Source organism: Bacillus inaquosorum KCTC 13429, from assembly GCF_000332645.1.
Lineage (GTDB): Bacteria > Bacillota > Bacilli > Bacillales > Bacillaceae > Bacillus > Bacillus inaquosorum.
Window position 1 is genome coordinate 341,622 of the sequence record NZ_AMXN01000002.1, and the last position, 55,459, is coordinate 397,080.

The window sequence follows — 55,459 nt, forward strand, 5'->3', positions numbered from 1 at the left end:
TCTTAATTCCTTCCCACATTTTTGAAAAATTCCCGGTTAGTAACCCAGAAAAAACGAGGATTACGCCCTGAATTACAGACATTGCGCCAGTAATTACGCCCTTGATGTTGCCCCATACAGATTTAATAATCGCAAGTACGGCAGGCATGACAAATTGGACAACGGACCACACATTTTGAAGGGCCTGAGAGATCACAGAACCGTTTTGCTGCCAGAAAGACTTCCACTGCCCAGTGAGTTGGCCAATGAACGACATGACACCGCCCAGTGCCTGTTTGACCAGAGGGCCAAGGGTTCCAAAAACTTGGGATGCAATAGTGCCAAGAGTCGAAAAGGTCGGCTTCATGGCGTCAAAACTTGCCTTCATGTTGGATATGATGGGCTGTGCCTGCTGCTTAAAGCCGGAAAAAGCAGTCTTGATATTGTTTATCCCGTCGATAATGGTTTGGACCGTTAACACCGGGAAAAAGTCCATCAGTTTATCGGCACCTTTTGACGTATCACCATTGAAAACGTCCATAATGCCCGAGAAAATAGTCTTTAAATTCTTTCCGGCATTCGCGATATTGTTAAAAGTCGGTTCAAGGCCTTTCATGCCAGACTCTAAGCCAGACATGACCGGTTCAAGTAAGCTTAGGACCCCATTTCCAATAGGCTCTAACGATGCTAGGGCAGAACGTCCAATTTTTTTAAGCCTTGTCCCAAAATTATCTTGTAGGGCCTGGCCTGCTTTTTTGGTTGCTCCACTTGTATTTGAAAAGCTGTTCTCTATGTTAGCCAGGGCAGAGACGCCTTTTTGACCTAAATCCTCGAACTGCGTACCCATAATTTGCTGCCCTATCTTATAGGCATCGCTTTTGTTTTTCATGCCGTCAATATCTTTCATAACAGCCGAGAAAACCAGATCGCCGCCTTTCCCAGTCTTTTTAAACTGAGCGTATAAATCTTGGGTGTGTTTTGATAGTGATTGCATGGCTTCGTCTGCTGTTCCGTCTGATAAACGAATGTTCATTTCTTTAATCAGATCGCCAACCTTATCCAGCTGGAAGGCCCCTGATTCAGCACCCGCCTGAAAGACCGAAAACATTCTTTGTGTGGAGAAGCCTGCAGCTGCAAACTGATTGGAATATTCATTAATGGAATCTAGAAACTCTCCGGAATAATCAAGGCCCTTCTGAAAACCACTAGTGATCATGTCCATAGCAGCATCAGAGGAAAGTCCATCAAATGAATTTTGCATCGCGTTGATTGACTTAGTAATATCGTTTCCGTCCTGGTCAAAAGCTTTGGCAATGGTCATGGTGCCCTTCGTAACTTCTTTTACCGTTTCGTCGGTTGCACCCTTTAACGATTTTACATTCTGTTTTACGTTGACGATTGCATTTTTAGCATCACCCACGCTGTCACCGAAGCCATCAGCCCACAAGCTTTTTGCTGAACTTGCTACCTTCTGAGCCTCTTTTTCTGTAAGTCCTAATTGAGCCCGTATTTCTCCCTGGGCTGCCTGCGTATCAAGTGCCATTTTTGCACCCAGCCCGCCGATTGCAGCTGTTAGGGCACCGACACTGGCAACGCCTGCAGTCAGCGCACCGACCAGGCCGACTTTTATAAAAGAACTGAATTTGGATACTTTCCCGCCGGCGTCACCACTTGCGTCGCCGATCTCTCTTTGCCTGTCCGTCAATCCCTCAGCGCTTTCACTTGCTTTGCTTTGGGCTTGTTCAAGCATTTTATATTGCATCTGTGCGCGCCGCAGTGAACCTTCCAGAGAATGATACGATTGAATCTGAGTATTTAGCCGCTGGGCGTATTTCTGCGCCTGTTCTGACCCTTCGCCGTATAACTGAACCTGTTTCTCGTAAGATTTCCGATACTCTTCCACAATCTTCTCTTGAATGGAAAGCTCATTTGATAAACCTTCAACCTTCTTTTTGCTGGCCGTGAGTTCATCACCCATCGCTTTAAACTCTTGAACAGTTGCTTTTGTGGCCGTTCGTGCCGTTTTAAGGTTATTTCTGAGACCGGTTATTCCTCTGTTTACGCCGGCATCGTTTAGCGTGGTGTTAATGACTAAATTTCCTATCGGTCTGCCTTCTGTCGCCAAATAGTTACCTCCCTTCTATCGTTTTTTAGAAACACAAAAAGAGCGCCTTTACAGACACCCTTTTACAAAGTTGCACCGAATATTTGATAAGCAGGGACAAGTTTGTTTTCTTCCTCATGCTTGTAAGTTGCAAGATCAAAAAAGCGTTGTACATCCATGTCATCTATTTCATGAAGCTTGTAACCATTTTCCATCAAGTCAAGATACATTTGCTTCATCCTGTTAAGATAGTCCCTGTAGGTCATTGGCTTCCCTGTTATTTTTGAGCTTTCTCGGCCATCTTCTTCAATTGAGCCTTTTTTTTATCTTTAATCATAACCTGATCAATAATATCTCTGAGCCAGTCAAATAAATCATCAGATTGAACACCGTCTAGAATATCATCAAATGTAAATTGATTTTTGAATATGTCTAAAACAAGAGTCATCATGTCATCCATTACATCATGCTCTGTCATTCCAGATTCTTCATCCATTGCCTTTGCATGTATTTCTAAAGCTCTATACGTATATCTTGCTGTAACAATTGGCTGAACAAATGTTTTTTCTGGAACAGATACAATTTCGCCGTTTTCATCTACTTCAGCTAGGGCATAATCTCTTAAAACTGCTTTAACCATTGTGAAACCCACCTTTTAATTTTTATAGAAAAAGCAGCCGTCATCCGGCTGCCAGTTTTATTTTCCTAAGTCTGCACTTACTTCTTCTGTTGTCATGCCGTCTGGCAGCATCCCATAAGCACGTTGATAGAATTTCTCTAATGTAAATCCATCGTTTTGATCGTAACCAATCAGGAAGACAAGACCGTCCGATTTACGCGGCAAGAATTGCCCTTCGATCGTATCTGTTTGATAGTCCACTTTATCTTCTTTCGTTTTTCCTTCCACAGAAGGGATTCCAAATTTCCCTTTTAACAGGGCATAGTACACATAGCCTTTTTCATGGTGTTTTTGACGCCATGTGATGCACACATAAGGAGGCTCCATATCTTTATGGTACTCTTCAATACCATCGACAACCTTTACACCTAAAAGAGTTCTTTTCATTTCTGTAGTAAGGTCCGCGACATTTAATTCAAGTTTTGTTTCACTAACTCCTGTACTTTTTACCGCAAAAATGCCGTCATCCGCATAAAGAGGTGTTAGTTCAGAAGAAACATCCAGCTTCGCTTCAATTGCCCCCGGCAAACTTTCAATCTTAGAGGCTTTTTCATCAACAAGCTCAGAATAATTAATACCACTTAGCCCCGTCTTAGCCATTCATATCATCCTTTTCTATGTTTATTTTTTGAAATCAATTAATTTCGTGGCCCTGTATCTCCGAGCATACCGATACAGAGCAATATCTGGGTCACGGTCAAAGGCTGACGCATATTGCTTATAGTCATTCTCTGCCATGATCTGATCAATCACAGGCTGAATAGCCTGGGCGTCCTTTAATGTTTTGGTCCATAAATCTATTTGAATATCAACCTCAAATGTTAGGGCCCTATCGTCCGCATAGTCTTTTCTGTGGCTCTCAAGCTCGTTAATGCGAATCATTGGGGCCTTTTCTATGTCCTGATCTTCTTCTGGAACAAAGACCAGGAATATCCGGTCACTGTCCACAAGAGAAGCAAGTGTTTCATTTTCACTTAAAAGCTTTTCGACTTCCTGGATGGGAAGCATCATAGTCCCAGCTCCCTCATATAAACTTGCTGCACGATCTGTAAAACCGTCTGCTCCATCTCGTTTGATGTCCTCTCAATGAAATGCTGCGGGGGCTGCTTGATCGTTCCAAAGTTAGAGAAGTGTAGGCGAGATGCTGTTTCTTTTCCATATCCCACACTTGCATATATCTCCCCGTCTTCCTTCGCCTTTGAATACACCACATTATCTTTCATGTGCACTTTGTGGGGGTCCTGGTCGCTTTCTCGGCCTCGGGGTGTATTACGTTCCAGAGCCTCAGCAAAAACCTGTGCGCCTGCCTGGACGGCTGCTTTTGCCGCCCTGGTATTTTTTCTTGCAAGCTTATCAAGCTCTTTTTCTATACCGCCGATACCGTCATCTTGCCGCGCCATCAGCTCACCTTCTCCGCAAAAACATTGATCAGGTTTTTATCCTGAGAGTTTGGGAGAATATCTTTTATTTCGTAAAGCTCATCATCATGAAGAACATGCATGTTATTTGTCGCCTTCTTAACTTGCTGATAGCGAATAATGAACGTGATGCTATTTTCTAAGAAGGTGCCAGCTGTCGTGAGCTTTTCCCTTAACTTCTGTTCTCTTATCTCAGCCCAGCAAGAAAATAAGGGCTCATTTACCACAATATTCTCCCTGGTTTCCGGGTCCTTCCCGTTCTTTCGTGTAACAAAAGTGATGCGTGTATTGAGCCGGCTAAATTCCATCTGTATACGCCCCTCTGAATTGCTGAATAAAGTTTGTTACGCCGAAAGGTATTTCTTGCAACGCTTTGTCCATTGAGGATACGCGCTGTTCATACCAGGCACCGACCAGGAACATGACAGCTGTATCAAATTTAGGGTTGTTTTGAAAGAACGAATCCCTGTTTGGCGAAAGCGTTACGGCATCCTTGATATAATCTTCCGCAGTATCTTTCAACTGCTGGATAAACCCATCATCAAAATTGTGATCTATACGCATCGCAAGCTTTAATTCTTCAAGCGTCATTCCAACACTCCTTTACAAACAAAAAGGGACGCCGGTATGCGTCCCGTTATGTCATTATTCTGTTGGCGTTCCTTTCAATTCATCAATTTGTTTTTGCATACCATCAAGTAGAGACTTTACTTCACTGTTCAGGTTATCCAATTTCACGCTGCCCTTTCCGATGTGATTACTTCTAACTGAGCCGTCGGCCAACATTTCATTCGTGATACTTCCCTTTTCAATAACTGCCGGGTCGCCTTTTTCACCTTTCTCACCTTGTGGCCCCTGTGGCCCTGTCTCACCCTTTGGCCCGGCCGGTCCGGTTTCCCCCTGTGGTCCTTGTTCTCCCTGCATCCCCTTGATAAACAGAGGGTTTTCTTCACTGTTTCCGCCAAGATAAACTCGGGTAATCGGTTTTCCATCCGTGTCCATTTCCGATGCTGTCCAAACGTTTCCACTTTTATTTAGAAATTCTTCCGCCATTTTCAATCATCCTTTTCAATTATTTTTTATTGGCCTACGTCTACCGCTGACTGATCTTCTGTACTAGTTGTCGTTTGATTGATAGTGACAAAATAACCGGCTTTCTCATCAGCTTTTTTCACGTCAAAACGAACTGCCAGAGAAAGGACTTGACCGTAAATGTCATTTTCTACCCATTTCGCCGTAGCCTCCACACGGTTTGCGAAAAAGACAGCTTTTTTCAAGTCACCAATGAACATAACTGCGTCGCCATCTTTTTCACCTAAGATTGTGTCATCAACAGTTGAAACCGGTCTGCCAAATAATGATTTTCCTGAAGGAGAAGAAATACTTTGCTGTAAAATGTATTGTCCGTTTTTATCTTTTAACGTATCTAAGAATTGGAACGCAGAAGCAGTCGCAACAATGTCACGTTTATAGGCTTGTTTCAAATCCACATTAAAAATCTTTTTAAGTTCATCAGTTCCTGTTACTGCCTTCTGTGGAAATGAGCGCAGCACTTTTGCAACAATATCATTTTTTGTATTTCGTTTTACCTGCTGCAGATGCTCCGCGACAATAGCAGTTAAGTCAACGGCAGCATCATCAATGGCTTCCTGTGAAATAGGGAGCTGACCACGATATGTTTCTACCGCCCAAGGTACTTTGTTGAATTTAGGTTTCGCCAATTCAGGGTTTTTCTCTAACTCAGCTACAGAAACTAACTTTGTGTCCGCGTTAGCAAGAACTGGATAACTACCAGAGGCTGTTTTCACCGGAACCTTGTTTACGATCTCGCCTAAATCCACAACATCCTCTGGCTCCCGTTGTGGTGTAGTAAGTACCTCAATAGGGATAATTGCCTCAGCCCCATCAGATTTCAACCCGTCGCGTTTTTCCCCTTTTGATCGCAAAAACTCTTCAAAAGCTCTTACCTCTTCTGTCTTACCTGGTTTGATGATTGTACGGAAGCCTCCGCCATGCATTGATCTTTTCTCCTCGTCGTCTTCTTCTTTACCGCCAGCTGGTGCTGGGTTCTCTGGCTTAAGTCCTGCTAACTCTTCATACTCCGCAAGCTTTTTTTGCAGGGCGTCAAGCTCTTCTTTCATGGAAGTGATTTCACCTTTCAAAGCAGTTGCTTCATCCAGCTTGTCTTCCTCTGCTCGTTTTTGGGCTTCTGTAATTTTTGTATTAATGGCCGTTTGTTTTTTAGTAACCTGTGATCGTAGTTCCTTAATTTTTTCAGTTAACATGCGTTTGCTCCTTTTCAAATAAAATAAGCACCCGGTTTTAGAGTGCTTTTACAATCCGATTTTTAATAAATCCAGCTGCAGCAGCAGCTTTTCTTTTTCCGGATTCCGGTTTCTTTCCTCATACTGCTGTAAATTCCGTTTTGCAATTGTCACGTCAGTGTCTTCATAAGCCGGATAAGTAACGACTGACACATCTGTAAGCTTTGAAATGTTTCTCAAGCTCCGCAACGGCAGACCGGTTTCCTGGTCACGAGTAAAACTGTCCCCATCCTTCCCTAGCATGAAGCCGAAAGAACAATTTGAGATATTCCCAACCCGCAGATTTTCGTATAAATCCGATGCGTACTGTGTATTCGGCAAAGTAACATCGAATCTTAAGCCGATGTCATCAACTTCAAGCTTAAGCGTGCCGGCAGACGTACGGCCGAGAATCTTGGATGGGTCATGATCAATCAATGCCCGCACATCGCTCATGTCTGTCTGATCCAGAGCCCTTTTATCAATCATTTCAATAAAACCGCCCAAATTGTGGCTGCGGGTGCCGAATTTTAAAGCATAACCACTAATCACTTTTGGGCCTTCATCGTCTGAATGAGCTTTTAAGGCCCCTTCCTGCGACGTTCTAATCTCTACTCCCTTAGACATTCCCCTCACCTCCTTCACCTGCTGACGAGATCGGCAGGCTCTTTGCTTTTGCTTTCTGAATTTCGTCCATCGAATCAATGTTCACGTAGTTCAAACTCATGTAACGCTTGTCCCCGTTTGGTATTGGCTCGTAACCATACTCAGCCAGGGCATTGTTGAGAGAAAAAATACCATTTTGCAGCAGTGCAATAACATTTTCGCGCTTTGTTTTTGCATCCGTTTCCCTAAATCGCCGTGTGTCGAATTGAAATTTCCGTTGTAGGTTTAAAGGGTACGGCAGCATTTTGAAATTAAGCTCTGAGGCGATGGCCGCAAAATAGTTGGAAAGTGTATTTGTCAGATAGTCCAGGTTCGCTTGTTCTAGTGAGGTGTTGACCTGCTCAATGCCCAGCTTGTGCGCCGGCAACCCGAACACTTTGGCTATCTGTTTCGTTGAATGCGTGTAGTTATTCACGACCTCAAGCACTTTCGTATTGATTTCTAACTGGCTAAACTCCATATTTTCATCAAGTACAACGACCCGCTGCTGATTCTTTATGCCAGAGTTTGCTTTTTCAAATTCATTACGGATTTTGTCCTTTGCCTCAGAAGACAAATGCCCTTTTTTCATGTTTACAATACCGCTTAAGTTGACGCCTCTTCTGAAAAAGTCTGTAACAAGGCGCTTCCCTGCCTCCTGACTTTCGATTTCATGCTTAAGACTAGAAAGTGGGCTCATACCCGTTATTCCGTCCATGCTGAAAAATTTAATGTGCAGTACATTTTCCGGCTTTAAGACTCTTTCTTTGCCGCCAGACGGATAATATCGGTACAGTATTTCGTTTCGGTCCTGCAGCTGCTCGGCATAGACTTCACTGTTCAATAAATGGATAAGCTCTAAGGGCGTACCCTCTTTATCCCGGACTATTTCCGCATAAGACTGGCCGTTCATTAAAGCATTAGCCACCAGGATAAATTTAAAAAAGTACCCTGAATAATAATCATTGGGTTTCTCATTCAGTAACCTGAATAGATCGGAATCCTTTTCCTCAACACCATTTTGATGAACCATAATTGGTGACGCTGCAATATCAGAGGAAAGGGTAAGAACTGCCGTGAACACATCGCTATTTTTGATCGCACTGACAGACGTGTAAGACAGTCCATCCAAGCCGAGAATGATTTCATTGAATTCTCGGGCCCCTGGGCTCTGCTTATCTAATGATCGAAAGAATGCCACTTAATCACCTCCCTTCCTCTTCTTTTGGGTTCAGTAAGAAGGCAATAAGAACGAGAAAAAGACCTGCAACAATAAAGCCGGCTACGGGATGAAGATAGAAAACCCCATAGTCGATAACAAATAAGCCGGCCAAAAATAAAAGAGTATGCAAGTTCAACTTAATAAACTGACATACTCCCATCAAAAATATATTTATTTTTCCGATTTTCATGGCGCCCCCTCCTTCCCTAAAGAGTAAATTCTTCGCTTTCATAATAAGAGTTCCAGTCAAATTCCTCTTGTTTGTAATGGTACATTGCGCCCGTGTGTGCGTTCATCATTGCCGCTGCAGGGTCAATCTTCTCCCTGTTCAGCGCTTTGTCAATTTGAATCGTATCATTCACTTTTTTCAGCATTGCATTGTGCATCGCCGTATCAAGTAATGGATTCTTGCTGTGTATGATTTTTCCGTCGAATACATTCAAACGAAAATCTTTTGTTGGTTCAGATAATGTGCGAGGACCTTGACGAACTTCAATCAGCACATCCTCATAGCCATATTTCTCAATCTCATTTAAGACTAAAGAGATATTGTAAGGGTCAAAGAAAATCCCCTTTACTTGTAAATCAAATTCTTTAATATGATTGATCATATATTCCACAACCTGCTGCAGATTAATGATCCCTGATTTCTTATCGGTTATGGTACAATACCCGGCTTTCGCAAGAGTGCGATAGTCCAGTTTGTCACGTTCAATTTTATTATCCAGTCCGCCTTTTGTTCCAACAAATGAATGACTGTCTACATAAAATGTCTCATTCTCATCCTCTAACGGATAAATGAAACTGAGGGCCGATAAATCATCTGTTCGTGATAAGTCAATCCCTATATAGACTGGCTTTCCTGTAATGTCTGGCGCAGCATCCACACCGCGCTTTTTCCAATCGTTCCCGTTGATAAAGCTTTCAGAGGAAGCAGACTGCCATATATTAAAGTTTTTTACGAGTGTACCGTTTAGATCATCTTTATCAAGAGCCTCTTTCAATTTCTTGCGGAGGTTTTTCAAGATTTTCTTTTGTAGGCCCTCCACCTCAAGTAGTGGATTGCTTTTTATCCAAGTGCTTTCGTCGTAAATTTCCTCTTCGTCGTCCTGTTCATAGACAATTGCAAAATAGTTTTCGTTTTCCTTACGACCACTTAGAATATCGTCAACATAAGGGTACTCTTGCGAATACATGGGGCCGTTCAGCTTAAAGCCGGCTGTACTAATGATTAAGATAAGGCCCTGATCCTGCTGACCTTGGGAAGACTCTAGAACTTCCATCATTTTTGTGTTGGAGGCTGTGTGATACTCGTCAAGAATCCCGATAAGAACGTTCAAACTGTCCAGGTTATCAGTATCCCTTGATAAAGGCATAATGACGCAGTCATCTTTCAGGTACCGGATTTCATTTTGTATAATTTTTGTCCATTTCCTCATGAATTTCGATTTACTTCGTATCTTCTTAAGCTGCATCGAAATCATTTTAAAGACTGTTTTCGCCTGGCCTCTTGAATTAGCTGTCGCATAAATTTGCCTGTCAAACTTAGGTGCTTCGCCGTAAATCAGCTCATACAATGATAGACCCGCTACAAGTACAGATTTACCGCCCTTTCTCGCCATGCTTATATACGCTTTGGTGAATCGCCGGAAGCCGGTTTCTTTATTCCTCCAAGCATAGAGCATGTACACAATGAACTTTTGAAACAAAGCCAGTTTTGTTGGTTTACCAGTTGATATATCAGGCAGCATCTCAAGAAACTTAATGACCTTTTTTGCTTTTTCAGGTCTGTATTCATATTCATAGGACGGGTCAGCCGCTCTTTCCAAATCTCTCAGGTGACGCTGACAGGCTTTTATGACTTTCTTGCATGCCGTTATTTCTCCGCTGACAACCTTTTTCGCATAAAGCGTGCCGGGGTCAAGATGTTCAGTCGTCATCTATCGCCATTGCTCCAAACTCATCATGTTCCTCACTGTCGCTGTCGAGGCCGACGATTCGTAGGCGTGAATCCAGAGACAGACCAAGCTGGCCGGCAATGCCCCGAATCTCTTTAGACATGCTGTTCATTATGTCCACAGATGGATTTTTCTTTTTAACCGTCTCACCCCGGCTGTTTTTTTCAAACATGACTTGGCCGTCTTTGGCTATATCGGCCATCGCTTCCCGATACTGTGCATAGCTGTTGCAATAGATCGCAAGCAATGTCGAATCTAATTCAGAGATTGGCAAATTGATAATGTGCGGGTAGATGCGCCGCCATTCATTCTTCGCCATAGTGGACAACCAGTATGGTGGCTTTTCTTGCAAGGGCGAAAAATCTTTCAGTTTTTCTTCCTGCTGCAGACGCTCTTCCCGCTCTTCGTTGGTAATTTGTCCTTTTAACGTTTCCGTTAATTGTTTTCGTCTCGCCAATCAAAACCACCACCTTTCGTCCAAAATACATCACATAAATTTCGGTAAAATCAGCGAACGACAAAAACGCCGATCAACTCATATGAGATAAGGGATCGCGCGTAATATTTCAGTATTCAAAATCCGGCTTAAATAGCAAATTTCAAAATTCCATTTCAACATTTTTTACAAAGTTGAGGGGGCGCCGATGCTCAGGAAAAATTTTTTGGTACCCGGTTAAAGATCGGGGGGACTTAATTCATTTTCCCGTTAAAAATTTCAGAATCTCCCCCCACAATCGGGGAAAGACCATGATACTCTCTAACTTCGTTTACTGTAAGTACGCCACACCGCATAAGACCTGCAAATTTTTTTGGACTCATAGGCTCTTTTTTAGGAACCTTCGGAGCTTTACCTGTTGGTCTAATATGAACCTTTGGGGCTTTAACTATCGGCCTAAACGGCATAATCATTCTCCTTTCCCAAATGTGACTTGGTTATGATGATACTGACACAGCACCTCAAGATTATTTAAATCAGTACGTGCCTGATCATCGTTTAAAACGTCTCTAAGCTCTTTGAACTTGTGATGGACTACTAACCTATTAGACTTATTTAAACGTCCCTGTGAGGCACAGACGGCACAATGATAGTTACTTTCTCTAAGCTTATGCTCTCGTAGGAGCTTCCACTCTCTCGAATGGTAATAGGAATAGAGCTCATTGTTCTCCCTGTTGTACCTCACATCTTTGTTGTACTGCTTGTCAGCATAACCCTTGTGCTTCTCACAAAAACGTTGTGTCCAGTCCACATAGTTACGGCAGGCTGGCGCATTACATCTCTTCATTGGCAAGAGAAACAGCTCTCAGAGGAAAGAGGCTTCTCTTCTGCATGTGGTTCATTTACAATTTTGAATTCATCAACCTCAATCGTTTCTAGTTCTAATCCGCCGTCAAGAAACATGACGCCTGTTTCAATTGCCCTTTCAACTTCTACGCGCATTGCTTCTTTTGTTTCTTTATTGAGATGTGCGTTTGTTTTAATCACTAAAATTTTCAATCCATTCACCCTCCTATATATTCTTTCTAAACTGCCACCGTACTCAAGCCGTTAACCGCCAATTGTCCATCCTGAGATTTACCGGAAGCAGTTTACAGAGAAAATAAAAAGCACTTTCACAAAAGGAAAGTGCTTTTACAATTAATTTAATTCATCTACTAGTTTTCGCAATTCTTCAGCTGCTTCTTGGACACCTGACGAGTAATCTTCTTTAGGTGTGTCTGTATCGCCTAAATACAAATACTTCTCTAAAAAGCTATCAATTTTCGCTTTATCCTCTACTGAACCATCTCTGTAATATGGTGAAACAGCAGCTACAAGAACGGTAAAAGCACGGCCGATTCTATCAATATAATCTGCATCAATTACACCATATAATCCGCCACGACCGTTAAGGCGAAGTGCTTTTCTAGCTGCCGTCTCTAATCGCATGGATATTTGATGATTTATTAAAGCCATAGTATCACCTCCCACCTTATTATCGGTGATAGAGAAGAAATAAGGAATAATTTGCAGAATTTGTCGAATTATTTACGGACAAGCTTACATCTTGTTTCAACGAGCAATTTAGTTAATTCAGGAACCGACATATCATACAAAGCCGCTCCCTTCGCTCCTTCATAGCATCCAAGAGACACAAGTGCTTCTATAAATGGCAGCTTACTTTCGTTAATCACGGCACTACCTCCATAATAGAATATTTAGTACATAGTTTTTTTAGTGATAAATCCCAATAAAAAAGCGCCCTCCCAATTGGGAAAGCGCCTGTCGATTTATTACCTATTACCATAATACATGACTGAAAACAAAATGGCGTGCCGTTATCGTGCCATCTTTCTGCCAAAATTTTAATACATGCCTTTTTGATCTAAATGTGTTGCACCTCTGCTCATAATATTCACCACCTGATATGTAGATTAAAGACACATTAAACCATACCTTTTTGTTCTTTCTTTGATCCTGCACCTCTACTCATCCCGCTCACCTCCTGTATTACGATGATACACGAAAAGAGACCGAATTTTCCAATTATCCACACAATCCACGAATTACCCATATGTTTTATACTGTGCAACTCGTCGAACTGAGCCACCCCCTTGTCCTCTCTGTTTTTAACCAATATCCCTAAAATGAATTACACACCTGTTATTTTTGAGGAATTGACGAAAAATGCAAAGAAAAAAGCCCATCCTTGTTGTTTTGGATGAGCCTGGTTATATTTTAAATTTCTTCATAGCGTTGTTCATGGCGTCTTGATTGATTCCAATGTATCTAAGGGTTGTCCGTTGGTCTGAGTGATTAAATATCTCCTGCAGCATGGCAACGTCCTTCGTTTGTTTGTAAAAGTGATAGCCAAATGTTTTCCTCAATGTATGAGTGCCGATGTCATCTAAACCAACATACTCAGCAGCCGCCCTGAGAATCTTGTATGCCATCGACCGGGATATTGGCTTGTTAATCCCTTCACGGCTTTTAAAGAGAAATTCATGATCCTCTTTCCCTTCGACATAGGCCTTAAATTCTCTTTGAAGAGCTGGCGTCATATCGATTCTCTTTTTCTTTTTCGTTTTCTTCTCTATGAGATTGAAGTATGGCCGTTTCGCGTCTCTCACTCTCAGCTGCAGAATATCTGATATGCGGAGCCCTGAATTGATACCAGTCACAAATAGCATGTAATTCCTCATGTTTTGCTCTTTTAAAAATCTCTTGATGTAGAAGATACATTCCGGATCACGTATAGGCTGAACAAAATTCATTCAGTAGTTCCCCCGTCCTTATATACTTCTTCTCTCAAAGCAAATGCCAACCGATATAGAGCCTTTGCCTTCACACGATAATAGCTGCGCTGGCTCAGGTCCATTTCTGCATACACTTCATAATCATACATTTCTTCCGGCTGCATATAGAGCATGACAATGATCTGCCGTTCTCTTTGAGAAAGACGGTTAACAGCTCTTTGGATCCTTTTTAAGAATTTGTCACGCTGAATCTCCCAATCAAGACGCTTTAATGCTGCCTCTTCTGTTGAAGAATGAAACTCATTCGTGATGCTTGGCGGAACAATGCTATAAGTAGGTGTAACCTTTGGCAAAAAATCATCTGGCACCTGCAAGAGATATAATCGGTATTGATCAAGCAGCTTCTCTGCTTTTAATTTAGTCGCTTCTTCGTCAATCTGAGGAATGTTTAATGTTAATTGATTCATATTTTTACCCTCCCGTTTATTTGCGTCTTAAAGCCCCGCCTTTGCCTCTTCTCAATGTTTGCCTATCTTGACCCATCATTCGCCGCCAAAACCGTTCAGAACACTCCTGCGCGTTTTTATTGGGCTTTTTCTTTCTCTTCTTCATGTCACCCCTCCGTTCAAATAAAAAACGGACACCAACCAAAGCACAGATTTCTCTGTACAGTGATTAGTGTCCGCAGGCGTCTCCATCTTGGACCTATTTAATTTTGTATAGTAATCTCCTTACCAATCGTTCCGTCGATCTTCAATGACTTTGTATTGTTCTTCTGTTAATGCGATGTGTACTGGCTTATAATACTTTTTAATGTCCAAAGCATCGGGTCCGAATTTTAATTTCCCTAAAAATCTATAAAAATCCTCAACATCGCTATCATCAGGCATACTTTTATCCTTCTTCACGATCACAAGAGCATCTGTAATGTCCTCTATACTTACATCCAATCTTTCATCTGACCAATCCCCACAATCTGGTCCATCACATAAAAATCTTTTCTCTTTGTCTTTCGCTTCGAATACAATAGCTGGAATCATCACTCCGCGCCCTCCTTATTTCTGCCCGCCGACGGTTTTCATTAGATTGTCTTGCAGCAGGAACATCAGATAGTTCCTGCCATTGTCGCCGTACTTCTGTTCAAAAACTTCAATTGCTTGCTGGAGAACAGGCTTGTAATCTTGTTTAACTGTCACACGCCGCACATCCCTTCTCGCATTCCCTTTTAGAAACTTGGTTCCGGTTCTTCTTCTGGCGTAACTTCATCATTTTCCCATTCAATATCAAGGATTATCCCCACGCCGTTTTGTGATAACCTCATGAGAAGAATTTCAAATTCATTCAGATGTCTGAGAGATTTTAAGTCATGCACTGAGTTGTATTTCAAATCCCATTCCTTGTTTGCTCTGTACTTATAAAGAGAAATAGGTATTTCAAAGTTCATTTCTTCGTCATGATCACACTCAAATAAAATTGCTGCATACTCAAACGAACTCCAACTTCTATCCTCGTTACGTTCAACATTTACAGATACCTCAACAGCTTCATATTCAGGTCCATCGTGAAATTCTACTTCCAGACCGTCAGTTTCAACGTTTTTTGCAACATAGTTCATCCACTTTGCGAAGAGGTCAGACAGTTTGATTGTTTTTTCTTCCGCCGCTTCTTCCGACATCAAGTCCTTGAAATTGTTTAGAAGGTTACGGTTTTCCAATGTTGTATTTTGTAATACTTCGACCAGCACATGGTCAAGCTTTGTAATGTACTTTGAATAATCATAGTTTTCTAAGTATGGGACGATGACGCTTTTTAGTTTGCTTTTGATAATCCCGGTTACATCGCCATAGCTTGAGAATAAATTTTCAAGCGCTTTTGAAATTCCTTTTTCCAGTTGTTCTGCGACCAGTTTTTCAACCATTCCTTCTTCCATTTGTTTTGTGATTACATCTTTGATATTTTTTTCAAGGTTCATTTTTATTTCCTCCTATTTTGTGTTTATGCTTATAAATTTGGGCCTGCAAATAACTCGATGCTTTTCATAGTCGTGTTCTCCTAATCAAATAAACTAAGCTGAGTGATTTTATAATTAAACAGCAACATTTCTTCAGCCCCTCGGTCTTTTCCGGATCCCCCAACAACCTGCTTGTACGCTGAAAAGGTTTCTGTCGCCCAATTCGGGTAGATCTCGAGTATTAAAGGATCATCGTAGTAAGAGAGAATCACTTTACCTTTGATCTGATTTAACAGCCGGGCCAGTTCTCGGTGATCATCTTCCGTGAAGCCGCCAGCGTAAAACTTCTCACGACCAACATATGGAGGATCAACATAAAACAAAGTATCGGGACTATCGTATTTCTCAATGATGTTGCGAAAATCCTTACACTCGATCATGACGCCCTTCATGCGGTTAGCAAAGGACTGGAAGGCAGTACAGGCGCTTATGTATCCGCCCGCTGGGTTCTGGCCGCTTTGCGTGCTGTGCCTCCAACCAGTCTGTGGCACATTCTCCGCGTTCCCCTTACTGATGCCGGAACGATTCATGTAAAACCATCGGACGGCCCGTTCAAAATCATCTGACGGGTATTCCTCGGCTTTCCATTTCTCATAGAGCGCCCTGCTGTATGGAATGGATTCACAAGCTTTCTGCATTGCCTTGGGATCCTCCCTAACTTGCATCAAGAAATTCACTACATGGCCGTCGATATCGTTATATACCTCATGTCTCATTTTCGGCTTTTTAGCAATTACATGGGCTGCCCCACCGAAAGGCTCAACGTACACCTTATGGGCAGGCATTTTATTTATAATGTGTTCGGCGTATTTTGCTTTTCCACCGAACCAGATTAAAGGTGATCTCGCCATGCCTTAACCCCCTATCCCCGGAAAAACTGCAATTCCAAAGAATAAAACCACCGCAATCCCACCGAGAAGCCAGCCATTTGTCTTGTCTCTTTTTGCAATAATTGCGTCATTGCCTATCATTTTCAGATCATCAGCCTGAGCAACGATCATAGGCACTTCCTCGACATTAACCTTTAAATGTTCCGCCGCCTCATAAATGGTCATCGCTTCGTCTTTCGTGGCTTTGACTGCCCGCTGAAGCTCTACTTGTAAAGGGATCATTCTGCATCACCTACAATCTGCAGATTCTTATAATGAGCTACATGCCCACAGGGATTTTCCCAAATATGAACTTGTCCAAAGAATCCGTCCTCGGAATGCTGTGTGAGCTGTGGATTCCCCATCTCCCCGCCGCAAGTAGGGCATTTCCAAAGTGCATTCACTTCTTTGAACCCGATCATGAAACCATTGCAATCGCGGGCGGGAATCGTTACTTTTTTTGCATTCATTTCGTATCACCTACTAATGCTTTTTTTGCAATATCTCCCCAATCCATATCAATAGCAGGCGGACAGTCTTCAAATTCTTTTGTGTATGTTGTTTCTTCCGCGTAAAATTTTAATGCTTCTTTATACCGCCCGTTGTCAGACTGTAGCCGCTGAATCTCTTCCTGCGCCTGCCGGAATTGATGAACCGTTACTTCCTGCTGGCGCTTGTTTTCCTCAATGATTTCCTTTAGCCCTATAACTTCATCAGCAAGAAGGTTTACCGCCTGATTCTTGCCGAGTGGTAGGCTGTTAGAACCCAGCTCGGTATAACAAACCCCTGAAATATCCTTACGAAACACAACGCCCGATAATAAAGTGAATTTATATTGGTTCATGTCCGTTCCTCCCATATCGCAGAAAGGACCGGCCCCTCTGCGTCACATTTTATATCCGATCTCAAAATCAATTCTTGAAAGATTGCCTTTTGACGTTTGCACGATTGTTTTCCCGTGCTCCGGCATTTCCGTTAATTTAAATGATCTATTGTTTCCGTCAATCACAATGACGTAATTTTTGTTATCCTCAATTTGATTAAGAACCTGTTCCAGATTTTCTATATGTTTTGGACAGTTCACTGTCAACGCCCCCGTATGGTATAATAAAAGTGTCTAATTTCTATTTGCCATACGGGTGACGTTGACCGTCATCACATCCAATCGCTCATCGGGAAAACTTGCAGCTTTGTCTGCGGTTCTTCTGTTGGGATGATTGGATGTTTTTTTATATACTCCAAACGCTCCTCTTCCGTCATAACCCATGTAATGACTTCCCCATGCTGACGTAAGTTTTTATTTTCTGCCATGTCCTCTCGCCTCCTTACTCTTCGTTTAATTGTTTGATGCGCAGATTGTAAAGTGTCTCAATTTCATCGTCTGACTGGCGTTCCAGAAATGCTTTTCCGTATCCGCCCAAGATAGTGAGCCACTCAATCAAGTGCTGGCGTTCTGTCCATTCCAACGGTCCCCGCTCCCTTCTTGATCAATAATTGCATTGCAGCATTTTTATAGTCGGGCGGACATTCTTCATACCGCACGATGACCATAAGTTGATGAATGGTTGCTTTCTCAAAAGGGAAGGCGCTGCCTGATAAGATCATGCTCTGTCGCATCCTTTCCGAGAAGTCCGTTCATTCGTGGCTGAATGAAGTCCCTGCTGGCTTGATCCATAACAAGGAATAGAACCTCGTCTATGTCTCTATTAAGCTGCTCTGAAATAAAGATAATAGAATCATTGGCTTCCCACATTTCACGGAATCGCTTGACTTCCCAATCATTCCAGACAAAGTTTTTTTCAAGGAATGGAATATATACCGGTCCATCCTTCAAAAACCGACGCAAGCTCTCTTTTTTCTCTTCCATGAGCTTTTTCCTGATTGATATTTTCTTATTGGCATTTAACCCGTAAGGACGTGGCGGCAATATGCGACCTCTTCCAAAGTCAACGATCAGCAAAATGATTTCATCCGGCTTTCTGTTCAACAGCTCGGCCATATCGTAAATTGACTTACCGTCATACCAGTAATCTACAACCTGACGCATTTGCACCAATGACCATTCGAAATTAAGATCCACCAAAGCAAGTTCTAAACGATCAGCCCGGACCGCATTCATGCCAAACACTTCCTTACCGTTCCTGTATACCGGTGAACAATGATCAATCTCCGTTCATGCTGCAGGTTTTTAGAAACCAGCCAGTTGTTTGGATTTAAACCGTTTTGCTTGATAATGTCCTTTTGCGCGCGTGTTGGGCGTCTACCGTGTTTCACACTGCATTCCTCCTAAAGTTTTGATAGTCAGCAATTTTTTGATCAATGAGAGCAATGAGTTTATTAATCTCTTGCTTTCGCTCAGCGTCAGTAAGCTTTCGTTCTGGCTTGAGCTCCCAAACGCCGGGCATCACTGCTTGTACCACTTGTATCCCCCCCTTAAATCGGCAAAGCCGGTGTCTTGCGCCCTTTGTCCTTTTGTTTCTCTTCAAAATCAATTTGTTCAAGATGGGCTGTAAGGCGGTTGACGGTCTTTCTGTCATAAAGCTTTGCTAAAGCAACGCCGGTAAGATTTGTTGTCACTATGGTCACCTTGCCTTGTCTGCCAGTAGAGACCCCATACCAAACTCTTTGAATGAAATCAGGTGCTGTCCTTTTCTCGTTATCTGTGTCACCCACTTCGCTCCCCAAGTCGTCGATGACGAGGTAATCGACTCGTGTAAGCAGTTCGATCGCCTTGGACTCCGTAAGCTTTTCAGAATCATCGTTGAAAGAATTTTTTATGCGCCGCATGAGTGCGTCACTATTAACAAAAAGGGCTGATTTTGCATATTCTTCTTGACTCTTTTTGTTGAGTTCTTTAAGCGCTGATATTGCCAGATGACTTTTGCCGGCGTTGGACACACCCGTTAGAAATATGTTCATGACCGCGCCCGCTTTGATCTGATCCACCAGTTCAAGCATCCGGCGTTTGTTCTGAACATCCTCATTGTTGTAACAATGAAAGGTTTCGAATGTTGCCTTTACCAAAGTTGGATCAGCAATAAGTGAATGTGTAGAAAGAACCTTTCTCTCTACCTGCCGGCGCCATGCCTCAGCTTCTTGTTCGATCTCCTTATTGCGCTGTTCCCTTTCACACATCGGGCATTTTACTGAGCCGTCACGCAGCTTCATCAGTTGAACTGGGTAAGGCTTTTCTTCTCCGCCGATAATTCTTGTGTGCTTATTGCAGTAAACAGGATTTCCATCCTCATCAGTATGGAATGTCATCCTCCGAGATATTTCGCCCTTGACTGCGACCGCCCGCTTCCTTGTGATTTCCTCCATGTGATAAGCCTCCTTTTTGGTTTAGATAAGACTCGAACTTTGTGCCGAACAATGTTTCAGGACGCAGAAACTTATTCATAGCAGGGTCATTAAGCCATTCCTCTGTTTTCACTAGGATGACGTGTTTGAAATCTTCAAAACGAAAACCATCTTTCCAGAGTTTCTTTATAAGTTTTCTTGTTTTGTCAGTAGTATGACGGTATCGTGTACCCGCTACTTTGTTCAAAAGGTCGATAATAAGTTTGTAAGGAATCTCCTCTTTTGCATTTTTTGAAGAGGACGCGCCGTCTGGTTTACCAGACAATATATCTTTTAATTCTTTTTCTTTATCTAATTCTTTATCTATATCTGTACCGTCATGTGACGTCACGCTAACGTCATTCTTTTTTTCTGGTGCAGTTAACTGTAATAGCTTCTTCCGTTCCCGGTATTTTCTGTTTCTTTCAGCGTTTAATTTTCTTACTCTGTCCATACCTTCAACGTTTTGGTGTTTTTCCCAATTGGCAATAGATATGAATTTATTTTCGTCAACTTCAATCATTCCAAATTGTTGAAATGTATTTAACGCCATTCTGACAATTGGTAAGGGCCTATTAAAAATAGTTGCCAACATTTCGTCGGTATACGGGATGTTTTGATTTAGATAAATGTATCCAGAAGCATTGGTTTTACCAGCTTGAGCAAGTAGTTTTACCCAAATAATTAAAATCGTATCTGATTCAGGCATTTGCTCTATCAATTTAATTTTTTCATCCTCAAACATCTGAGTGCTTAACTTGATCCACTTTACCTCAGACATTTTGTCCAACCCTTTCTGATTTAGTTAAGGGCCATACTGATCTTTTTCCGTTAACTATGACTGATCCTAATAAATTGTCAGCTCTTTCACTTCGGATAACCTTTCCACCTTGCGAGAGAAGTTTATCCAAAGCCTTTTTATGAGTTAACTCAGACTCACTGATCACTAAGTGAAACCTGTTATTTTGCCAAACATGACTTACTAAGAACATTTCATCCAATCCTTTCCGCTCTGGTGCAATTTTTTTGAGCAATCCACGCCTCGACTGCACGCCGCGAAAACCTCTGTTGTGTTTTTCCTGAGCCGGGCCGCCCTGGTAGCTCAAATACCGGAAAATCAGGCTGACTGAAATATAATTCTTCTGCTGTTCTGGCTGTGCATTTTAAGATCCCCTCGTATACTTCTTTTTTAGTCAGAAGTTGATCTTGTGAGGATAAGACCGAAATCATTTCTTGAATTTTAGGAATCAAAGCAGCACTCACATTTGCAATAACGTCGTTTGTAATTCTTTCGATATCCGATTGTTCGAGTTCTATTTTCATACTTACCTCCCGTTTTGTGTCATAATAGTACACAAAGTGTCTAAAAAAAATATTCCACTGGAACATTTAACACTTGAGAAATCCTATCCAAAGTTTTTAGACTTGGATATATTTTTCCGGTTTCAATCTTACTAATATAGGAGCGAGAAAGCTTTAGCTCTTCTGCTAAACATGTTTGTGTAAGATTATTAGCTTTTCTTTTGGTTTGTATTTTCGATCCCAGCTCTCTCATGATCACTAAAAATCACATCCTCTCTAAAAAAAATGTTACAAATAAGACCCAAAACAAATATAACACTCTCTCATTTTTTTGGCAACCCTTTAAATTCGTTTTTTGAGACTATATGTCACCATGACATGTTATAATGAGTACACATTGGATATATAGTCAAATAAAAAAACGAGTTATCTTAATATATGATTTGAAAAAGGTGAGAAAATTTGTCAAACAATACGGGTGTAAAATTAAAAAAGTTAAGGAAAAGCAAAAAGTTAACTTTAAGAGACTTAGCTGATAAATTAGGAGTGACACACAGTTACCTATCAAAAATTGAACGTGGTGTTACCAATCCATCATTGAAAATGATTAATTCGCTTGCTGAATTTTTCGATGTTGATCAGTCTTATTTTTTCACCGATGAAAAAAACCTCGACAATTTCACTGACGAAGAATTAGAACTCACTTTTGAACGCGACTTATCTATAGAAAACCTGAGAGAGAAATACAATTTAACACTTGGTGGTAAAGAAGTTTCGGATGATGAAATAAAAGTGATGTTAGAAGTATTAAAAGCATATAGAGAATCAAAGGGCGGCTCTCGTTCCGACTGACTCATTCTCTAATAACTGCTTCAATTTTTCTAAATATTCATCCAGTGAAATTTCTTTTTTCATTGTTAGTAGCCCCTTTTGCGAACGTTTGTTCTTATTATAATTGAATACATACTAAAAATAAATGAGTACATAAGGATTTCCTATTTTCTCGTTTTGTCAAAATAGGAAATCCTCTTTAAAAACACGAAAGACGTTGCCTATGTATTTGGCAGCGTCTTTTTAATAAAATATAGCTTTTTCTTTTTTAGGCTTTGGTGCTTCTTTGGATAACTTATAACTCATTCCAACCGGAGGATCAGCCAGTTGTTTAGTTCCAGTTGATGGAACAACTATATTGCTTTTCGAACCCGGAGCATCCTCGCTATTTGCACTAAAAACAAATGCTAGTGCTATTGCTAAAGTAATCAAAACTCCTATAATTGTCTTTTTCACTAATTTTCACCTCCCTTTTTAATATATTATAATCAACTCCTAATTTTAGCAACTCCATTTTTGGTAGATTTGCTCTAAAGTAATCTTTCTTTTCACAAAAAACATGTAGCGATAAAAGCAGCTTCTCCTGACTTCGTTCTCTTCTTCCGTCAAAATAAAAAGCTAAAGCTGAATAGTATTTGTCATCATAAAAATATTTCAAATTAACTTTATTGACTACGGATTTAATAAAATCAGTCACTATATATTCTTTCGGTACAGGTTTGTTCCAGAAAAGGTTTGCTATAGCTAATTGTTCTCTTAAGTCATTAGCTACAAAATATCTTTCTTTCGTGTTGTTTAACTGAATTCCTTTCTTGAGAAAGTTTGATGTTTTCTCGTATGATTCAAATAAATATGATAAACCCAATATAAAATAACCATTAGTCACAGAGTTAACACTAAAATTTCTTTCAATAAGCTTTTCAGCAGCTACTCTGGATTTATCTATCTCGTTCTCAAACTTAAGATGCATATTGGCGAGAGCTTCGTCTGTGCGGCTTAAAAATGCTTTTTTAATAAATGGATCTTTAATTTCAGGAAGCATATTGTGAATTTTTTTTATGTAGTGCAGAGATAAATCATACTTCTCACTGTAATAAAAACAAAGCATCTCAAGAATTTGCAATAGTGTTTTTAAGTCATGAGAATTGGGTTGCAGCTTTTTCAACATTTCGAGGTAATCAACCTCGCTATAAACACGATTATATTTTGACCATAGTTGCCACTGGTAGACTATTGCCCATTCCTTTAACTCTCTGTTATTTCCGTCCAAAGTTTTGTTGAGCAACATGCAAGTGACTGAGTCTAAACTTTTAGAATGAGCATATTCAAAAGCAGTTTTTATATTTTTTTTAGTCGCCTCAAGACAGCATTGCCGCATGATTTCGACCTCGTTATCCTTATCAAGATAACGTACTATCTCTAACACCATCCAAAGTGAAATTTCTTGCCCATTCAAAAACTTGCTTAAGTGGGCAGCACTAATTCCAATTTTATCGGCAATCTCTTTCTGTTTTTCATCCGAAGACTCAATTATACGCTTTAAATGATTTCTAACATCAACTATATCTTCACTCATCATAATCACCATTTCAAAATTAATTTAACATACCGAACAAAAAAAGATTGTCGATTAATGACGAAAGAGTCAAAGAAAGAACAAAAAATCCAAATAGAAATAATTTTCCGATTCTTCTTTATTATACCACAATTCTGACTAAAAAGATATATTTTATATGTTATTTTAGTTCTAAACTAATAAAATCAATTACTGTTTGATTCACTGCCTTAGTATCATACTTTGTGGATTTTTTCCTACAAAAACATTATGTAACATTGCATAATAGTATTAGAGTCTATATTAAATTGGAGGGAATAGCCGTGGCAAGTTATAGGAAGCGTGGGGATAACTGGGAATATAGAATCACTTACAATGATCCTATAACCAGAAAACGTCGAGAAAAAACAAAAAAAGGCTTCCGAACAAAGAAAGAAGCTATGATAGCAGCTGCAGAAGCTGAATTAAATATCGATCAACATTTTTACGAAAAGAACGACTCCATTACAATTTCGGAGTATTTAGACTTATGGTTTGATACGTATAAGCACACTGTCAAAGAAAGTTCATGGAAGGCTCGGAAAGACAGCATGGTCATCATAAAAAAACATATCGGAAGCATCAAGGTAAAAAACATCAATGCGTCTATGTATCAAAAATTTCTGAATGATATTGCACCTAATTATGCAAAGAATACACTAACAGGCGTACACCAAGTTTTTAAGATGATGACTAAAAATGCTATGAGAGATTCATACTTCAAACTTGATCCACTTGTGGGGATTCGTTTGCCTCGTACAAAAGACGCTGAACGAGTCACAGATGATCAGGATCTGAAAGACATAAAATTCTGGGAGAAGGAAGAGATATCTAAATTCCTGCAATGTGTAAAAAGGAGAGGACGACCGCAAGATTTAGCCATGTTTGTTCTACTCGTTTATTCAGGGCTTAGAATTGGTGAAGCTGTGGCTTTAAAATGGGACAAGGTAGACTTTGAAGAATCTATCATACGAGTCCGCCATACGTTGTATCAACAAGGCGGTCTGAGAGACAATTATAAATTGCTCAGTCCCAAAACTTCGTCATCAATACGAAACGTTCCTGTGCCGCCTCAAGTCATCAACCAATTAAGAATACTAAAACACATACAGAATCACATCAAAATGGAAAACCGCGATCAGTATAAGGATGAGGGATTTGTGTTCACAGACAAAATCGGCCGCCCTATCCCAGCCCGAAATTTCAATTACAAATTAGACACTTATATAAAAAAATCCGGTGTCACCCGGATCACACCCCATAACCTGAGGCACACATATGCATCACTTCTAATTGACGCAGAAGTTAAATTGAAAGAAGCTCAAAAACGCTTAGGACATGCTTCATCAAAAACAACCTTAGACATTTATTCGCACATCATGAAAGATACAAAAACAGAAGCAATCGTTCAATTTAATGCCGTTGCAAATGATATTTTTTAAAAAAACGTGGGCAAAAAATGGGCAAGGTCGTTTTTCAGACCTTGCCCATCCACTTAAAACGCCTATTGTATAAGGTTTTTCTCTAGTATCGTCTGAATCTTTGTGACCATCAGATCAATTGCGACGTGATTCTGTCCGCCTTCCGGGATAATAATATCAGCGTATCGTTTCGTCGGCTCGACAAATTGGTTATGCATCGGGCGGACAACTGACACATATTGTTCAATAACAGAATCAATAGAGCGGCCGCGCTCATTAATATCTCTCATAATCCGTCTGATGATACGCAAGTCAGCGTCTGTGTCAACGTAAAGCTTGATATCCATCAGATCACGGAGCCTTTTGTCTTCAAGAACAAGAATGCCTTCAAGGATAATAACATCCTTTGGCTCTACGTGAACCGTTTCTTCTGAACGTGTGTGAAGCTTATAGTCGTAAATCGGCTTTTCAATCGGGCGGTAATTCAATAGATCCTGAATATGCTCGATTAAATAGTCATTATCAAACGCAAGCGGATGATCATAGTTTGTGTTCAGCCTTTCTTCAAATGGAAGATGGCTTTGGTCTTTATAATAAAGGTCTTGCTGGATCATTAAAATCGAGTGTCCTTTAAATTGTTCATAAATTGACCGTGTGACACTCGTTTTTCCTGAACCGGAACCTCCTGCGATTCCAATGACTACTGGATTCTTACCCATGGGTGTTACTTCCCCTTTCTCATCATGTTGCTCGGATAAATCTTTTTGTCTAGTTTGAATTTGACAATTTGCAGGGGATGGCGGGCAGCATCTAGCTCATTTCCGTCTTCGTCCCAAATGGTTTCAATCGTGTGTGTAAAGTTTTCGATTTCCGGACCGAAAAATTCCACTTCGTCGCCTTTTTTGAAGAAATTGCGCTGCTGAAGCGTGACCATTTGTGTGTCTTCATCATAATTCAGCACTAAGCCGACAAAATCAAACGTCGTTTTTTTGGCATGCTCGCCGAACATTTGCTCTTCATAGCCTGGCGTTCCTTCAAAGAAAGCTGTCGCAGTGTCCCGGTTGGCGCACTTATCAAGCTCTTCAAGCCATTCTTTTTGAATCACAAAGTTATCCGGATCAGCACAATAAGCGTCAATTACTTTGCGGTATACGCTGACTACTGTTGCTACATAGTGAATTGATTTCATGCGACCTTCAATCTTTAAGCTGTCGATGCCCATTTCGATCATTTTCGGAATGGATTCAATCAGCTTCAAATCTTTCGGGCTCATCGCAAATGGCGCATCTTCTTCACCATACAAAGCAACAGCGTTAGCACCGTCTGTTTGATAGAGATCATAATCCCAGCGGCATGACTGGCAGCAGCCTCCGCGGTTGGAATCCCGCGCTGTCATGTGATTGCTCAGGACACAGCGGCCGGAATATGCGATGCACATCGCGCCGTGAATAAAGGATTCGATTTCGATATCTACTTTTTCTTTCATTTCTCTGATTTCGAGCGCGCTTGTTTCACGTGCCAGCACGACGCGGTCAAGGCCTTCTTCCTTCCAGAACTGGACAGCCTTCCAGTTTGAAAGAGACTGCTGCGTGCTCAAGTGAACCTCAACATTCGGCGCCACTCTGCGGCATGTTTCGATAATAAGCGGATCTGCCACAATGATGCCGGCAACGTTGGCGTCTCCGAGCGCTTTTAAATATTCTTCAAGCCCGTCCATGTTTTCATTATGGGCGAAAATATTCGTCGTTACATAGATCTTCGCGCCATATTTCTTAGCGAATTCAACGCCCTCTGCAATTTCTTCGATCGTAAAGTTATCGGCATTCGAGCGCAGCCCGTATTCCTGTCCCCCGATAAAGACCGCGTCCGCTCCGTAATGAACAGCAATTTTCAGCTTTTCAAGATTACCCGCAGGTGCGAGAAGCTCCGGCTTTTTCGTAATCACACGTTTACCATTGACGATTGTGGATATTTTATCATTTACGGCAGTCATAGCTTAACCTCCTTTTGATTAATAAACCGTTTCTTTGAAGAAGAATCCGGTATCGATTTTTCTGTTAACTGGCTGGATGCTTTCAATGCGTTCAATCCAGTCTTCTTTTTTCGCTTCGTATTCGTCACGGTTTTCCACACACAGATCAATGGCTTCTCTGTACATTTTGGTGACTTCTATTAGGTATTCAGGCGTTTTCAGGACACCGTCGATTTTGAAAGAATCAATGCCTGCATCTATTAATTCTTCTAGCTCATCAATGATGCACACATCGTTCGGGCTCATGATGTGCGTGCCGTTTTCATCTTCGAAAATCGGATATTTGTTATCACGTTCTTTATCGTGCAAAAACATGCCCGATTCTTTTTTCTTTCCTTCAATGTCCATGACTTTGCCTTGGTATTCAAAATAGTTTCCAATCAAAGAACGCTTCGATTGGAACATACATGTCATTCCATGCACGTGGATTTCAATTTCGACTTCAGCGTTTTCTTTAATCTCCACAATGCTGTCCATATTCAACTCTCTGGCAAGCACAGAACGTGCCGCGCCTTTGCGTCCCCAGTAATTGCATGTATAGTAGTTGGTGCCTGTAGTTTCTGTGCTCCAATGAAGCTTCAGGTCAGGCGCAGATTCACGGGCAGCCATAAGCACGGCAGGATCGCCGAATACCGCTGCATCGACACCGGTTTCCGCTAAGAAAGCCAGATATTCGCCAAGCTCTCCCACTTTATCGTTATGGAAAATTGCATTTACAGCAACGTATACTTTTGCCCCTTCTTTGTGAGCGATCTCTACAGCTTTTGTTACATCTTCACGAGAAAATTCTCCGGCTAATCTCAAGCCGTATCTCTGTTCTCCAACTAAAAACGCAGTTGCCCCCGCCTGTATCAGCGGCAAAATGTCCGCTGTACTCGTCGGCGTCACTAAGAGCTCTGGTTTTTTCATGACGTTCACCTCTTCTTTTTACTAATCGCAAGTCCGTCCCCGACAGGAATAATCGCAGTTTGATAATCCGGATGATTCATCAGCCAATGATTATATTCATCAATTTTTGTTATCAGCCTGCGCCTTCTTTTCGGTTCTATTTTGCTGTAATCCTCTGCCACCAGACCTTTAAACAGCACGTTGTCTGTTATAATCACCCCGTCCGGTGAAAGCATCGGTTCATATAAATGAAAAAAGTTTTGATACTGACCTTTTGCAGCGTCAATAAAAATGACATCGTAAGGCGCGGTCACATGAACGGCGTCGGCTAATTCAAGCGCGTCTCCGTAAAAAACATGAATCCGGTCATCAAGCTGAAACTCCTTGATATTGTTTACCGCTTCTTCATGCCGTTTCTCATTGCGTTCAATTGTATATATTTCAGCAGACGGCAGCTCCAGCGCCATTCGAATGGCGGAATAACCAATGGCCGTTCCGATTTCTAGTATTTTTTTCGGCTGTTTCACAGACAAAATTTGAAGCAGCACCTCCATGCCCGCTTTTTCCATGATCGGGACATGATGTTCTTCTGCATATGCTTCAAGCTTCTTCACGTTTTCCGGCCGAGGCTTCAATAATGCTTCTATATAGTCATTTATTTGTTCATAGCGGTCAGTCACAACAAACAGCCTCCCGTTCTAAAAAGGAGTGCCCCAGTCTTTTACACAGGACACTCTCTGAATACATCATGATACATCGGTAAACAACCCGATATATTTTATCATAAAACCTTGCGGAAAGCGAACAAAAGGAGAGCTTTTTGCTCTCCTTTTATTTCTCATTTTTTGAGGAAATGTATTTTTCTTTTGCTTTATTATGCTCTTTTAGCGTTTTTGTAAATACAACCTCACCATTTGATTTGGCCAAGAAGTACAGATAGTCTGTTTTATCCGGATGCAGCGCCGCTTCCCATGACGACATGCCGGCATTGGCAATCGGCCCTGGCGTCAGTCCCGTGTTTTTATACGTATTGTACGGTGATTCGATTTCCAGATCCTTATAAAGAACCCGGTCTTTATGCTTGCCTGCCGCGTATAGCACGGTAGGATCTGTTTGAAGCGGCATTTTCTCTTTCAGGCGGTTATAAAAGACGCTCGCAATTTTATGGCGATCGGCTTTTTCAGTTGCTTCTTCTTCAATTAAAGAAGCCATTGTCAGCAGCTTATGCACAGAAAGTTTATTTTTCTTCATTTCTGCTTTATAAGTTTCCACATAAGAGTTTGTCTGTTTGACCATTGCAGTAATAATGTCTTCAAGTGATGTATCCGGATCGTTAAAAGGGTATGTAGCCGGGAATAGGTACCCTTCCAGCGGATGCTTAATGTTTTTATTGAAAACATCGTTTGTAACAGTGTCCGGAAATTCTTTCTTGAGCTGATTGATAAATGTTTCATCGTCCAGCTTCGCTATGACTTGTTTTTTAGAGTATTTCGTTTCATCAGCAATAGCGGCTGCAATTTGTGTCAGCTGTTCTCCCTCAGTTACCGTGATTTGAAAGGCGTAGCCTGTAGCCCCGCTTGTCAGCTTATGAATAATGGCATCTAAATCCATTCCTTTATTCAGGTGATAGAATCCCGCCTGAAACCCGGAAGCACCTTTATATTTCACATAATACTGAAATGCCTTCTCGCTTTTTATGACATCGTTTTTCTTCAATATCGATGCGATGGCCGAAACAGACGATCCGCTCGGAATGTTAATATTAACTGTCGTTTTACTGTTTTCCTCAACAGGTTCAAGCAATGATTTCCCATATAAAAATGCCCCGCCAACGATGAGAAGCAGCACAATAATGGAAGACAGTATGATTCTTTTTTTATTTAAAAATGATTTTTTTTGCTGATTGATATACATTAGGTCTCCTCCCATCAGCTCTTATACTACATGATTCATTGTATTTCGGCAATTTATTACAAAAAAAGGGTGAAAGAGGCCTTCATACAGCAGAAAAAAAGCCGGAGCAGTATGGCTCCGGCTTTGGCGCGGTGTTTTATTCTTCGTCTTCGTCCGCTAAGAATGTGTTTAGTGTTTCTTCGATCATATCCCATTCCTCATCAGTTTCGATCGGGAATAGCTCACCGTTTTCACCGTCTTCGTTTGGCGTGAAGCTGGAAGCAAGAATTTCTACTTCTTCGTCATCTTTTGTTTCAATTGGGTAGTACAACACATAAGACTTGTCAAACTCTTCGTTTTCAAATGTAAACAGCACTTCACAAAGCTGTTCATTTCCTTGATCGTCAACAATTGTAATATTTTTTTCGCCGTGTTCCATTTTCTTCACCTCTGGCTTTAATTTAAGCTGTCGAGATATCCTTGCAATATCATAACAGCCGCCATTTTATCAATGACTTTTTTTCGTTTTTGCCTGCTGACATCAGCGGCAATCAGCATTTTTTCAGCCGCCATTGTGGTAAGACGCTCGTCCCACAGCACAACAGGAACATTGTACGTTGTTTCAAGCACTTTCGCAAATGTTTGGCTGGCTTCGCCTCTCGGCCCGACTGTTCCGTTCATGTTCTTAGGAAAGCCGAGCACGATTTTATCTATAGTATGGTCCTTTATCAGTTCAGATAAACGGGATAAACCATAATCGCCTTCCGCTTCATTTATCTTTATGGTCTCAATGCCTTGAGCAGTCCAGCCCATTTCATCGCTCAGAGCAACACCGAGTGTTTTGGTTCCTAAATCGAGTCCTAATATTCTCATTCTTTATTTACGCCTCTTTATGCTGTTCTAAATAAGACTTTACCAATTCCTCGATTAATTCGTCTCTTTCAAGTTTGCGAATTAAATTGCGAGCGTCACGATGCCTAGGAATATAAGCGGGATCACCTGACAGCAAGTATCCGACAATCTGATTGATTGGATTGTAGCCCTTTTCCTGAAGCGCGTCATACACTGTAATCAGCACCTCATTTACGTTAGTCTCAGCAGAATCATCGGAGAAATTAAATTTCATCGTTTTATCAAACGAGCTCACCGTTTTGCACCTCTTTCCCAAATTCGCAGGCAAAGTTCAGCCTGGGGTCCTAATCTTACCATCATTCTACACTACATGGGCAAATTATAAAACGGATTTTACCCAATCTTCTACAGAAGCCAAAGCTTCTTCTAATTTTTCCGGCTGTTTGCCGCCTGCCTGCGCCATATCCGGACGGCCTCCGCCGCCTCCGCCGCAAACTTCCGCAGCTTGTTTGACCAGCTTGCCGGCATGAAGGCCCTTCTCAATGAGATCCTTTGTGACTCCGGCAGAGATATTGACTTTATCATTTTGTACCGCACCAAGCACGATCACCGCAGAGCCAAGCTTTGCTTTCAGTTCATCCACCATTGTGCGGAGATGGTTCATGTCTTTCGCATTTACTTTTTCCGCAAGCACACTCACGCCGTCAACTTCTTTAACTTTTGACAGAATCGCTCCTGCTTCAACATTGCCGAGTTTCGCAAGAAGAGATTCATTTTCTCTTTGTGCATCCTTCAGTTCAGTCTGCAGAGCCGCAACCCGTTTCGGCACTTCTTTGATATTTGTTTTCAGCTCGTCAGCAGCCTGCTTCAATACTGAGATCTGGCTGTTCATTTCGACGTAAGCGCCTTGTCCTGTTACAGCTTCAATCCGTCTTGTACCTGCTCCGATTCCGGATTCAGAAACGATTTTAAACAGGCCGATTTCTGCTGTGTTTCTGACATGGCAGCCGCCGCACAGCTCTAAACTGTAATCTCCGACTTGAACGACCCGGACAATATCGCCGTATTTTTCGCCGAACAGAGCCATCGCGCCCATTTCTTTTGCTTCAGAGATCGGTTTCAAATCAATGCTGACCGGGATGCTCGCCCAGATCTTTTCGTTTACGATTCTTTCAATTTGTTCAAGCTCTTCTTTTGTCACTTGGCCAAAGTGCGAGAAGTCAAAACGAAGACGGTTTTCAGTCACAAGAGATCCTGCCTGATTGACATGAGTTCCAAGAACGTCTTTTAGTGCCTGATGCAATAAATGCGTTGCCGTATGGTTTTTAATGACGCCGCTTCTCATATGGTCTTCAACTTCAGCAGTAACATGCAGGCCTTTTTGAACAGTGCCGCTCTCCACAACACCCTCATGTACATGCTGGCCGTTCGGCGCTTTTTGCACATCTTTAATTCTCACCACTGCCTGTTCGCTGCGGAGATAGCCTTTATCGCCGATTTGGCCGCCGCTTTCTGCATAGAACGGGGTTTCATCAAGAATAATTTGAACGCTTTCTCCTTCGTGAGCCTCTTCAATTAATTGTCCGTCCTGAAGAAGCACAATGACATTGGCATCAGCTTTTGTTTGAGAATAGCCGACAAATGTGCTTTCATCGGTCACGTCGCGCAATGCGCCGCCCTGCACCTGCATGCTGCCGACATCCTGGCGGGCGTTTCTTGCCCGTTCACGCTGCTGGTTCATTTCTTCTTCAAAGCCTTTATGGTCAACCGTCATGTTCTCGTCTTCTGCGTATTCTTCCGTCAGCTCAACTGGGAATCCATACGTGTCGTACAACTTAAATACGTCGGCACCTGAAATAACGCTGCTGCCCTTGTCTTTTTCTTTTTTGATCATTTCTGACAGGATGGCAAGCCCTTCATTAAGTGTTTCGTGGAAGCGCTCTTCCTCGGTTTTGATGACTTTTGCGATGAAATCCGCTTTTTCTTTCACTTCAGGATAGAAATCTGCCATGATTTCAGCGACAACCGGCACTAAATCGTACATGAACGGACGATGGATGTTGATCGTTTTGGCATAACGCACGGCCCGGCGCAATAAGCGTCTTAATACATAGCCGCGGCCTTCATTTGACGGAAGCGCCCCGTCACTGACAGCAAAGGCAACCGTTCTGATGTGGTCGGCAATCACTTTAAACGCAGTGTCCTTCACATTGTCTTTGCCGTATGTTTCACCAGAAATGGTTTCTGTTGCTTTGATGATCGGAACAAACAAATCGGTATCAAAGTTTGTCGGAACATTTTGGATGACAGATACCATTCTTTCAAGTCCCATGCCCGTATCAATGTTTTTCTTCGGAAGCGGCGTGTACGTGCCGTCAGGGTTATGGTTGAACTCAGAGAACACAAGGTTCCATACTTCTAAGTAACGGTCGTTTTCTCCGCCAGGATAAAGCTCCGGATCTTCTGGATCATTACCATATGCTTCACCGCGGTCGTAGAAGATTTCCGTGTTCGGCCCGCTTGGCCCTTCACCGATGTCCCAGAAGTTCCCTTCAAGACGGATAATTCTTTCTTCAGGAATACCGATTTTTTTCGCCCAGAACTCATACGCCTCTTCATCTTCAGGATGAACCGTAACAGAGAGAAGCTCTTTGTCGAAACCAATCCACTTGTCACTCGTTAAAAACTCCCAAGCCCATGTAATGGCTTCTTCTTTGAAATAATCGCCGATGGAAAAGTTTCCGAGCATTTCAAAGAATGTGTGATGGCGCGCAGTTTTACCTACATTTTCTATATCGTTTGTTCTGATCGCTTTTTGAGCGTTTACGATTCTTGGATTTTCCGGAACAACACGGCCGTCAAAATATTTTTTCAGCGTCGCAACACCGCTGTTGATCCAAAGCAGTGAAGGATCCTCATGAGGCACTAATGACGCGCTTGGCTCTACCGCATGTCCTTTTTCTTTAAAGAAATCCAAAAACATTTGACGCACTTCCGCAGAAGTTAAGTGTTTCATTGTATTTCCTCCTCTATAAAAATCGAAATTCTCTTCAGTGACAGCAAAAAAGCCCTCCCCCTATGCAAACCACACGTTTACACAGGGACGAGAGCTGTCTCGCGGTACCACCCTGATTACGGACATTATCATTCGCCCGTCACCTTTTACCCTGTAACGCAGGATGTGCGGCAGTGATTAACTGCACTCAGGATTAGCTTCCTCCGATCTTCTGATAAAGCTCCTTTCAGCTTGCGGAGCTTCTCTCTTTAACAGGGCTTCGGCGTACTCAGATCCGTCACTCGAGATTCGTATGTATTCTACGAGAAATTATAGACAAGCAGCACGCCAATGTCAATGCTCCGTCCTCATCCGCAAAAAATGGATCATCATCACTTTTAAAACAGCCGTCGCGGGAACAGCCAGAATCATTCCGACGATTCCCGCAAGCTCTCCCCCGGCAAGGAGCGCAAGCATGATGACGACAGGATGCATTTTAAGGCTTCTGCCCACAATGAACGGACTGAGGATATTCCCTTCCATAAACTGCAGAATAAATACTGTAATCACCACAACAAGAATTGCTTTCACTGAGATCGTCATTGCAATCAAAAGCGCAGGAACCGCTCCAATGAAAGGACCGAAATATGGTATGACATTCGTTATCCCAGAAATAAGTCCCAAGATCAGCGGATATGGAAGCCCAAATATCCAGAACGTAATGCCCGCCATCACGCCGAGAATCAAACAGACCAGAAGCTGTCCGCGGATGTAATCGCCAAGGGAGTCATCCACATCCCGCAAGAAGGCACTGCCCCGCTTTCTCCACGACTTCGGAGTCAAGTACCATACTGTTTTTTTCATCAACTCAATATCCTTTACCATATAAAACACGAGAAAAGGGATGGTTGCCGCAATTAAGAAATAATCAAGCACATTGCGGATTCCGCTGATTGCGCCCTCGATCGTTCCCGCGAAAAACGCCTCCGTCTGGCGGATCATTTTGTCTATACGATGATGCATGCCGTCAGGCCAGTCATCAGTATGGTTATGCACATGAAGAAGGAGCCCGTTATACGTTTCGGCAAACATAGGTATATTTTCTGATAAATCCGTCAGCTGCACGATTAAAACAGGTACCCCTTTATACAGCGCCCAGCCAAGTCCGCCAAAAAAAAGAACATAAATCACCAAGATGCTCAAAGTCCTCGGCAATCCTTTGCTGTGCAGCCACTCCGTGACCGGAAGTAATAAATAAGAAATAAAAATGGAAATAATCAAGGGGATAAAGATCGTTTTTATAACGAGCCAAAAGGGCGACCATAACATATCAAGCATAAAAAAGACATAGACTGTTAACAGGACCAGCAAACAAATTGCCACCCATAACAAAAGCTGCACCGGTTTTTGAAGCATCTGCTTTCACCTCTTCTATATCTTTTGAGGTTTATAAGGAATTATTCTTTATGTTTCTTCAGTCAGTCAGAAGTCATGAACATTTTTTCACATTAAATTTTCAGAAAAGTTTGACGTTTAAGGTTATATTACTTTTGATTACATTAAAAGGTAGTGATTTTCAAACAACTTGTCTGAAGTTTTGATAGGAGGATTGCGATGATCACATTTCAAAATGTAAACAAGCATTACGGAGATTTTCATGTGTTAAAGCAAATTAATCTTCAAATCGAAAAAGGCGAAGTCGTTGTCATCATCGGCCCATCCGGCTCCGGTAAAAGCACATTGCTCAGATGCATCAACAGGCTGGAGACGATCAGTAAGGGGACGCTGACAGTAAACGGCACTGTCATTAACGACAGAAAAACTGACATTAATAAAGTGCGGCGGAACATCGGGATGGTATTTCAGCACTTTCATTTATATCCGCATAAAACAGTGCTGCAAAATATCATGCTGGCGCCTGTAAAAGTGCTCGGACAATCACCTGAACAAGCAAAGGAAACGGCGCGTTATTACCTTGAAAAAGTCGGCATCCCAGACAAGGCTGACGCCTACCCTTCCCAGCTTTCTGGCGGACAGCAGCAACGTGTAGCCATCGCAAGAGGACTTGCGATGAAGCCGGAGGTCATGCTGTTTGACGAGCCGACATCAGCACTTGATCCCGAAATGATCGGCGAGGTGCTTGATGTCATGAAAACACTTACGAAAGAAGGCATGACAATGGTTGTCGTGACGCACGAAATGGGGTTTGCCAAAGAAGTTGCCGACCGCATTGTCTTCATTGACGGAGGAAAAATTTTAGAAGAAGCAGCACCGGCTGAGTTTTACGCGAATCCGAAGGAAGAACGGGCCCGCTTATTCTTAAGCCGTATTTTAAATCATTAAAACAGAAATGGGGGAACTTGTATGAAAAAGATTTTATCTTTAGCATTCATTTCTTTATTCGCTGTCATCTTGCTTGCCGCTTGCGGCAGCAAGGGGTCAAACGGAGAAGCCTCAAAGGAAAGCAAAAAAGATACGCTGGCCGCCATTAAAGACAATGACAAAATTGTCTTCGGCGTAAAAACAGACACCAGACTGTTCGGTCTTAAAAACCCGAGCTCAGGTGAGATTGAGGGTTTCGATATCGATATTGCCAAGCAAATCGCTAAAGACATTTTAGGTGACGAAAAAAAAGCTGAATTTAAAGAGGTCACCTCAAAAACAAGGATTCCTATGCTGCAAAACGGGGATATCGATGCTATTGTCGCCACAATGACGATCACTGAAGAACGAAAAAAGGAAGTTGACTTTTCTGATGTCTATTTCGAGGCTGGGCAATCGCTGCTCGTGAAAAAAGGCAGCAAAATCAAGAGTGTTGAAGATCTTGGCAAAGGCTCAAAAGTTCTTGCAGTAAAAGGCTCCACCTCCTCTCAAAACATTCGTGAAAAAGCGCCTGAAGCATCTGTTTTAGAATTTGAAAACTACGCAGAAGCCTTTACGGCGCTCAAATCAGGGCAAGGCGATGCCCTCACAACGGATAATGCGATTTTATACGGGATGGCTGACGAAAATAAAAATTATCAATTAACAGGAGAGCCTTTTACAGATGAGCCTTACGGGATCGCCGTAAAAAAAGGGCAATCTGCTCTCGCGAAGGAAATTAACGCTTCACTCAAAAAGATGAAGTCAGATGGCAGATATGATGATATTTATAAAAAATGGATCAAAGAAGACCCAGCTGAATAACGACCATCCCGGGATGAGCAGGTGATGCTCATCCCGATTTGATAAGGAGTGAATAGGCAGATGAATGTATCAATTCTTTTCGATAACTTCGGCATGTATATGGACGGTTTTTACCATACTCTGCTCGCAAGTATCATCGCGCTGGCCGGCAGTTTTGTTCTCGGCGTTGTTGTTGCGGTTATGAGAATTACAGTCTTTAAGCCGCTGCAATGGCTCGGGACCGCATATGTGGAATTTATCCGCAACATCCCTCTTCTTTTAATTACCTTTGTTTTCTATTTCGGCCTTCCAAGCGCAGGCCTTAGGCTTGACGGTTTTCAAGCGGGAACGGTCGCACTCACCATTTATACCTCTGCGTTTATCGCAGAAGCCATCAGAGCAGGCATCCAATCTGTTTCAATAGGACAGATGGAAGCGGCGCGTTCGTCAGGCTTTACCTACAGCCAGGCCATGCTCCATATCATTTTGCCGCAGGCAATCAAAATCGTTATTCCGCCATTGGGCAATCAATTTTTAAACTTAGTCAAAAACTCTTCGATTCTCGGAGTTGTAGCCGGATTGGATCTTATGTATCAGGCCGATTTGGTCTCTTCGAGCACACTCGTTGTATTTGATGTTTATATTTTTGTGGCGCTTTTTTACTTAGTGCTGACGATACCGCTTAGCATCGGTGTTAACTATTTGGAAAAACGGCTGGAAAGAAGCTATTGATAAGGAGTGAGATACATTGGATTTTATCGGAGCTTATTCGCGAGAGCATTTAACGTTTTTATGGGATGGCTTTCTCGTCACCTTGTACGTTGCTTTCATCTCCATCATTCTGAGCTTTTTCTTCGGTTTAATCGCAGGCACCCTGCGCTATGCGAAAGTTCCCGTTCTTTCTCAATTGATTGCGGTTGTCGTTGAAACGATCAGAAACCTCCCCTTGCTATTAATTATTTTCTTTACGTTCTTTGCCCTTCCGGAAATCGGGATTAAGCTTGAAATTACAGCTGCAGCAATTACAGCATTAACGATTTTCGAATCCGCTATGCTATCTGAAATTATCCGAAGCGGGCTGAAATCAATTGATAAAGGACAAATTGAAGCGGCGCGCTCCTCCGGGCTGAGCTATACACAGGCCCTGTTCTTCATTGTCATGCCGCAAGCGCTTCGCCGCATGGTTCCGCCAATCGTAAGCCAGTTTATTTCTTTATTAAAAGATACATCGCTTGCTGTAGTGATCGCCCTGCCCGAACTGATTCATAACGCGCAGATTTTAAACGGCCAAAGCGCAGACGGCAGTTATTTTTTCCCGATCTTTTTACTTGCGGCACTTATGTATTTTGCAGTCAACTACAGCCTTTCACTCGCAGCCAGGCGCCTCGAGGCACGGCAAACATAGAAAAGGATACTCTTCGGAGAGTATCCTTTTTCGCATTAAAACATTTTCGTTATTCTTCTTCTCATCCGCTTCATGCTTCGATTATTCAGCATGTCGGATTGAGTCGCCATTCGGTACACGAGAGCTCCGGCTCCCAATGCCAAAAGAGAAGTCATCGTCCGATTCATCCTGCGCATCTCCTTTCATGATTAAAAATTGATGCTGCGTTCATCCTCAGAAAACAAATCATCCAAGCTGCTTAACGTTCCGTCTTCTTCCACTTGATGAGTTGCAATCTTCCCTTTCGCCACTGTCAGTTCAATGAAACAGCCCCAGCAATAATATTGGTTCACGCCGATTTTCCCGATATCCTTACTTTTGCAGTTCGGGCATATAAGCATATCTCACACCTCTATCCGTTCAGAACGATCTCGTCTTTCCGCACCTCGACAAGCGAATCCGCTCTTTGGATCTGGCGCTTGCTTCCCGCCAGGTCAGAAAAGAAACCGTCCGAGAGTTCATATGCTACGATTATGCCCCTGTCCAGACAAAAGTATACATCTTCCAGCATCCCCAATATATCTCCCTCTTGCGATTTCACAAGCTTCATTTTCATCTGCTCGTATGTGAAGCATGATTTCGGAAGAGGCAAAAGCTGATCTGAACTGACCGAGGCCAATATGCGGTCATCAAGAATACAAGAGATATCACACGCCCTTAATAGCGCATGATGATGATGCAAAAACCGTTTTTGTGCAAGAATAAACCCAAGACAATCTCCCTTAAGAGAAAAACAAATATCGGATATTGTCCCGAGATAACAAGAAGTTCGTTCTGAGTATACTGGGAATCCTTCTACTTCATGGCATGTTCTCAAAGTGTGATCAACCACCTTTTGTTGAACAGGCTTAGGTTTTGCTTTGCGCCTTTGACTCATACGATGAAATCACTTCCACCGCAAATAAAACAACTCCCGCTATCACGGGAGCCTTTTTACAGCTGTTCTTCTTTCATAAAATCGAATGGTGTAATGCCTTCCATGCCAATATTGGCATCGTGTACGCTGAATGGGAGCTCCTTTTGCAAAGCTTCAAGCTCAGCATCCATTTCCTCAACCTGTAATGACAGCCTGTTTTTCAAAGAAGTCTGTCTGACAGTTGCGTCGTTATTTTTCACGCCCCACTCCAGCGCCTCCTCTTCTCCGCATAAAATGAGAAATTTCTTTGCTCTTGTAATAGCGGTATAAAGAAGGTTTCTTCTGAGCATTCTATAATAGCCTTTTACAACAGGCAAAACCACAATCGGAAATTCACTTCCCTGCGATTTATGAATAGAGCAGCAATACGCATGGGTAAACTGGTTAAAATCTTTTTTCGTAAACGTCATTTCATTGCCGTCAAAAGAAACGACGGCCATATCTTCTTTTTCTGTATTTTCCTTCGCATAAAATATCGATGTAATTTCGCCAATGTCTCCGTTGAACACATTGTTTTCCGGCTGATTGACGAGCTGCAAAATTTTATCCCCGGTTCTGTAGACAACATCCCCGAACTTTATTTCCCTCCGTTTTTCTCTAGGAGGATTCAAAATATCCTGCAGCATCACATTCAGTTCATTGATCCCGGCTTTTCCTCTGTACATCGGGGCGAGAACCTGAATGTCCTTTGCCGTATAGCCTTTTTTCAATGCATTGGCGACAACCTTCTCAACTACCTCTTTAATTTGCGAGCCTCCGCAGCGAATAAAGGAACGGTCCTTCGTCGGGGCAGTCAAATTGTTTGGCAGCAACCCATTTTTCATTTGGTGGGCAAGCTCGACAATCGATGAACCCTCCGCCTGGCGGTAGATGTCTGTCAGTCTCACAGTCGGTATCACCTGGGATGCCAAAAGGTCTCTCAGCACTTGGCCCGGACCGACAGAAGGCAGCTGATCTTCGTCACCGACAATGATGATTTGAATATGATCAGGGATCGCCTTGAACAAATGGTTCGCCAGCCATATATCAAGCATGCTGGCTTCATCGATTATTAACAGCTTCCCTTCAATCGGCTCATCCTCTGTATGGGTAAATCCTTCAGCGCCGTTCCAGCCGAGCAGCCTGTGAATCGTCACTGCCGGAAGCCCCGTTGATTCACTCATCCGTTTCGCCGCTCTTCCTGTCGGTGCGGCCAATACAACCGGAAAAGCTTCATCCTTTTTATACGCTGACGGGTCGAGGGACACACCGTGAAGCTCTCCGTACAGTTCGACAATCCCTCTGATTACCGTCGTTTTCCCTGTTCCCGGTCCCCCCGTTAAAAGAAGCATCGGTGAGGAAAGGGCTTTTTGAATCGCTTCCTTCTGGCTAGGGGCATACTGAACGTTCATCCGTTCTTCCAGTTCTCCTAAAGCGAGCAGAAATTCTGATTCGGGAAACTGGTCATCATATTCAGTTTGGCTTGCGATATGTTTCACTCGCTTAGCAACATTTTGTTCAGCGTAAAACAGCGATGGAAAATAACAGCGGCCATCTTCTATGACAATGTCTTTATTTTCTCCAAGGGCAATAATCGCGTTAGCGGCATCCATTTCAGTGATGCGCTGCCCCTCCCGAGCTGATTGATTTAACAGAGATTGGGTGTCAATAATCAGCTTCTCCGTTTCTATGTACGTATGCCCTTCTGACAGACAAGTCGTTTCAAGCGTGTACAATATGGCGGCTTTTACCCGCTCAGGGTGATTACCCGAAAGGCCCATTCTGCTGCCCAGCTCATCCGCTTTCCCAAATCCGATGCCTTCTACATCTTTCACAAGCTGATAAGGGTTTTCCTGAATCTTTTCAAGCGTCTCGGATTCATAGGCTTGGTAGATTTTCATAGACAGCTGAGGGCCGAAGCCAAACTGATTCAGGGAAATCATGATTTGCTCCAGTCCCTGATGACGCTGCAAGGCGCCGGCCAGCGTATCAGCTTTCTTTTTTGACAGCTTCGGAACGTCATAAAGCACTGAAGCGTCAGCCAATATTTTATTAATAGCGCTGTCGCCCAGCTTTTTCACAATTTCCTCGGCTGTTTTTTTGCCGATTCCCTCGAACAAATCACTCGATAAATATTGAATGATGCCTTCCTTAGTCGTCGGAATCTCCTTTTTGAAATGCTCCGCCTGAAATTGGAGCCCGAATTTTGGATGGGTTACGATCTTTCCGTAAAACGTGTAGGTCTCTTCTTCTTGAAGCGCAGGGAAGTAGCCCGTCACGGATACGGCTTTATCTTCAATAGCTTCGGAGGTCTCTGTGACTTTCACTTTCAGAACCGTATATAAATTGGTGTCATTATGATAGATGACTGTGTTGACTGTCCCTTTTAAATAGGGCTCTTCCTCCAGTTTAAGCTGATCCGGATGCTGCTGCACGAGCTGTCCCTCCTCCTCTGCCTGTTATGATGGGTCGATCAGTTTTTTTGCATGAAGCGCAAGCATATGATCTGGCTGGATGTCAATCGCCTTGTCCAGCATTTCCAGCGCTTTTTCTCGATTTTCTTTATAAGCATAAGCAACACCGGCATTGTAAAATGCATCAGCGTGCCCAGGATCTTGCTCTGTTACAGCTGCGAATTGGCTGAGCGCTTCGTCCAGCATGCCCTCGTTCGCTAAGCACATCCCAAATTGAAAGCGCGCTTCTGTATCGTTCTCATTCAGTTCGACCGCTCTTTGTAAATATGGCAGTGCAAGCTTAGGCTGTTCGAGCTTGACAAGAACCGTTCCGAGCATATAAAACAGGTCGCCGTTTTCCATCCCGGCACGAAGCGCTTTTTCAAACATGTCTTTCGCTTCTTTGTACATTTCTTTTACAACATAGACATTTCCTGCTCCATAATAAGCAGTGGCGGCGCTGCTGTCTAATTCAAGCGCTTTATCATAAAACGCTAAAGCCCGTTCCAGCTCGTTCACGGATGAAAGCAGGTTAGCAAAGTTAATATACGGAATCGCGTCTTCTTTATTTTCTTCAATCGCTTTTGTAAATGCCTCTGCCGCTTTCTCGTAATCGCCTTTTTGCATCGCCTCTATACCGAGTTGATTATAATCCACCGACCATCTTCCTTTCATTAAAAAACCCCAACTCAGTGTTGAGGTTTTTCATCTTTTATACGTACCACAATTTTGTTCCGTCTTTGTACACATCATCAATAGTTCCGCCGCCAAGGCATTCTTCGCCATCATAGAAGACAACGGCTTGACCCGGCGTGACAGCACGGACTTGTTCATCAAAGATGACTTCCGCTTCTCCTTCACCTGTCATGCGCACCGTCACTTTATGATCTTCTTGGCGATAACGGAATTTAGCCGTGCAGGAAATCTCTTCGCCCTTCATGATATCCGAACGAACCCAGCTAATATTCGTAGCTGTAATTTTGTCGGAATAAAGAAGCGGGTTATGGAACCCTTGATCCACGTAGAGGATGTTCTTTTCAAGATCTTTACCAACCGCAAACCACGGCTCGCCGCTTCCTCCGATGCCAAGGCCGTGACGCTGTCCGATCGTGTAGTACATTAACCCGTCGTGGCGTCCTTTTACTTCGCCGTCCATCGTCATCATATCGCCCGGCTGTGCAGGGAGATATTGGCTGAGAAACGTTTTGAAGTTGCGTTCGCCGATAAAACAGATGCCCGTACTGTCTTTTTTCGTTGCCGTTGCAAGATCTGCTTCTTTGGCAATTTCACGCACACGGCTTTTTTGAAGCTCGCCGATCGGGAACATGACTTTGCTTAGCGTATCTTCTGTCAGCTGATTCAAGAAGTACGTTTGATCTTTGTTTTCATCAATGCCGCGCAGCATTCTGACTTTGCCGCCGCTTCTGTCGACCCTTGCATAGTGGCCAGTCGCTAAATAGTCGGCGCCAAGTGACAGGGCATGCTCCAAAAATGCCTTGAATTTAATTTCTTTGTTGCACAGCACATCCGGGTTTGGTGTTCTGCCTGCTTTATATTCATCGAGGAAGTATTGAAATACCTTCTCGTAATATTGCTTTTCAAAATTAACGGCATAGTACGGAATTCCGATTTGATTGCAGACGCGGATCACATCTTCATAATCCTCTGTCGCCGTGCAAAAACCGTTTTCGTCCGTATCATCCCAGTTTTTCATAAAGATTCCGATTACATCATAGCCCTGTTCTTTTAACAGCAGGGCCGCCACAGATGAGTCTACTCCGCCGGACATGCCGACGACGACTCTTGTATCCTCCGGCCGTTTTTCCATTTTATTCACTCCAATAACTAAGCCGCCTTATTGTGTCAGCCGTTTGACAACGTCGGCCACATGTTTGGCAGCGGTTTTCACTTGCTCAGCCGTATTGCCGAGGCCGAAGCTGATCCGAATCGAGGACGTCAGCCGGTCACTCTCATCCCCGAACATGGCAGTCAGCACATGTGACGGCAGGACCGAACCGGCGGTGCACGCTGATCCGCTTGAGACAGCGACTCCCGCCATATCAAGATTTACAAGCAGTGCTTCTACTGATACACCGGGGAAATACAGGTTCAGTACATGCGGCAAACTATGCTCTTTGTCCCCGTTGATCTCGAATGCCACACCGGCATGTTCAAGCGTGTCGGCAACAATTGTTTTAAACGATTGATACTTCTCGTTTTTTTCGTCCCGTTCTTCACTTGACAGCTTGATGGCTTCTTTCAGCCCGACAATACCGGGAACATTTTCTGTTCCGGCACGGCGTTTTCTTTCTTGCTCTCCTCCGAACAAGAGCGGGGAAAGCTTCACATCTTTACTTGCATATAAAAAGCCTGTCCCTTTTGGCCCGTTGAGCTTGTGCCCAGAAACAGACAGAAGGTCAATATGGCTGTTTTTCACATGAATTGGCAGCAACCCGAATGCCTGAACAGCATCCGTATGAAAATAAGCCTGGTGTTCCTTCAGCAGCTCACCGATTTCATCGATCGGCTGCACTGTTCCGACTTCATTATTTCCATACATCACTGTCACAAGGATTGTATCATCACGCAGTGCTTCTTTCACCTGATTTGCACTGACTCTTCCATTTTGGTCAACGTCCAGATACGTTACTTCAAATCCGTCTTCCTCAAGTTTTTCACACGTGTGAAGGACGGCGTGATGTTCAATTTTTGTCGTGATGATATGTCTGCCCAAATCTTTTCTTGCAAGCGCGGTTCCCATGATAGCCAAGTTATCAGCTTCCGTGCCCCCGCTTGTAAAAATGATCTCCTGCTCTGTAGCTCCGATTTCAGCTGCAATCTGCGCTCTTGCTTCGTCCACCCATTTTCGAGATTCTCTTCCAAATGAATGAATACTGGATGGATTGCCGAAATTGCCGGAGAAATGCGGTATCATTTTTTCCAGCACGCGCTCATCCAGCGGAGACGTTGCGGCATGATCTAAATAAATCCGTTCCATTATGTTTACACCTCTGATCTAAATATAGAACATATAAGCTTCTTGCTCTCCGTCTGTATAGCTTGCAAGATCCTCTAGTGTTGTACTGTCTAAAACCTCTTTCACAGCATCCCGAATGCGAATCCAGAGCTCACGCTTGGCAGGCTCCTCGTCTTCCAGCACTTCAACAGGACTGATCGGCCCCTCAAGTACACGGATAATATCTCCCGCCGTAATCGCATCCGGCTCGCTGCCTAATACATATCCGCCGTATGCGCCTCTGATGCTTTTCACTAAACCGGCATTTCTGAGCGGCGATACCAGCTGCTCCAAATAATGCTCGGACAAATTATTCGTCTGTGCGATGCTTTTTAATGAAGTCGGGCCTTCACCATGCTTTTTTGCAAGCTCGATCATAATGGTGAGTCCGTATCTTCCCTTAGTTGATATTTTCAACATGAACACCTCTGTTATTTCATGATTTTCCACAATTATAATGGTAATTTCTATATGATTCGTCCGTTTATTATCTAATAGACCAACTGTTATTATAACATACCTTCAGCAAATTTTCATTGAGGCAGGCGGAAACGGGCCTTCCCTCTTTTCTAATGTCCAGTTTTCCGTTACCCTGTAATTAAGTAAGGAGAGATGATGATGAAGCCATTGGCATATCGGATGCGTCCGACAAAAATAGAGGATATTATCGGCCAGCAGCATCTGGTGGCTGAAGATAAAATTATCGGCAGAATGGTTCAGGCAAAACATTTGTCATCCATGATTTTGTACGGGCCTCCCGGAATTGGAAAAACATCAATCGCAACAGCAATCGCCGGTTCAACAAGTATTGCTTTTCGGAAGCTGAATGCTGTCATTAACAATAAAAAAGATATGGAAATCGTAGCCCAGGAAGCTAAAATGTCAGGTCAGGTGATTTTGATTCTGGATGAAGTTCACAGGCTGGATAAAGGGAAACAAGATTTTCTATTGCCCTATTTAGAAAACGGGATGATCATTTTGATCGGAGCAACCACGGCTAACCCGTATCATGCCATTAATCCTGCGATCAGAAGCCGGACACAGATTTTTGAGCTTGAGCCGTTAACACCGGAACTGATTAAACAGGCTCTGGAACGGGCGCTTCATGATGAGCATCGGGGCCTTGGCACATATTCTGTATCCATTGATGATCAGGCGATGGAGCATTTTGCCCACGGATGCGGAGGAGACGTCCGATCCGCTTTAAATGCGCTTGAGCTGGCCGTCTTGTCAACGAAGGAGTCAGCTGGCGGCGTAATTCACATTACATTAGAAACCGCGGAAGAATGTTTGCAGAAAAAGAGCTTTTCTCACGATAAAGATGGTGACGCGCATTATGATGTTTTGTCCGCCTTTCAAAAATCAATCCGCGGCTCTGATGCCAACGCCGCTCTTCACTATTTGGCAAGATTAATTGAAGCTGGCGACCTGGAAAGCATCGCAAGACGACTGCTTGTTATCGCCTATGAAGATATCGGCTTAGCAAGCCCGCAAGCCGGTCCAAGAGTCCTGCACGCTATTCAGACCGCTGAGCGAGTCGGATTTCCCGAAGCACGAATCCCGCTGGCCAACGCAGTCATTGAACTTTGCCTCTCACCGAAATCAAACTCAGCCATTCTCGCAATCGATGAGGCGCTGGCGGATATCAGAGCCGGAAAAATCGGGGATGTCCCGAAGCATTTAAAGGACGCGCATTATAAAGGAGCCCAGGAATTAGGAAGAGGAATCGACTATAAATACCCGCACAATTACGACAACGGATGGGTCGAACAGCAATATCTCCCTGATCCTTTAAAGAACAAGCAATATTACAAGCCGAAGCAAACGGGCAAGTTCGAATCCGCGTTAAAGCAGGTATACGACAAATTAATGAAAAGAAAATAAGACAAAAACAGCCTTGATGACTCAAGGCTGTTTTTTACGGGTTATTTATCTTTCACACGTTTGATTTCAATGTCTTTCAAAAGATCCATGACAACATGTCCGCCCATAATCAAACCGGCAACTGACGGCACAAAAGCATTAGAGGATGGCGGCATTTTTGCTTTGCGGATTTTCGCTTCATCATTTCCCACTTCTTTTCTGACATCTTCCCGAATGACAATCGGGCTTTCGTCAGAGAAAATCACTTGAACGCCCTTTTTGATACCCTCTTTGCGTAATCTCGTACGGACAACCTTTGCAATTGGATCAGTGTGCGTTTTTGAAATATCAGCGATTTGGAAGCGTGTCGGATCCGTTTTATTCGCTGCACCCATGCTGGAAATGAGCGGAATATCCCGTTTCAGACATTCTTTCATTAAATGAATTTTATAATGAATGGTGTCTGACGCATCAATGACATAGTCAAGATTATATTCAAAAAATTGCTCATACGTTTCTTCCGTATAGAACATTTTTAACGCGATCACTTCACACTCTGGGTTAATGTCTGCGATCCGCGCTTTCATTAAATCAACTTTCGGCTGTCCGACTGTTGAAAGAAGCGCGTGAAGCTGGCGGTTTACATTTGTAATGTCCACATCATCTTTGTCGACAAGCAGAATGCGGCCGACGCCTGACCGCGCAAGAGCTTCCGCCGCAAACGATCCGACTCCGCCGACCCCAAGAACAGCAACCGTGCTGTTTTTCAGCGTTTCAAGGCCTTCTTTTCCGATAGCTAATTCATTGCGTGAAAACTGGTGTAACAAGAACCTCACTCCACATTCGTATTCTGGTTTTCATCTATAAAATGGCTGATCCATGAGCAGCCGTTTTTTCTGCGCACAAAAAATAAAGTCCCAATAGTGCCGTTGCAGCTTTCCTTTGTTTTGAACCCGCTCTCAGCAGGTGGGTGCCCTCTTTTAAATCTTGTAAGTCCTCTTTACCGAATGAAAAGAGGCATGTACGCCATTTAAAAATGCGGGCTCCCAAATCAAAAAAATGTTCGGTCAAAACTAGGTGTACAACTAACACATCAGGACTTTATTTAACTTGTCAAAATCATATCACAGACGATTTTGATTTTCAAGAATCGAACTGCTCATTCAGTTCTTAACTTTTTTCTTAATAGAAAGATGAAGCTCATCAAGCTGGGCGTCGCTTACTTCCCCTGGCGCTTCTGTCATCAGGCAGCTTGCACTTGCCGTTTTCGGGAATGCGATCGTATCTCTTAGGTTCGTACGTCCTGCGAGAAGCATAACGAGTCGGTCTAAGCCGAGCGCGATTCCGCCGTGCGGAGGAGCGCCGTATTCAAATGCTTCTAAAAGGAATCCGAACTGCTCAGCTGCTTCTTCTTGTGAGAAGCCAAGAAGCGCAAACATTTTTTCCTGAATATCCTTTTCGAAAATACGGATCGAACCTCCGCCAAGCTCATAGCCGTTTAAGACGAGGTCATAGGCTTGTGCTTTCATGTCTTCAGGCGCTGTTTCAATCAGCTCAAGGTCTTCACGGACAGGCATTGTGAACGGATGGTGGGCTGCGTAAAAACGGCCTTCCTCCGGATCATGCTCTAAGAGCGGCCAGTCGATGACCCATAAGAAATTAAACAGGTTTTCGTCAATCAGTCCGCGCTCTTTCCCAAGCTTTAAGCGCAGGGCGCCGAGTGATGCGGCTACAACTTCGAATTTATCCGCTCCGAACAGCAGCAAATCACCTTCAGCAGCATCAAGTGCTTCAATCAGCTTAGACTGCTTTTCTTCATCAAAGAATTTGGCGATCGGGCCTTTCACTCCGTCTGCCTCAACTTTCACCCAGGCAAGTCCCTTTGCCCCGTAGTTTGCAGCAAAAGCGCCAAGAGCGTCGATGTCTTTTCTGGAGTAATCGCCGGCTCCGCCTTTTACATTAATCGCTTTGACAACGCCGCCGTTTTCCACAGCTGATGAGAATACTTTAAATTCTGTATCCTTCACAATGTCAGACACATCTGTCAACAGCATGTCAAAACGCGTATCAGGTTTATCAGAACCGTATTTGTTCATTGCCTCGTCATACGTCATTCGAGGAAGAGGAAGCTTGAGCTCCACCCCTTTTGTTTCACGCATAATCTTTGCCATCATATCCTCAGCCAATGACATAATGTCCTCCTGGCTCATAAAGGACATTTCAATATCGATCTGCGTAAACTCAGGCTGGCGGTCCGCACGCAAGTCTTCATCGCGGAAACAGCGGGCAATCTGATAATAGCGTTCAATGCCGGATACCATCAGAAGCTGTTTAAATAGCTGCGGAGACTGAGGCAGCGCATAGAACTCACCTTCGTGCACACGGCTCGGCACCAAGTAGTCACGTGCTCCCTCAGGTGTGCTTTTTGTTAAAATCGGCGTTTCAATATCAAGAAACCCGTTATCATCTAAAAAGCTGCGGACTGCTTTCGTCACGTTATGCCGCATCTGCATCGTTTGAAACATAGCAGGTCTGCGCAAATCTAAGTAACGGTGTTTTAAACGGACGTCCTCTGATACGTCTTCTGCTTGATCAGAAATCGCAAACGGCGGTGTCTTTGCAGCACTTAATACTGTCACTCCATCAGCGTGAATTTCGATTGCGCCTGTTTTCAAATTCGCATTGACCGTGCCTTCTTCACGCGCTACCACTTTCCCTTTAACATCAAGGACGTATTCGTTTCTGATGCCTTCTGCAATAGCAAGCGCTTCTTTTGACACATCAGGGTTAAAAACGACCTGAACAATTCCTGTACGGTCACGCAAGTCAATAAAAATCAATCCGCCGAGGTCCCGTCTTTTTTGGACCCAGCCTTTCAGCGTTACAGATTCACCAATTGCTTTTTCAGTTATATCACCGCAATAATATGTTCTTCCAAACAATGCGTTCCACTCCTTATCCCTTTTGGTTTGCCTTCATCACATGTATAAATTCATCAAGTGCCACTTCAATCTGTTCGCCCGTCTGTGAATCCTTTACATTGATTTTATTTTGGGCAAGCTCATCTTCACCCAAAATCGCAATAAATCTGGCATTCAGGCGGTCAGCTGTTTTAAACTGGCCTTTCATTTTCTTATTTTCATAATCAATTTCGCTGGAAATGCCTGCTTCTCTCAGTTTGTACACCAATGAAACAGAATAATCCTTCGCTTTTTCGCCGAGTGTGACGATATAGCAGTCGATTCCCTGATCAACAGGCAGTTCTCTTTTTTCAGCATCAATTGCGGCAAGCAGGCGTTCAATGCTCATCGCAAATCCGATGCCCGGCGCTTCAGGTCCGCCGATCTGTTCGACAAGTCCGTCGTAGCGTCCGCCGCCGGCAAGTGTCGTAATCGCGCCAAACCCCTCCGCATTGCTCATGATTTCAAATGCGGTGTGGTTGTAATAATCCAATCCTCTCACAAGGTTAGGATCGATTTCATACGAAATGCCAAGGTCGTTTAAGTATTGTTTCACTTTTTCAAAATAAGCGGCTGATTCTTCATTTAAATAGGTCAAAATCGAAGGTGCCGATTTCATCAGCTCATGATCTCGGTCTTTTTTGCAGTCCAAGATTCTGAGCGGGTTTGTGTGCAGCCGTGACTGGCAGTCTGAACAAAACTCTTCGATGCGAGGCTCAAAATGTTTCACGAGCGCTTCTCTGTAGCTTTTGCGGCTTTCTTGATCGCCGAGACTGTTTAGAACAAGCTTAACATTTTGCAAGCCTGCTTTTTGATAAATACTCATCGCAAGCGCCATTACTTCTGCATCGATCGCAGGGTCTTTCGAGCCAATCGCTTCAATTCCGAATTGATAGAACTGGCGGAAGCGGCCCGTCTGCGGACGTTCGTAACGGAACATCGGCCCGACATAATAAAGCTTTGTCGGCTGAACAGGATTTGCGAATAGCTTGTTTTCATTAAAAGCGCGAACCGCCGCGGCTGTTCCCTCTGGACGAAGCGTCAGGCTTCTGCCTTTGCGGTCCTGAAAAGTATACATTTCTTTTTGTACGATATCCGTTGACTCCCCTACACCTCTGGCAAACAGTTCTGTATGCTCAAAAATCGGTGTGCGGATTTCTTTATATTGATAAGTGCGGCAAGTGTCTCTCATAATTTGTTCAACAAACTGCCAGCGATCTGATTCTCCAGGCAGAATATCCTGTGTTCCTCTCGGAATGTTATATCCCATATGTAGACCTCCTTATGTATTCCTTATAAAATATACAATTATCGTTAATGATGAAAATGAAAAAAACCCCCGCCCCTACTATACATGTATAGTAGGGACGAGAGTTATACCCGTGGTGCCACCCTAGTTGGAATATGTTCATATTCCCGCTCGATCCTTTAACGCAGGTTCACGTTCACTGCCTAATGACGGGATTAACGCGTTCAGCAGGAAACCTCCGGAGTGTTGTTTCGAGAAAGACGCAATGGGATCCGCTTTCAGCCGGGGCGATTCCTCTCTAGCCATGCAATCTGACCTACTCTTCTCCATTATTGGTTCAAATCATTCATCATTTGCTATGTACTCAATTTCTATTATAATAATGGGATTGGGGTTCTCTGTCAAGCTTTATTCCGGTTGTTTTTCCTCATCGCTGCTTCTTTGGACATAAGACCAAATTCAGAAGCTGTTTCCGTAAGATAACCGGTCGTATCGGGGTCAGCGTGATCGCTGTAATGCAGATTTGCTTCACCGTCGTGAAATGCGCGTCCCATTTTTGGATGATATTTCATGATTTGCACACCTTTTTGATTTATTTACGCCTAGTATAAACAAATCATTTTATTTTTATTTAAAAATCAGAAAGGACTTTACGATATTAAGCAAGAATGCTTTTTTTATGATCATCGAAAGGAGGACACAATGAGCAAGAAATACTTTGTTCTTATTGTATGTATTATCGTCGCCGGGGCGCTTTTCACGCCTTTTTCATCTGTTACAGCCGCTCAGGGAGAAGCGGTCATCGCAACAGATGAAATGAACGTCAGAAGCGGCCCGGGGCTTAGCTACGGCATTACAGCGGAAGTGAAAAAGGGAGAGCACTACCCGATTTTAAAGGAAGACGGGGACTGGGTGCAGATACAGCTTAGTTCCGGAGAAAAAGGATGGGTGGTCTCCTGGCTTATTACAAAGGAAGACCAGGCCAGCTCAAGTTCTTCAGAAAGCAGTGACACCGTGACATCAACAGACCCCGATCTGCGGATGAGAACCGGACCGGGCACTTCATACGAAGTCATCGGCAAATTCCCTCAAGGCAGCCAAGCATCTGTCATTGATAAAGATTCCGGCTGGATCAAGATATCCTATCAAAATGCCACCGGATGGGTGTCATCTGAATATGTCACGTCAGGCGGCAGCAGTTCAGCGTCTGATGAGAGCGATCAAACCGAATCTTCCGGGGCATCAACGGGCACAGTCGGTGTTTCTTCACTTAATGTAAGAGCCTCCGCCTCACATGACGCGGCGATTATAACAAAACTTGACCGCGGAATGAAACTGACGATTCTCAACGAGAAAAATGGCTGGGCTCACATCGAGGTGAATGGTCTGAAAGGCTGGGTTGCAAGTCATTACCTTTTGACTAGTTCTGATCCAGCTGAAGATTCAGCAAATGCCGGCAGTTCATCCACCGCTAAAAAAGCCTATATCGTATACGGAGGAACGAATTTAAGAAGTGAAGCGTCAACATCAGCTTCGATCGTTGAACGTGCTGCCAAAGGCGATTCGTATACCATTACTGGTTCAAAGGGAAGCTGGTATGAAATAAAGCTTGATAACGGGCAGACTGCTTATGTAGCCAATTGGGTGGTCCAAACGTCTAAAAGCGCAGAAGAAGCAGGTGAGCCGCCTGTCTCTGATTCCCCGTCCGGAAACGGCTCTCTGAACAATAAAACGATTATTGTTGACCCGGGACACGGAGGAAAAGACAGCGGAACGATCGGCTATTCGGGCAAATTTGAGAAAAACCTGACGATCAAGACGGCAAAGCTGCTCGCCAGTAAACTCAGATCAGCTGGAGCAGATGTGTATGTGACACGCCAGGATGATACCTTTGTCAGTTTACAGTCACGGGTCTCCACGTCTCACTATCGCAACGCTGACGCCTTTATAAGCATTCACTATGACAGCTATGCAGATACTTCCACAAGAGGCAGCACTGCTTATTACTACAGTCCTGCCAAAGATCAGGAACTGGCATCAGATGTACACTCTGAAGTGGTAAAGCGTTCTTCCATTCCTGACCGCGGCGTGTTATTCGGAGATTATTTTGTGCTCAGGGAAAACAGGCAGCCCGCTATGCTGTATGAGCTGGGATATGTAAGCCATCCGCAGGAAGAAGCCATTGTACATAGCAATTCATACCAAGAAAAAGTAACAGACGGGATTGAAAGTGGATTAGAGAAATATTTCCAATAAAAAAAGCTGCCTCTTGGCAGCTTTTTTTATTTTGAATCCATAATGAGCGTGACCGGTCCGGAGTTTGTTAGCTGAACATCCATCATTGCTCCAAACGTTCCGGTCTCCACCTTGATTCCTTTTTCACGAAGCAGGTCATTCCATTTTTCATAAAGCCCTAAAGCTTTATCAGGTTTGGCGGCGTTCATGTAGTTCGGCCGACGCCCTTTTTTCGTATCTCCGTAAAGCGTAAACTGTGAGACAGATAAAATCTCTCCTCCTATATCTAAAAGAGACAGATTCATTTTTCCTTCACTGTCATCAAAAATACGTAGATGAACAACTTTATCGGCTAAATAAGCTGCATCCTCTTCTGTATCATCGTGAGTGATGCCGACCAGCACCATGAGGCCTTGTCCAATTTGACCGACAACCTCTTCATCCACAGTAACGTTTGCTTCTGTTACTCGCTGAACAACTAATCTCATTTTTTAACCCCTCTAGTTCATGACGCGGCGCACAGAATAGATATCTCTTATCTGTTTAATACGCTCGACGACTTTATGCAAGTGATTAATATTCTGAATGAAAATCGCCATATGAATGGTTGCCACTTTATTGCGGTCCGATTTGCCAGAGACAGATGAAATATTTGTTTTCGTTTCATTCACTGCCTGAAGCACCTCGTTCAGCAATCCGCGGCGGTCATAACCAAGAATCTCTATCTCAACATTGTATTCCTTGCGCTTTTGAACCTGTGACTCATGTTCCCACTCTACCGGGATCAGCCGCTCCTGGGCTTCATTCGTTTTGACATTCGGACAGTCTTCACGATGGACCGAAACCCCTCTGCCTTTTGTGATAAATCCGACAATATCGTCACCCGGTACAGGATTGCAGCATTTTGATAAACGGACAAGAAGATTGTCGATGCCCTTGACGCGAACGCCCGCTTCCCGTTTTCTTCCTTGCGGGTATGGCTTAGATTCCGCAGTGACTTCCTGAACGATCTTTTCCTGTTCTTCCTGATCGCGTTGCTTTCTCTCTTTTTCCGTCAGGCGGTTTGCCACCTGCAAGGCTGTAATGCCGTTGTAGCCGACCGCTGCGTACATATCCTCTTCATTTGAGAAATTAAACTTGTCAGCAACCTTCTGGATATTCTCCGGCGTTAAGACATCCTTCACTTCAAAATCCAGATTTTTAATTTCTTTTTCTACCAGTTCACGGCCTTTTTCGACATTTTCTTCGCGCCGCTGTTTCTTAAAGAATTGACGGATCTTATGCTTCGCCTGGGATGTTTGGGCAAGCTTCACCCAATCCTGGCTCGGGCCGTAGGAATGCTTAGAGGTGAGAATTTCAACGATATCACCTGTCCGAAGCTTATGGTCCAGCGTTACCATTTTTCCGTTTACTTTGGCACCGATTGTTTTATTGCCGATTTCAGAGTGAATCCGGTAAGAAAAATCAATCGGAACAGAACCGGACGGAAGCTCGATTACATCTCCTTTCGGCGTAAAGACATACACCATGTCAGAAAACAAATCGATTTTGAGCGATTCCATAAATTCTTCTGCATCAGTTGATTCATTTTGGAATTCTAAAATTTCACGGAACCAAGAAAGCTTTTTCTCAAAGGTTGCGCCTTCATTGGCCGCTTTCCCTTCTTTATAAGCCCAGTGAGCCGCAACCCCGTATTCCGCAATTTCATGCATTTCAAAGGTGCGGATCTGCACTTCAAGCGGATCGCCTTTAGGTCCAATCACCGTTGTATGAAGCGATTGATACATATTCGGCTTCGGCATTGCGATATAATCTTTGAATCTGCCGGGCATCGGTTTCCAGCATGTGTGAATGATGCCGAGCACCGCGTAGCAGTCCTTTATGCTATTCACAAGAATGCGGACAGCCAGCAAATCGTAAATTTCATTGAATTGCTTATTTTGCAGCACCATTTTTCGATAAATACTGTAAATATGCTTTGGACGTCCTGAGAAGTCAGCCTTAATGTTCACTTCTTCGACACGTTTCTTCACTTCATTGACAACCTCTTCGACATAAAGCTCACGTTCTGCGCGTTTCTTCTTCATGAGGTTGACAATTCTGTAATATTGCTGAGGATTCAAATAACGGAGCGCCGTATCTTCCAATTCCCACTTAATTTTTGAAATCCCGAGACGATGCGCCAAAGGAGCAAAAATTTCCAGCGTTTCATTTGAAATTCTCCGCTGTTTTTCCTGAGGAAGATGTTTCAGCGTCCGCATATTGTGAAGACGATCCGCCAGCTTGATCAGTATGACCCGGATATCTTGAGCCATAGCGACAAACATTTTGCGATGATTTTCCGCCTGTTGTTCCTCTTGAGATTTATATTTAATTTTGCCGAGCTTCGTTACGCCGTCCACAAGCATTGCCACTTCTTCGGAAAATGCTTCTTTCAGGTCATCGAGCGTCACATCTGTATCTTCCACGACATCGTGCAAAAATCCGCCTGCGATCGTGGAAGGGTCCATTTCAAGATCAACGAGAATGCCCGCAACCTGAATCGGATGAATTATATATGGCTCGCCCGATTTGCGGTATTGCTCGCGATGAGCACCTTCAGCGTACAGA

74 protein-coding genes, 1 other RNA gene and 1 other annotated feature (2 of these 76 only partly in view) are annotated in these 55,459 nt (G+C 43.2%); of the genes, 8 read left to right on the top strand and 67 right to left on the bottom strand.

The features are described from left to right. From BSI_RS14815 to BSI_RS23245, 40 genes are all read right to left on the bottom strand, one after another. Positions 1-2,104: the 5' portion of a phage tail tape measure protein gene (locus tag BSI_RS14815; protein ID WP_003237386.1), read on the bottom strand. 1,673 nt of this gene lie to the left of the window's left edge; the window shows 2,104 of its 3,777 coding nt (coding positions 1-2,104); the start codon lies at positions 2,102-2,104; its stop codon lies off the left edge, out of view. A gap of 62 nt (positions 2,105-2,166) precedes the next feature. Then, positions 2,167-2,313 carry a hypothetical protein gene (locus tag BSI_RS0120895; protein ID WP_003237388.1) on the bottom strand — a complete coding sequence of 49 codons (147 nt, stop codon included), beginning with the start codon at positions 2,311-2,313 and terminating at the stop codon, positions 2,167-2,169. A 47-nt stretch (positions 2,314-2,360) separates the two neighbouring features. After that, positions 2,361-2,723, bottom strand: coding sequence for a phage tail assembly chaperone G (gene gpG / locus BSI_RS14810; RefSeq protein WP_003237390.1), 363 nt, complete (start codon positions 2,721-2,723; stop codon positions 2,361-2,363). A 57-nt stretch (positions 2,724-2,780) separates the two neighbouring features. Then, positions 2,781-3,362 carry a major tail protein gene (locus tag BSI_RS14805; protein WP_003237392.1) on the bottom strand — a complete coding sequence of 194 codons (582 nt, stop codon included), beginning with the start codon at positions 3,360-3,362 and terminating at the stop codon, positions 2,781-2,783. A 21-nt stretch (positions 3,363-3,383) separates the two neighbouring features. Further along, positions 3,384-3,773, bottom strand: a complete 390-nt coding sequence (gene gp17, locus BSI_RS14800) for a tail completion protein gp17 (protein WP_003237394.1) — start codon at positions 3,771-3,773, stop codon at positions 3,384-3,386. Further along, complete coding sequence (locus tag BSI_RS14795; protein WP_003237396.1) at positions 3,770-4,162, bottom strand: HK97-gp10 family putative phage morphogenesis protein; 393 nt, start codon at positions 4,160-4,162, stop codon at positions 3,770-3,772. The genes gp17 and BSI_RS14795 overlap by 4 nt, the downstream gene beginning before the upstream one ends. Then, complete coding sequence (locus BSI_RS0120900; protein ID WP_032731906.1) at positions 4,162-4,488, bottom strand: phage head closure protein; 327 nt, start codon at positions 4,486-4,488, stop codon at positions 4,162-4,164. The genes BSI_RS14795 and BSI_RS0120900 overlap by 1 nt, the downstream gene beginning before the upstream one ends. Then, positions 4,478-4,771, bottom strand: coding sequence for a head-tail connector protein (locus BSI_RS14790; protein ID WP_003237405.1), 294 nt, complete (start codon positions 4,769-4,771; stop codon positions 4,478-4,480). Before BSI_RS14790 ends, BSI_RS0120900 begins: the two co-directional genes overlap by 11 nt. A gap of 54 nt (positions 4,772-4,825) precedes the next feature. Beyond that, positions 4,826-5,233: a collagen-like protein gene (locus tag BSI_RS14785; RefSeq protein WP_003237406.1), complete on the bottom strand. Its 408-nt coding sequence runs from the start codon at positions 5,231-5,233 to the stop codon at positions 4,826-4,828. A gap of 26 nt (positions 5,234-5,259) precedes the next feature. Further along, complete coding sequence (locus BSI_RS14780) at positions 5,260-6,465, bottom strand: phage major capsid protein (RefSeq protein WP_003237407.1); 1,206 nt, start codon at positions 6,463-6,465, stop codon at positions 5,260-5,262. A gap of 48 nt (positions 6,466-6,513) precedes the next feature. Beyond that, the gene (locus BSI_RS14775) at positions 6,514-7,110 is read right to left on the bottom strand and encodes an HK97 family phage prohead protease (RefSeq protein WP_003237408.1); all 597 of its coding nucleotides are present in this window, start codon (positions 7,108-7,110) and stop codon (positions 6,514-6,516) included. Beyond that, positions 7,103-8,329 carry a phage portal protein gene (locus BSI_RS14770; RefSeq protein WP_003237409.1) on the bottom strand — a complete coding sequence of 409 codons (1,227 nt, stop codon included), beginning with the start codon at positions 8,327-8,329 and terminating at the stop codon, positions 7,103-7,105. The genes BSI_RS14775 and BSI_RS14770 overlap by 8 nt, the downstream gene beginning before the upstream one ends. Positions 8,330-8,333: 4 nt before the next feature. Then, positions 8,334-8,540 carry a hypothetical protein gene (locus tag BSI_RS14765; RefSeq protein WP_003237410.1) on the bottom strand — a complete coding sequence of 69 codons (207 nt, stop codon included), beginning with the start codon at positions 8,538-8,540 and terminating at the stop codon, positions 8,334-8,336. A 16-nt stretch (positions 8,541-8,556) separates the two neighbouring features. Next, complete coding sequence (locus BSI_RS14760) at positions 8,557-10,290, bottom strand: terminase large subunit (protein WP_003237411.1); 1,734 nt, start codon at positions 10,288-10,290, stop codon at positions 8,557-8,559. Beyond that, positions 10,280-10,765 (bottom strand): phage terminase small subunit P27 family, encoded by a 486-nt coding sequence (locus tag BSI_RS14755; RefSeq protein ID WP_003237412.1) that lies wholly within the window; start codon positions 10,763-10,765, stop codon positions 10,280-10,282. The genes BSI_RS14760 and BSI_RS14755 overlap by 11 nt, the downstream gene beginning before the upstream one ends. Positions 10,766-10,998: 233 nt before the next feature. Further along, the gene (locus BSI_RS0120905) at positions 10,999-11,211 is read right to left on the bottom strand and encodes a hypothetical protein (protein ID WP_032731907.1); all 213 of its coding nucleotides are present in this window, start codon (positions 11,209-11,211) and stop codon (positions 10,999-11,001) included. A gap of 2 nt (positions 11,212-11,213) precedes the next feature. After that, complete coding sequence (locus BSI_RS23385; protein ID WP_510787530.1) at positions 11,214-11,591, bottom strand: DUF8602 domain-containing protein; 378 nt, start codon at positions 11,589-11,591, stop codon at positions 11,214-11,216. Continuing rightward, the gene (locus BSI_RS14750) at positions 11,588-11,803 is read right to left on the bottom strand and encodes a hypothetical protein (RefSeq protein ID WP_003237413.1); all 216 of its coding nucleotides are present in this window, start codon (positions 11,801-11,803) and stop codon (positions 11,588-11,590) included. The genes BSI_RS23385 and BSI_RS14750 overlap by 4 nt, the downstream gene beginning before the upstream one ends. A gap of 141 nt (positions 11,804-11,944) precedes the next feature. Beyond that, positions 11,945-12,262 (bottom strand): hypothetical protein, encoded by a 318-nt coding sequence (locus tag BSI_RS14745; protein WP_003237415.1) that lies wholly within the window; start codon positions 12,260-12,262, stop codon positions 11,945-11,947. Between the two features lie 68 nt (positions 12,263-12,330). Continuing rightward, on the bottom strand, positions 12,331-12,480 hold the full coding sequence (locus tag BSI_RS22690) for a hypothetical protein (RefSeq protein WP_003237418.1): 150 nt from the start codon (positions 12,478-12,480) through the stop codon (positions 12,331-12,333). 537 nt (positions 12,481-13,017) lie between these two features. Continuing rightward, positions 13,018-13,560 (bottom strand): tyrosine-type recombinase/integrase, encoded by a 543-nt coding sequence (locus BSI_RS14740; protein ID WP_003220264.1) that lies wholly within the window; start codon positions 13,558-13,560, stop codon positions 13,018-13,020. Then, positions 13,557-14,009: an ArpU family phage packaging/lysis transcriptional regulator gene (locus tag BSI_RS14735; protein WP_003237422.1), complete on the bottom strand. Its 453-nt coding sequence runs from the start codon at positions 14,007-14,009 to the stop codon at positions 13,557-13,559. The genes BSI_RS14740 and BSI_RS14735 overlap by 4 nt, the downstream gene beginning before the upstream one ends. A gap of 16 nt (positions 14,010-14,025) precedes the next feature. Continuing rightward, positions 14,026-14,154 carry a hypothetical protein gene (locus BSI_RS22990; RefSeq protein ID WP_003237424.1) on the bottom strand — a complete coding sequence of 43 codons (129 nt, stop codon included), beginning with the start codon at positions 14,152-14,154 and terminating at the stop codon, positions 14,026-14,028. Positions 14,155-14,273: 119 nt separating this feature from the next. After that, positions 14,274-14,582 carry a hypothetical protein gene (locus BSI_RS14725; protein ID WP_003237425.1) on the bottom strand — a complete coding sequence of 103 codons (309 nt, stop codon included), beginning with the start codon at positions 14,580-14,582 and terminating at the stop codon, positions 14,274-14,276. A 15-nt stretch (positions 14,583-14,597) separates the two neighbouring features. Continuing rightward, entirely contained in the window at positions 14,598-14,738 is a 141-nt protein-coding gene (locus tag BSI_RS22695) for a hypothetical protein (RefSeq protein WP_003237426.1), read from the bottom strand. Positions 14,739-14,767: 29 nt separating this feature from the next. Next, entirely contained in the window at positions 14,768-15,514 is a 747-nt protein-coding gene (locus BSI_RS14720; RefSeq protein WP_003237427.1) for a hypothetical protein, read from the bottom strand. An 80-nt stretch (positions 15,515-15,594) separates the two neighbouring features. After that, positions 15,595-16,404 carry a DNA adenine methylase gene (locus BSI_RS14715; protein WP_003237428.1) on the bottom strand — a complete coding sequence of 270 codons (810 nt, stop codon included), beginning with the start codon at positions 16,402-16,404 and terminating at the stop codon, positions 15,595-15,597. A 3-nt stretch (positions 16,405-16,407) separates the two neighbouring features. After that, entirely contained in the window at positions 16,408-16,665 is a 258-nt protein-coding gene (locus BSI_RS14710) for a hypothetical protein (protein WP_003237429.1), read from the bottom strand. After that, positions 16,662-16,892 (bottom strand): hypothetical protein, encoded by a 231-nt coding sequence (locus BSI_RS14705; RefSeq protein WP_003237431.1) that lies wholly within the window; start codon positions 16,890-16,892, stop codon positions 16,662-16,664. The genes BSI_RS14710 and BSI_RS14705 overlap by 4 nt, the downstream gene beginning before the upstream one ends. Further along, positions 16,889-17,266, bottom strand: coding sequence for a hypothetical protein (locus BSI_RS0120915; protein ID WP_003237433.1), 378 nt, complete (start codon positions 17,264-17,266; stop codon positions 16,889-16,891). The genes BSI_RS14705 and BSI_RS0120915 overlap by 4 nt, the downstream gene beginning before the upstream one ends. Positions 17,267-17,308: 42 nt before the next feature. Beyond that, entirely contained in the window at positions 17,309-17,506 is a 198-nt protein-coding gene (locus BSI_RS14700; RefSeq protein WP_003237435.1) for an XtrA/YqaO family protein, read from the bottom strand. Positions 17,507-17,577: 71 nt separating this feature from the next. After that, positions 17,578-17,733 carry a hypothetical protein gene (locus tag BSI_RS22700; protein ID WP_003237437.1) on the bottom strand — a complete coding sequence of 52 codons (156 nt, stop codon included), beginning with the start codon at positions 17,731-17,733 and terminating at the stop codon, positions 17,578-17,580. Positions 17,734-17,747: 14 nt separating this feature from the next. Further along, a complete protein-coding gene (locus BSI_RS22705) occupies positions 17,748-17,888 on the bottom strand; it encodes a BH0509 family protein (RefSeq protein WP_003237439.1) in 141 nt (46 codons plus the stop codon). Positions 17,889-17,995: 107 nt separating this feature from the next. Further along, positions 17,996-18,541, bottom strand: coding sequence for a hypothetical protein (locus BSI_RS14695; RefSeq protein WP_003237444.1), 546 nt, complete (start codon positions 18,539-18,541; stop codon positions 17,996-17,998). After that, positions 18,538-18,696 (bottom strand): DUF6906 family protein, encoded by a 159-nt coding sequence (locus BSI_RS22710; RefSeq protein ID WP_003237448.1) that lies wholly within the window; start codon positions 18,694-18,696, stop codon positions 18,538-18,540. The genes BSI_RS14695 and BSI_RS22710 overlap by 4 nt, the downstream gene beginning before the upstream one ends. Continuing rightward, positions 18,693-18,842, bottom strand: a complete 150-nt coding sequence (locus tag BSI_RS22715; RefSeq protein ID WP_003237450.1) for a hypothetical protein — start codon at positions 18,840-18,842, stop codon at positions 18,693-18,695. The genes BSI_RS22710 and BSI_RS22715 overlap by 4 nt, the downstream gene beginning before the upstream one ends. 13 nt (positions 18,843-18,855) lie before the next feature. Then, on the bottom strand, positions 18,856-19,686 hold the full coding sequence (locus BSI_RS14690; RefSeq protein ID WP_003237451.1) for a P-loop NTPase family protein: 831 nt from the start codon (positions 19,684-19,686) through the stop codon (positions 18,856-18,858). Next, on the bottom strand, positions 19,670-20,542 hold the full coding sequence (locus tag BSI_RS14685; RefSeq protein ID WP_003237452.1) for a putative phage replisome organizer: 873 nt from the start codon (positions 20,540-20,542) through the stop codon (positions 19,670-19,672). The genes BSI_RS14690 and BSI_RS14685 overlap by 17 nt, the downstream gene beginning before the upstream one ends. A gap of 212 nt (positions 20,543-20,754) precedes the next feature. Next, a complete protein-coding gene (locus BSI_RS14680) occupies positions 20,755-21,084 on the bottom strand; it encodes a hypothetical protein (RefSeq protein WP_003237453.1) in 330 nt (109 codons plus the stop codon). 40 nt (positions 21,085-21,124) lie between these two features. Continuing rightward, complete coding sequence (locus BSI_RS23245; RefSeq protein ID WP_032731973.1) at positions 21,125-21,316, bottom strand: helix-turn-helix domain-containing protein; 192 nt, start codon at positions 21,314-21,316, stop codon at positions 21,125-21,127. 209 nt (positions 21,317-21,525) lie between these two features. On the opposite strand from BSI_RS23245, the gene BSI_RS14670 reads away from it, so the two are divergent. Beyond that, positions 21,526-21,915, top strand: coding sequence for a helix-turn-helix domain-containing protein (locus tag BSI_RS14670; RefSeq protein ID WP_045384214.1), 390 nt, complete (start codon positions 21,526-21,528; stop codon positions 21,913-21,915). A 222-nt stretch (positions 21,916-22,137) separates the two neighbouring features. Here the strand turns inward: BSI_RS14670 and BSI_RS22720 are convergent, their stop codons facing one another. Together BSI_RS22720 and BSI_RS14665 are read right to left on the bottom strand one after the other, a co-directional pair. Further along, positions 22,138-22,350, bottom strand: a complete 213-nt coding sequence (locus BSI_RS22720; protein WP_162532065.1) for a hypothetical protein — start codon at positions 22,348-22,350, stop codon at positions 22,138-22,140. After that, positions 22,289-23,473, bottom strand: coding sequence for an AimR family lysis-lysogeny pheromone receptor (locus BSI_RS14665; protein WP_249033902.1), 1,185 nt, complete (start codon positions 23,471-23,473; stop codon positions 22,289-22,291). Before BSI_RS14665 ends, BSI_RS22720 begins: the two co-directional genes overlap by 62 nt. Positions 23,474-23,772: 299 nt before the next feature. On the opposite strand from BSI_RS14665, the gene BSI_RS14660 reads away from it, so the two are divergent. Further along, positions 23,773-24,930: a site-specific integrase gene (locus BSI_RS14660; protein WP_003237459.1), complete on the top strand. Its 1,158-nt coding sequence runs from the start codon at positions 23,773-23,775 to the stop codon at positions 24,928-24,930. Between the two features lie 62 nt (positions 24,931-24,992). Here BSI_RS14660 and udk read toward each other — a convergent pair whose 3' ends face one another. The 10 genes from udk to BSI_RS14610 form a co-directional block, all read right to left on the bottom strand. After that, positions 24,993-25,628, bottom strand: coding sequence for a uridine kinase (gene udk, locus BSI_RS14655; protein WP_003237461.1), 636 nt, complete (start codon positions 25,626-25,628; stop codon positions 24,993-24,995). A 5-nt stretch (positions 25,629-25,633) separates the two neighbouring features. Next, positions 25,634-26,902: a peptidase U32 family protein gene (locus BSI_RS14650; protein ID WP_003237463.1), complete on the bottom strand. Its 1,269-nt coding sequence runs from the start codon at positions 26,900-26,902 to the stop codon at positions 25,634-25,636. An 18-nt stretch (positions 26,903-26,920) separates the two neighbouring features. Beyond that, positions 26,921-27,850: a peptidase U32 family protein gene (locus tag BSI_RS14645; protein ID WP_003237465.1), complete on the bottom strand. Its 930-nt coding sequence runs from the start codon at positions 27,848-27,850 to the stop codon at positions 26,921-26,923. 5 nt (positions 27,851-27,855) lie between these two features. Next, positions 27,856-28,509 carry an O-methyltransferase gene (locus BSI_RS14640; protein WP_003237467.1) on the bottom strand — a complete coding sequence of 218 codons (654 nt, stop codon included), beginning with the start codon at positions 28,507-28,509 and terminating at the stop codon, positions 27,856-27,858. 151 nt (positions 28,510-28,660) lie between these two features. Then, positions 28,661-29,743: an endolytic transglycosylase MltG gene (gene mltG, locus BSI_RS14635; RefSeq protein WP_003237469.1), complete on the bottom strand. Its 1,083-nt coding sequence runs from the start codon at positions 29,741-29,743 to the stop codon at positions 28,661-28,663. A 136-nt stretch (positions 29,744-29,879) separates the two neighbouring features. After that, positions 29,880-30,161: a DUF1292 domain-containing protein gene (locus BSI_RS14630; RefSeq protein WP_003237470.1), complete on the bottom strand. Its 282-nt coding sequence runs from the start codon at positions 30,159-30,161 to the stop codon at positions 29,880-29,882. 17 nt (positions 30,162-30,178) lie between these two features. After that, on the bottom strand, positions 30,179-30,595 hold the full coding sequence (gene ruvX, locus BSI_RS14625) for a Holliday junction resolvase RuvX (protein WP_003237472.1): 417 nt from the start codon (positions 30,593-30,595) through the stop codon (positions 30,179-30,181). Positions 30,596-30,602: 7 nt separating this feature from the next. Continuing rightward, complete coding sequence (locus tag BSI_RS14620) at positions 30,603-30,869, bottom strand: IreB family regulatory phosphoprotein (protein ID WP_003225903.1); 267 nt, start codon at positions 30,867-30,869, stop codon at positions 30,603-30,605. An 84-nt stretch (positions 30,870-30,953) separates the two neighbouring features. Then, positions 30,954-33,590: an alanine--tRNA ligase gene (alaS, locus tag BSI_RS14615; protein WP_003237474.1), complete on the bottom strand. Its 2,637-nt coding sequence runs from the start codon at positions 33,588-33,590 to the stop codon at positions 30,954-30,956. A 333-nt stretch (positions 33,591-33,923) separates the two neighbouring features. Continuing rightward, positions 33,924-34,985, bottom strand: coding sequence for an AI-2E family transporter (locus tag BSI_RS14610; protein WP_003237476.1), 1,062 nt, complete (start codon positions 34,983-34,985; stop codon positions 33,924-33,926). Positions 34,986-35,183: 198 nt separating this feature from the next. Between BSI_RS14610 and BSI_RS14605 the strand changes: the two genes are divergently transcribed. The 4 genes from BSI_RS14605 to BSI_RS14590 are packed head-to-tail and all read left to right on the top strand — an operon-like array spanning position 35,184 to position 38,139. Then, a complete protein-coding gene (locus BSI_RS14605) occupies positions 35,184-35,912 on the top strand; it encodes an amino acid ABC transporter ATP-binding protein (RefSeq protein WP_003237478.1) in 729 nt (242 codons plus the stop codon). A 21-nt stretch (positions 35,913-35,933) separates the two neighbouring features. Next, positions 35,934-36,755: a glutamine ABC transporter substrate-binding protein GlnH gene (gene glnH / locus BSI_RS14600; RefSeq protein WP_003237479.1), complete on the top strand. Its 822-nt coding sequence runs from the start codon at positions 35,934-35,936 to the stop codon at positions 36,753-36,755. A gap of 60 nt (positions 36,756-36,815) precedes the next feature. Next, positions 36,816-37,466, top strand: coding sequence for an amino acid ABC transporter permease (locus BSI_RS14595; protein WP_003237480.1), 651 nt, complete (start codon positions 36,816-36,818; stop codon positions 37,464-37,466). A gap of 16 nt (positions 37,467-37,482) precedes the next feature. Beyond that, the gene (locus BSI_RS14590) at positions 37,483-38,139 is read left to right on the top strand and encodes an amino acid ABC transporter permease (protein WP_003237481.1); all 657 of its coding nucleotides are present in this window, start codon (positions 37,483-37,485) and stop codon (positions 38,137-38,139) included. Positions 38,140-38,174: 35 nt separating this feature from the next. Here the strand turns inward: BSI_RS14590 and BSI_RS14585 are convergent, their stop codons facing one another. The 8 genes from BSI_RS14585 to cymR form a co-directional block, all read right to left on the bottom strand. Next, positions 38,175-38,306 (bottom strand): YrzQ family protein, encoded by a 132-nt coding sequence (locus BSI_RS14585; protein WP_003225895.1) that lies wholly within the window; start codon positions 38,304-38,306, stop codon positions 38,175-38,177. Between the two features lie 21 nt (positions 38,307-38,327). Further along, a complete protein-coding gene (locus tag BSI_RS14580) occupies positions 38,328-38,519 on the bottom strand; it encodes a YrzR-like zinc ribbon domain (protein ID WP_003225893.1) in 192 nt (63 codons plus the stop codon). 11 nt (positions 38,520-38,530) lie between these two features. After that, complete coding sequence (locus BSI_RS14575; protein ID WP_080030797.1) at positions 38,531-39,055, bottom strand: PRC-barrel domain-containing protein; 525 nt, start codon at positions 39,053-39,055, stop codon at positions 38,531-38,533. A 56-nt stretch (positions 39,056-39,111) separates the two neighbouring features. Next, positions 39,112-41,508: an SF1B family DNA helicase RecD2 gene (recD2, locus tag BSI_RS14570; RefSeq protein WP_003237483.1), complete on the bottom strand. Its 2,397-nt coding sequence runs from the start codon at positions 41,506-41,508 to the stop codon at positions 39,112-39,114. A gap of 24 nt (positions 41,509-41,532) precedes the next feature. Then, positions 41,533-42,153, bottom strand: coding sequence for a tetratricopeptide repeat protein (locus BSI_RS14565; protein ID WP_232919234.1), 621 nt, complete (start codon positions 42,151-42,153; stop codon positions 41,533-41,535). A gap of 85 nt (positions 42,154-42,238) precedes the next feature. Then, positions 42,239-43,354 carry a tRNA 2-thiouridine(34) synthase MnmA gene (mnmA, locus tag BSI_RS14560; RefSeq protein ID WP_003237485.1) on the bottom strand — a complete coding sequence of 372 codons (1,116 nt, stop codon included), beginning with the start codon at positions 43,352-43,354 and terminating at the stop codon, positions 42,239-42,241. Between the two features lie 27 nt (positions 43,355-43,381). Next, positions 43,382-44,524: a cysteine desulfurase family protein gene (locus tag BSI_RS14555; RefSeq protein WP_003237487.1), complete on the bottom strand. Its 1,143-nt coding sequence runs from the start codon at positions 44,522-44,524 to the stop codon at positions 43,382-43,384. Between the two features lie 18 nt (positions 44,525-44,542). Beyond that, positions 44,543-44,959, bottom strand: coding sequence for a cysteine metabolism transcriptional regulator CymR (cymR, locus tag BSI_RS14550; protein ID WP_003225879.1), 417 nt, complete (start codon positions 44,957-44,959; stop codon positions 44,543-44,545). Between the two features lie 201 nt (positions 44,960-45,160). Here cymR and BSI_RS14545 point away from each other — a divergent pair, with 201 nt between their 5' ends. Next, positions 45,161-46,426 (top strand): replication-associated recombination protein A, encoded by a 1,266-nt coding sequence (locus BSI_RS14545; protein WP_032731914.1) that lies wholly within the window; start codon positions 45,161-45,163, stop codon positions 46,424-46,426. A 41-nt stretch (positions 46,427-46,467) separates the two neighbouring features. Here the strand turns inward: BSI_RS14545 and BSI_RS14540 are convergent, their stop codons facing one another. From BSI_RS14540 to BSI_RS14520, 5 genes are all read right to left on the bottom strand, one after another. After that, complete coding sequence (locus BSI_RS14540; protein WP_003237491.1) at positions 46,468-47,232, bottom strand: tRNA threonylcarbamoyladenosine dehydratase; 765 nt, start codon at positions 47,230-47,232, stop codon at positions 46,468-46,470. Positions 47,233-47,315: 83 nt separating this feature from the next. Further along, a non-coding RNA gene (gene ssrS, locus BSI_RS14535) (6S RNA) lies at positions 47,316-47,508 on the bottom strand. A gap of 60 nt (positions 47,509-47,568) precedes the next feature. Beyond that, entirely contained in the window at positions 47,569-49,347 is a 1,779-nt protein-coding gene (gene aspS, locus BSI_RS14530) for an aspartate--tRNA ligase (RefSeq protein ID WP_003237493.1), read from the bottom strand. A gap of 13 nt (positions 49,348-49,360) precedes the next feature. Further along, a complete protein-coding gene (hisS, locus tag BSI_RS14525) occupies positions 49,361-50,635 on the bottom strand; it encodes a histidine--tRNA ligase (RefSeq protein WP_003237495.1) in 1,275 nt (424 codons plus the stop codon). Between the two features lie 90 nt (positions 50,636-50,725). Then, positions 50,726-50,956 (bottom strand) — a binding site (T-box leader). Positions 50,957-51,015: 59 nt separating this feature from the next. Further along, positions 51,016-51,186 carry a YrzK family protein gene (locus BSI_RS14520; RefSeq protein WP_003237500.1) on the bottom strand — a complete coding sequence of 57 codons (171 nt, stop codon included), beginning with the start codon at positions 51,184-51,186 and terminating at the stop codon, positions 51,016-51,018. 130 nt (positions 51,187-51,316) lie between these two features. On the opposite strand from BSI_RS14520, the gene BSI_RS14515 reads away from it, so the two are divergent. Beyond that, positions 51,317-52,870: an N-acetylmuramoyl-L-alanine amidase family protein gene (locus BSI_RS14515; RefSeq protein WP_003237502.1), complete on the top strand. Its 1,554-nt coding sequence runs from the start codon at positions 51,317-51,319 to the stop codon at positions 52,868-52,870. Between the two features lie 26 nt (positions 52,871-52,896). Here the strand turns inward: BSI_RS14515 and dtd are convergent, their stop codons facing one another. Together dtd and relA are read right to left on the bottom strand one after the other, a co-directional pair. Further along, the gene (gene dtd / locus BSI_RS14510) at positions 52,897-53,337 is read right to left on the bottom strand and encodes a D-aminoacyl-tRNA deacylase (RefSeq protein WP_003237504.1); all 441 of its coding nucleotides are present in this window, start codon (positions 53,335-53,337) and stop codon (positions 52,897-52,899) included. A 12-nt stretch (positions 53,338-53,349) separates the two neighbouring features. Next, positions 53,350-55,459, bottom strand: the 3' portion of a protein-coding gene (relA, locus tag BSI_RS14505) for a GTP diphosphokinase (RefSeq protein ID WP_003237506.1). It continues 95 nt past the right edge of the window; the window shows 2,110 of its 2,205 coding nt (coding positions 96-2,205); its start codon lies beyond the right edge, outside the window; the stop codon is at positions 53,350-53,352.

Coding starts and splice junctions, on each gene's coding strand:
- BSI_RS14575 (WP_080030797.1), bottom strand. CDS start 39,055: ATGAGTCAAAGGCGCAAAGCAAAACCTAAGCCTGTTCAACAAAAGGTG.
- BSI_RS14580 (WP_003225893.1), bottom strand. CDS start 38,519: ATGCTTATATGCCCGAACTGCAAAAGTAAGGATATCGGGAAAATCGGC.
- dtd (WP_003237504.1), bottom strand. CDS start 53,337: ATGAGATTAGTTGTTCAGCGAGTAACAGAAGCAAACGTTACTGTGGAT.
- BSI_RS14680 (WP_003237453.1), bottom strand. CDS start 21,084: ATGAAAATAGAACTCGAACAATCGGATATCGAAAGAATTACAAACGAC.
- glnH (WP_003237479.1), top strand. CDS start 35,934: ATGAAAAAGATTTTATCTTTAGCATTCATTTCTTTATTCGCTGTCATC.
- BSI_RS14545 (WP_032731914.1), top strand. CDS start 45,161: ATGAAGCCATTGGCATATCGGATGCGTCCGACAAAAATAGAGGATATT.
- BSI_RS23245 (WP_032731973.1), bottom strand. CDS start 21,316: ATGAGAGAGCTGGGATCGAAAATACAAACCAAAAGAAAAGCTAATAAT.
- BSI_RS14630 (WP_003237470.1), bottom strand. CDS start 30,161: ATGGAACACGGCGAAAAAAATATTACAATTGTTGACGATCAAGGAAAT.
- BSI_RS14665 (WP_249033902.1), bottom strand. CDS start 23,473: ATGATGAGTGAAGATATAGTTGATGTTAGAAATCATTTAAAGCGTATA.
- BSI_RS14515 (WP_003237502.1), top strand. CDS start 51,317: ATGAGCAAGAAATACTTTGTTCTTATTGTATGTATTATCGTCGCCGGG.
- BSI_RS22700 (WP_003237437.1), bottom strand. CDS start 17,733: ATGGCAGAAAATAAAAACTTACGTCAGCATGGGGAAGTCATTACATGG.
- gp17 (WP_003237394.1), bottom strand. CDS start 3,773: ATGATGCTTCCCATCCAGGAAGTCGAAAAGCTTTTAAGTGAAAATGAA.
- BSI_RS14585 (WP_003225895.1), bottom strand. CDS start 38,306: ATGAATCGGACGATGACTTCTCTTTTGGCATTGGGAGCCGGAGCTCTC.
- BSI_RS14735 (WP_003237422.1), bottom strand. CDS start 14,009: ATGAATCAATTAACATTAAACATTCCTCAGATTGACGAAGAAGCGACT.
- BSI_RS14610 (WP_003237476.1), bottom strand. CDS start 34,985: ATGCTTCAAAAACCGGTGCAGCTTTTGTTATGGGTGGCAATTTGTTTG.
- BSI_RS14740 (WP_003220264.1), bottom strand. CDS start 13,560: ATGAATTTTGTTCAGCCTATACGTGATCCGGAATGTATCTTCTACATC.
- BSI_RS14695 (WP_003237444.1), bottom strand. CDS start 18,541: ATGAATGCGGTCCGGGCTGATCGTTTAGAACTTGCTTTGGTGGATCTT.
- alaS (WP_003237474.1), bottom strand. CDS start 33,590: ATGAAACACTTAACTTCTGCGGAAGTGCGTCAAATGTTTTTGGATTTC.
- BSI_RS22990 (WP_003237424.1), bottom strand. CDS start 14,154: ATGAAGAAGAGAAAGAAAAAGCCCAATAAAAACGCGCAGGAGTGTTCT.
- BSI_RS14555 (WP_003237487.1), bottom strand. CDS start 44,524: ATGGAACGGATTTATTTAGATCATGCCGCAACGTCTCCGCTGGATGAG.
- BSI_RS23385 (WP_510787530.1), bottom strand. CDS start 11,591: ATGAAGAGATGTAATGCGCCAGCCTGCCGTAACTATGTGGACTGGACA.
- BSI_RS0120900 (WP_032731906.1), bottom strand. CDS start 4,488: ATGGAATTTAGCCGGCTCAATACACGCATCACTTTTGTTACACGAAAG.
- BSI_RS14705 (WP_003237431.1), bottom strand. CDS start 16,892: ATGAATGCAAAAAAAGTAACGATTCCCGCCCGCGATTGCAATGGTTTC.
- BSI_RS14690 (WP_003237451.1), bottom strand. CDS start 19,686: ATGACATTCCATACTGATGAGGATGGAAATCCTGTTTACTGCAATAAG.
- BSI_RS14720 (WP_003237427.1), bottom strand. CDS start 15,514: ATGAACCTTGAAAAAAATATCAAAGATGTAATCACAAAACAAATGGAA.
- BSI_RS14745 (WP_003237415.1), bottom strand. CDS start 12,262: ATGGCTTTAATAAATCATCAAATATCCATGCGATTAGAGACGGCAGCT.
- BSI_RS14715 (WP_003237428.1), bottom strand. CDS start 16,404: ATGGCGAGATCACCTTTAATCTGGTTCGGTGGAAAAGCAAAATACGCC.
- BSI_RS0120915 (WP_003237433.1), bottom strand. CDS start 17,266: ATGAACCAATATAAATTCACTTTATTATCGGGCGTTGTGTTTCGTAAG.
- BSI_RS14805 (WP_003237392.1), bottom strand. CDS start 3,362: ATGGCTAAGACGGGGCTAAGTGGTATTAATTATTCTGAGCTTGTTGAT.
- BSI_RS0120905 (WP_032731907.1), bottom strand. CDS start 11,211: ATGCCGTTTAGGCCGATAGTTAAAGCCCCAAAGGTTCATATTAGACCA.
- mnmA (WP_003237485.1), bottom strand. CDS start 43,354: ATGGAAAAACGGCCGGAGGATACAAGAGTCGTCGTCGGCATGTCCGGC.
- BSI_RS14725 (WP_003237425.1), bottom strand. CDS start 14,582: ATGATTCCAGCTATTGTATTCGAAGCGAAAGACAAAGAGAAAAGATTT.
- BSI_RS0120895 (WP_003237388.1), bottom strand. CDS start 2,313: ATGTATCTTGACTTGATGGAAAATGGTTACAAGCTTCATGAAATAGAT.
- hisS (WP_003237495.1), bottom strand. CDS start 50,635: ATGGGATATAACATTCCGAGAGGAACACAGGATATTCTGCCTGGAGAA.
- BSI_RS14780 (WP_003237407.1), bottom strand. CDS start 6,465: ATGTTAACTGAAAAAATTAAGGAACTACGATCACAGGTTACTAAAAAA.
- BSI_RS14650 (WP_003237463.1), bottom strand. CDS start 26,902: ATGACTGCCGTAAATGATAAAATATCCACAATCGTCAATGGTAAACGT.
- BSI_RS14785 (WP_003237406.1), bottom strand. CDS start 5,233: ATGGCGGAAGAATTTCTAAATAAAAGTGGAAACGTTTGGACAGCATCG.
- BSI_RS14595 (WP_003237480.1), top strand. CDS start 36,816: ATGAATGTATCAATTCTTTTCGATAACTTCGGCATGTATATGGACGGT.
- BSI_RS14795 (WP_003237396.1), bottom strand. CDS start 4,162: ATGGCGCGGCAAGATGACGGTATCGGCGGTATAGAAAAAGAGCTTGAT.
- BSI_RS14790 (WP_003237405.1), bottom strand. CDS start 4,771: ATGACGCTTGAAGAATTAAAGCTTGCGATGCGTATAGATCACAATTTT.
- BSI_RS14520 (WP_003237500.1), bottom strand. CDS start 51,186: ATGAAATATCATCCAAAAATGGGACGCGCATTTCACGACGGTGAAGCA.
- BSI_RS14760 (WP_003237411.1), bottom strand. CDS start 10,290: ATGACGACTGAACATCTTGACCCCGGCACGCTTTATGCGAAAAAGGTT.
- BSI_RS14710 (WP_003237429.1), bottom strand. CDS start 16,665: ATGATCCCTTTACAAGTAGAGCTTCAGCGGGCAGTCAAAGCCACGAAA.
- mltG (WP_003237469.1), bottom strand. CDS start 29,743: ATGTATATCAATCAGCAAAAAAAATCATTTTTAAATAAAAAAAGAATC.
- BSI_RS14775 (WP_003237408.1), bottom strand. CDS start 7,110: ATGTCTAAGGGAGTAGAGATTAGAACGTCGCAGGAAGGGGCCTTAAAA.
- BSI_RS14645 (WP_003237465.1), bottom strand. CDS start 27,850: ATGAAAAAACCAGAGCTCTTAGTGACGCCGACGAGTACAGCGGACATT.
- BSI_RS14605 (WP_003237478.1), top strand. CDS start 35,184: ATGATCACATTTCAAAATGTAAACAAGCATTACGGAGATTTTCATGTG.
- ruvX (WP_003237472.1), bottom strand. CDS start 30,595: ATGAGAATATTAGGACTCGATTTAGGAACCAAAACACTCGGTGTTGCT.
- BSI_RS14565 (WP_232919234.1), bottom strand. CDS start 42,153: ATGCAAAAAGGCGATTACGAGAAAGCGGCAGAGGCATTTACAAAAGCG.
- BSI_RS14765 (WP_003237410.1), bottom strand. CDS start 8,540: ATGAAAATCGGAAAAATAAATATATTTTTGATGGGAGTATGTCAGTTT.
- gpG (WP_003237390.1), bottom strand. CDS start 2,723: ATGGTTAAAGCAGTTTTAAGAGATTATGCCCTAGCTGAAGTAGATGAA.
- BSI_RS14685 (WP_003237452.1), bottom strand. CDS start 20,542: ATGTCTGAGGTAAAGTGGATCAAGTTAAGCACTCAGATGTTTGAGGAT.
- udk (WP_003237461.1), bottom strand. CDS start 25,628: ATGGGTAAGAATCCAGTAGTCATTGGAATCGCAGGAGGTTCCGGTTCA.